General features: G+C 48.6%; 52 protein-coding genes. 21 read left to right on the forward strand and 31 right to left on the reverse strand.

Annotated features, from left to right (window positions below; genetic code table 11):
- The 5 genes from ACLR2L_RS04215 to ACLR2L_RS04235 form a co-directional block, all read right to left on the reverse strand.
- Positions 1 to 729: histone deacetylase family protein (locus ACLR2L_RS04215; RefSeq protein WP_413365967.1), on the reverse strand; the 729-nt coding region annotated here is incomplete at its 3' end.
- The gene (locus ACLR2L_RS04220) at positions 726 to 2,582 is read right to left on the reverse strand and encodes a GNAT family N-acetyltransferase (protein WP_413365969.1); all 1,857 of its coding nucleotides are present in this window, start codon (positions 2,580 to 2,582) and stop codon (positions 726 to 728) included. The genes ACLR2L_RS04215 and ACLR2L_RS04220, both read right to left, overlap by 4 nt.
- Positions 2,583 to 2,722: 140 nt before the next feature.
- Positions 2,723 to 3,163: a biotin/lipoyl-containing protein gene (locus tag ACLR2L_RS04225; protein ID WP_413365971.1), complete on the reverse strand. Its 441-nt coding sequence runs from the start codon at positions 3,161 to 3,163 to the stop codon at positions 2,723 to 2,725.
- 271 nt (positions 3,164 to 3,434) lie between these two features.
- The gene (locus tag ACLR2L_RS04230; protein ID WP_413365973.1) at positions 3,435 to 6,542 is read right to left on the reverse strand and encodes an efflux RND transporter permease subunit; all 3,108 of its coding nucleotides are present in this window, start codon (positions 6,540 to 6,542) and stop codon (positions 3,435 to 3,437) included.
- Between the two features lie 15 nt (positions 6,543 to 6,557).
- Positions 6,558 to 7,691 carry an efflux RND transporter periplasmic adaptor subunit gene (locus ACLR2L_RS04235; RefSeq protein WP_413365975.1) on the reverse strand — a complete coding sequence of 378 codons (1,134 nt, stop codon included), beginning with the start codon at positions 7,689 to 7,691 and terminating at the stop codon, positions 6,558 to 6,560.
- Between the two features lie 126 nt (positions 7,692 to 7,817).
- On the opposite strand from ACLR2L_RS04235, the gene ACLR2L_RS04240 reads away from it, so the two are divergent.
- A complete protein-coding gene (locus ACLR2L_RS04240; protein ID WP_413365976.1) occupies positions 7,818 to 8,426 on the forward strand; it encodes a TetR family transcriptional regulator in 609 nt (202 codons plus the stop codon).
- A gap of 110 nt (positions 8,427 to 8,536) precedes the next feature.
- Here the strand turns inward: ACLR2L_RS04240 and ACLR2L_RS04245 are convergent, their stop codons facing one another.
- From ACLR2L_RS04245 to ACLR2L_RS04255, 3 genes are read right to left on the reverse strand one after another with little or no spacing between them, the layout of a single operon-like run.
- On the reverse strand, positions 8,537 to 9,061 hold the full coding sequence (locus ACLR2L_RS04245; protein WP_413365978.1) for a CC0125/CC1285 family lipoprotein: 525 nt from the start codon (positions 9,059 to 9,061) through the stop codon (positions 8,537 to 8,539).
- Positions 9,062 to 9,079: 18 nt separating this feature from the next.
- Positions 9,080 to 9,823 (reverse strand): hypothetical protein, encoded by a 744-nt coding sequence (locus ACLR2L_RS04250; protein ID WP_413365980.1) that lies wholly within the window; start codon positions 9,821 to 9,823, stop codon positions 9,080 to 9,082.
- Complete coding sequence (locus tag ACLR2L_RS04255) at positions 9,820 to 10,323, reverse strand: RNA polymerase sigma factor (RefSeq protein WP_413365982.1); 504 nt, start codon at positions 10,321 to 10,323, stop codon at positions 9,820 to 9,822. The genes ACLR2L_RS04250 and ACLR2L_RS04255 overlap by 4 nt, the downstream gene beginning before the upstream one ends.
- Before the next feature lie 294 nt (positions 10,324 to 10,617).
- Here ACLR2L_RS04255 and ACLR2L_RS04260 point away from each other — a divergent pair, with 294 nt between their 5' ends.
- On the forward strand, positions 10,618 to 11,982 hold the full coding sequence (locus ACLR2L_RS04260; RefSeq protein WP_413365984.1) for a S8 family serine peptidase: 1,365 nt from the start codon (positions 10,618 to 10,620) through the stop codon (positions 11,980 to 11,982).
- Positions 11,983 to 11,993: 11 nt separating this feature from the next.
- Here ACLR2L_RS04260 and ACLR2L_RS04265 read toward each other — a convergent pair whose 3' ends face one another.
- A complete protein-coding gene (locus ACLR2L_RS04265; protein WP_413365987.1) occupies positions 11,994 to 12,890 on the reverse strand; it encodes a surface lipoprotein assembly modifier in 897 nt (298 codons plus the stop codon).
- A gap of 95 nt (positions 12,891 to 12,985) precedes the next feature.
- Positions 12,986 to 13,774: a hypothetical protein gene (locus tag ACLR2L_RS04270; protein WP_413365989.1), complete on the reverse strand. Its 789-nt coding sequence runs from the start codon at positions 13,772 to 13,774 to the stop codon at positions 12,986 to 12,988.
- Positions 13,775 to 13,921: 147 nt separating this feature from the next.
- On the opposite strand from ACLR2L_RS04270, the gene ACLR2L_RS04275 reads away from it, so the two are divergent.
- On the forward strand, positions 13,922 to 14,245 hold the full coding sequence (locus ACLR2L_RS04275; protein WP_413365991.1) for a TfoX/Sxy family protein: 324 nt from the start codon (positions 13,922 to 13,924) through the stop codon (positions 14,243 to 14,245).
- Position 14,246: 1 nt separating this feature from the next.
- On the opposite strand, the gene ACLR2L_RS04280 is transcribed toward ACLR2L_RS04275, so the two are convergent.
- The 3 genes from ACLR2L_RS04280 to ACLR2L_RS04290 form a co-directional block, all read right to left on the reverse strand.
- Positions 14,247 to 14,696 carry a hypothetical protein gene (locus ACLR2L_RS04280; protein ID WP_413365993.1) on the reverse strand — a complete coding sequence of 150 codons (450 nt, stop codon included), beginning with the start codon at positions 14,694 to 14,696 and terminating at the stop codon, positions 14,247 to 14,249.
- Between the two features lie 122 nt (positions 14,697 to 14,818).
- Entirely contained in the window at positions 14,819 to 15,382 is a 564-nt protein-coding gene (locus ACLR2L_RS04285) for a CBS domain-containing protein (RefSeq protein WP_413365995.1), read from the reverse strand.
- 57 nt (positions 15,383 to 15,439) lie between these two features.
- Complete coding sequence (locus ACLR2L_RS04290; protein ID WP_413365997.1) at positions 15,440 to 15,748, reverse strand: hypothetical protein; 309 nt, start codon at positions 15,746 to 15,748, stop codon at positions 15,440 to 15,442.
- 303 nt (positions 15,749 to 16,051) lie between these two features.
- Between ACLR2L_RS04290 and ACLR2L_RS04295 the strand changes: the two genes are divergently transcribed.
- The gene (locus tag ACLR2L_RS04295; protein ID WP_413365999.1) at positions 16,052 to 16,588 is read left to right on the forward strand and encodes a cytochrome b; all 537 of its coding nucleotides are present in this window, start codon (positions 16,052 to 16,054) and stop codon (positions 16,586 to 16,588) included.
- Between the two features lie 32 nt (positions 16,589 to 16,620).
- On the forward strand, positions 16,621 to 17,187 hold the full coding sequence (locus tag ACLR2L_RS04300) for a YceI family protein (RefSeq protein ID WP_413366001.1): 567 nt from the start codon (positions 16,621 to 16,623) through the stop codon (positions 17,185 to 17,187).
- A gap of 62 nt (positions 17,188 to 17,249) precedes the next feature.
- On the opposite strand, the gene ACLR2L_RS04305 is transcribed toward ACLR2L_RS04300, so the two are convergent.
- Positions 17,250 to 17,600, reverse strand: coding sequence for a lactoylglutathione lyase (locus ACLR2L_RS04305; RefSeq protein ID WP_413366003.1), 351 nt, complete (start codon positions 17,598 to 17,600; stop codon positions 17,250 to 17,252).
- 398 nt (positions 17,601 to 17,998) lie between these two features.
- Between ACLR2L_RS04305 and ACLR2L_RS04310 the strand changes: the two genes are divergently transcribed.
- Complete coding sequence (locus tag ACLR2L_RS04310) at positions 17,999 to 19,357, forward strand: 8-oxoguanine deaminase (RefSeq protein ID WP_413366005.1); 1,359 nt, start codon at positions 17,999 to 18,001, stop codon at positions 19,355 to 19,357.
- A gap of 34 nt (positions 19,358 to 19,391) precedes the next feature.
- On the opposite strand, the gene ACLR2L_RS04315 is transcribed toward ACLR2L_RS04310, so the two are convergent.
- Positions 19,392 to 20,684, reverse strand: coding sequence for an NAD(P)/FAD-dependent oxidoreductase (locus tag ACLR2L_RS04315; RefSeq protein WP_413366007.1), 1,293 nt, complete (start codon positions 20,682 to 20,684; stop codon positions 19,392 to 19,394).
- 411 nt (positions 20,685 to 21,095) lie between these two features.
- On the opposite strand from ACLR2L_RS04315, the gene ACLR2L_RS04320 reads away from it, so the two are divergent.
- The 7 genes from ACLR2L_RS04320 (at position 21,096) to ACLR2L_RS04350 (ending at position 30,465) form a co-directional block, all read left to right on the forward strand.
- Positions 21,096 to 22,256, forward strand: coding sequence for a porin (locus ACLR2L_RS04320; protein ID WP_413366009.1), 1,161 nt, complete (start codon positions 21,096 to 21,098; stop codon positions 22,254 to 22,256).
- Positions 22,257 to 22,381: 125 nt separating this feature from the next.
- Entirely contained in the window at positions 22,382 to 23,899 is a 1,518-nt protein-coding gene (locus tag ACLR2L_RS04325) for an aldehyde dehydrogenase family protein (RefSeq protein WP_413366011.1), read from the forward strand.
- 113 nt (positions 23,900 to 24,012) lie between these two features.
- The gene (locus ACLR2L_RS04330; RefSeq protein ID WP_413366013.1) at positions 24,013 to 25,005 is read left to right on the forward strand and encodes an ABC transporter substrate-binding protein; all 993 of its coding nucleotides are present in this window, start codon (positions 24,013 to 24,015) and stop codon (positions 25,003 to 25,005) included.
- Positions 24,998 to 25,753, forward strand: a complete 756-nt coding sequence (locus ACLR2L_RS04335; RefSeq protein ID WP_413366015.1) for an ABC transporter permease — start codon at positions 24,998 to 25,000, stop codon at positions 25,751 to 25,753. The genes ACLR2L_RS04330 and ACLR2L_RS04335 overlap by 8 nt, the downstream gene beginning before the upstream one ends.
- Positions 25,744 to 26,523 (forward strand): ABC transporter ATP-binding protein, encoded by a 780-nt coding sequence (locus ACLR2L_RS04340; RefSeq protein WP_413366017.1) that lies wholly within the window; start codon positions 25,744 to 25,746, stop codon positions 26,521 to 26,523. Before ACLR2L_RS04335 ends, ACLR2L_RS04340 begins: the two co-directional genes overlap by 10 nt.
- A gap of 67 nt (positions 26,524 to 26,590) precedes the next feature.
- Positions 26,591 to 27,784 carry a nitric oxide-sensing protein NosP gene (gene nosP / locus ACLR2L_RS04345; protein ID WP_413366019.1) on the forward strand — a complete coding sequence of 398 codons (1,194 nt, stop codon included), beginning with the start codon at positions 26,591 to 26,593 and terminating at the stop codon, positions 27,782 to 27,784.
- Positions 27,781 to 30,465 carry a NahK/ErcS family hybrid sensor histidine kinase/response regulator gene (locus ACLR2L_RS04350; protein WP_413366021.1) on the forward strand — a complete coding sequence of 895 codons (2,685 nt, stop codon included), beginning with the start codon at positions 27,781 to 27,783 and terminating at the stop codon, positions 30,463 to 30,465. Before nosP ends, ACLR2L_RS04350 begins: the two co-directional genes overlap by 4 nt.
- Here ACLR2L_RS04350 and ACLR2L_RS04355 read toward each other — a convergent pair.
- From ACLR2L_RS04355 to ACLR2L_RS04385, 7 genes are all read right to left on the reverse strand, one after another.
- The gene (locus tag ACLR2L_RS04355) at positions 30,451 to 30,864 is read right to left on the reverse strand and encodes a hypothetical protein (protein ID WP_413366023.1); all 414 of its coding nucleotides are present in this window, start codon (positions 30,862 to 30,864) and stop codon (positions 30,451 to 30,453) included. The genes ACLR2L_RS04350 and ACLR2L_RS04355 overlap by 15 nt on opposite strands.
- Positions 30,865 to 30,928: 64 nt before the next feature.
- Positions 30,929 to 31,609, reverse strand: coding sequence for a YoaK family protein (locus ACLR2L_RS04360; RefSeq protein ID WP_413366025.1), 681 nt, complete (start codon positions 31,607 to 31,609; stop codon positions 30,929 to 30,931).
- 169 nt (positions 31,610 to 31,778) lie between these two features.
- Positions 31,779 to 32,447 (reverse strand): response regulator, encoded by a 669-nt coding sequence (locus tag ACLR2L_RS04365; RefSeq protein ID WP_140961240.1) that lies wholly within the window; start codon positions 32,445 to 32,447, stop codon positions 31,779 to 31,781.
- 85 nt (positions 32,448 to 32,532) lie between these two features.
- On the reverse strand, positions 32,533 to 33,327 hold the full coding sequence (locus ACLR2L_RS04370; protein ID WP_413366027.1) for an ABC transporter permease: 795 nt from the start codon (positions 33,325 to 33,327) through the stop codon (positions 32,533 to 32,535).
- Positions 33,327 to 34,064 carry an ATP-binding cassette domain-containing protein gene (locus ACLR2L_RS04375; RefSeq protein WP_413366029.1) on the reverse strand — a complete coding sequence of 246 codons (738 nt, stop codon included), beginning with the start codon at positions 34,062 to 34,064 and terminating at the stop codon, positions 33,327 to 33,329. Before ACLR2L_RS04375 ends, ACLR2L_RS04370 begins: the two co-directional genes overlap by 1 nt.
- Entirely contained in the window at positions 34,061 to 35,041 is a 981-nt protein-coding gene (locus tag ACLR2L_RS04380) for a YVTN family beta-propeller repeat protein (RefSeq protein ID WP_413366031.1), read from the reverse strand. The genes ACLR2L_RS04375 and ACLR2L_RS04380 overlap by 4 nt, the downstream gene beginning before the upstream one ends.
- 1 nt (position 35,042) lies before the next feature.
- Positions 35,043 to 36,278 carry an ABC transporter substrate-binding protein gene (locus ACLR2L_RS04385; protein ID WP_413366033.1) on the reverse strand — a complete coding sequence of 412 codons (1,236 nt, stop codon included), beginning with the start codon at positions 36,276 to 36,278 and terminating at the stop codon, positions 35,043 to 35,045.
- Between the two features lie 224 nt (positions 36,279 to 36,502).
- Between ACLR2L_RS04385 and pedF the strand changes: the two genes are divergently transcribed.
- The 5 genes from pedF (at position 36,503) to ACLR2L_RS04410 (ending at position 43,340) form a co-directional block, all read left to right on the forward strand.
- Positions 36,503 to 36,949: a cytochrome c-550 PedF gene (gene pedF / locus ACLR2L_RS04390; RefSeq protein WP_140961249.1), complete on the forward strand. Its 447-nt coding sequence runs from the start codon at positions 36,503 to 36,505 to the stop codon at positions 36,947 to 36,949.
- A gap of 31 nt (positions 36,950 to 36,980) precedes the next feature.
- The gene (locus tag ACLR2L_RS04395; protein WP_413366035.1) at positions 36,981 to 37,847 is read left to right on the forward strand and encodes a substrate-binding periplasmic protein; all 867 of its coding nucleotides are present in this window, start codon (positions 36,981 to 36,983) and stop codon (positions 37,845 to 37,847) included.
- A gap of 513 nt (positions 37,848 to 38,360) precedes the next feature.
- On the forward strand, positions 38,361 to 40,124 hold the full coding sequence (locus ACLR2L_RS04400; RefSeq protein ID WP_413366037.1) for a PQQ-dependent methanol/ethanol family dehydrogenase: 1,764 nt from the start codon (positions 38,361 to 38,363) through the stop codon (positions 40,122 to 40,124).
- Between the two features lie 117 nt (positions 40,125 to 40,241).
- Entirely contained in the window at positions 40,242 to 42,353 is a 2,112-nt protein-coding gene (locus ACLR2L_RS04405; RefSeq protein ID WP_413366039.1) for a 4Fe-4S binding protein, read from the forward strand.
- Between the two features lie 231 nt (positions 42,354 to 42,584).
- Positions 42,585 to 43,340, forward strand: a complete 756-nt coding sequence (locus tag ACLR2L_RS04410) for a hypothetical protein (protein ID WP_413366041.1) — start codon at positions 42,585 to 42,587, stop codon at positions 43,338 to 43,340.
- A 7-nt stretch (positions 43,341 to 43,347) separates the two neighbouring features.
- Here ACLR2L_RS04410 and ACLR2L_RS04415 read toward each other — a convergent pair whose 3' ends face one another.
- Positions 43,348 to 44,769, reverse strand: coding sequence for an ATP-binding protein (locus ACLR2L_RS04415; RefSeq protein WP_413366043.1), 1,422 nt, complete (start codon positions 44,767 to 44,769; stop codon positions 43,348 to 43,350).
- The gene (locus ACLR2L_RS04420) at positions 44,766 to 45,443 is read right to left on the reverse strand and encodes a response regulator transcription factor (protein WP_140961260.1); all 678 of its coding nucleotides are present in this window, start codon (positions 45,441 to 45,443) and stop codon (positions 44,766 to 44,768) included. The genes ACLR2L_RS04415 and ACLR2L_RS04420 overlap by 4 nt, the downstream gene beginning before the upstream one ends.
- A gap of 363 nt (positions 45,444 to 45,806) precedes the next feature.
- Between ACLR2L_RS04420 and ACLR2L_RS04425 the strand changes: the two genes are divergently transcribed.
- From ACLR2L_RS04425 to ACLR2L_RS04435, 3 genes are all read left to right on the forward strand, one after another.
- Positions 45,807 to 47,414 carry a phosphoethanolamine transferase gene (locus ACLR2L_RS04425; RefSeq protein ID WP_413366045.1) on the forward strand — a complete coding sequence of 536 codons (1,608 nt, stop codon included), beginning with the start codon at positions 45,807 to 45,809 and terminating at the stop codon, positions 47,412 to 47,414.
- Positions 47,405 to 47,803, forward strand: a complete 399-nt coding sequence (locus ACLR2L_RS04430; protein ID WP_413366047.1) for a diacylglycerol kinase — start codon at positions 47,405 to 47,407, stop codon at positions 47,801 to 47,803. Before ACLR2L_RS04425 ends, ACLR2L_RS04430 begins: the two co-directional genes overlap by 10 nt.
- Before the next feature lie 181 nt (positions 47,804 to 47,984).
- Complete coding sequence (locus ACLR2L_RS04435; RefSeq protein WP_413366049.1) at positions 47,985 to 48,236, forward strand: hypothetical protein; 252 nt, start codon at positions 47,985 to 47,987, stop codon at positions 48,234 to 48,236.
- Between the two features lie 300 nt (positions 48,237 to 48,536).
- Here ACLR2L_RS04435 and ACLR2L_RS04440 read toward each other — a convergent pair whose 3' ends face one another.
- The 7 genes from ACLR2L_RS04440 to ACLR2L_RS04470 form a co-directional block, all read right to left on the reverse strand.
- On the reverse strand, positions 48,537 to 49,358 hold the full coding sequence (locus tag ACLR2L_RS04440; protein WP_413366051.1) for a CatB-related O-acetyltransferase: 822 nt from the start codon (positions 49,356 to 49,358) through the stop codon (positions 48,537 to 48,539).
- 249 nt (positions 49,359 to 49,607) lie between these two features.
- Positions 49,608 to 49,889 (reverse strand): peptidylprolyl isomerase PpiC, encoded by a 282-nt coding sequence (ppiC, locus tag ACLR2L_RS04445; protein ID WP_413366053.1) that lies wholly within the window; start codon positions 49,887 to 49,889, stop codon positions 49,608 to 49,610.
- Positions 49,889 to 51,163, reverse strand: a complete 1,275-nt coding sequence (locus tag ACLR2L_RS04450) for a sensor histidine kinase (RefSeq protein ID WP_413366055.1) — start codon at positions 51,161 to 51,163, stop codon at positions 49,889 to 49,891. The genes ppiC and ACLR2L_RS04450 overlap by 1 nt, the downstream gene beginning before the upstream one ends.
- 1 nt (position 51,164) lies before the next feature.
- Positions 51,165 to 51,842, reverse strand: a complete 678-nt coding sequence (locus ACLR2L_RS04455; protein WP_140961845.1) for a response regulator transcription factor — start codon at positions 51,840 to 51,842, stop codon at positions 51,165 to 51,167.
- A complete protein-coding gene (locus ACLR2L_RS04460) occupies positions 51,820 to 54,987 on the reverse strand; it encodes an efflux RND transporter permease subunit (protein WP_413366058.1) in 3,168 nt (1,055 codons plus the stop codon). Before ACLR2L_RS04460 ends, ACLR2L_RS04455 begins: the two co-directional genes overlap by 23 nt.
- Positions 54,984 to 56,228, reverse strand: a complete 1,245-nt coding sequence (locus tag ACLR2L_RS04465; RefSeq protein ID WP_413366060.1) for an efflux RND transporter periplasmic adaptor subunit — start codon at positions 56,226 to 56,228, stop codon at positions 54,984 to 54,986. The genes ACLR2L_RS04460 and ACLR2L_RS04465 overlap by 4 nt, the downstream gene beginning before the upstream one ends.
- Positions 56,225 to 57,580 carry a TolC family protein gene (locus tag ACLR2L_RS04470; protein ID WP_413366062.1) on the reverse strand — a complete coding sequence of 452 codons (1,356 nt, stop codon included), beginning with the start codon at positions 57,578 to 57,580 and terminating at the stop codon, positions 56,225 to 56,227. Before ACLR2L_RS04470 ends, ACLR2L_RS04465 begins: the two co-directional genes overlap by 4 nt.
- Between the last annotated feature and the right edge of the window lie 91 nt (positions 57,581 to 57,671).

The following is a 57,671-nucleotide window of genomic DNA, read 5'->3' on the forward strand; positions in this document are numbered from 1 at the left end:
ATCAAAGCCCGCGCTTATCAGGATGAGTTGAGGCTTATAGTTTATTAGCGCATCAAACCAATAACTTACGGCTTTGCGAAAGGCCTCACTGTTTGAACCGGCTTCCAATGGCGCACAGAGAATATTACTGGCAGACACCGGTGAACCGCTATGCGGGTAAAACGGATGCTGGAATGATGAACACATCATGATGCGCCGGTCCCCACCAATGATATGTTCAGTGCCATTGCCGTGATGAACGTCGAAATCCACAATAGCCACCCGCGATAAATCGTATTTTTTTATCGCATAGCGCGCTGCTACCGCAATATTGTTAAACAGGCAGAAGCCCATGGCATTGTCGTATTCAGCATGGTGACCGGGTGGTCTTACCGCGCAAAATGCCTGTCTGTTGCTGCCTTCCATTACCCAATCTACCGCATCGCAACCTGCACCAGCCGCATACAATGCCGCGCTCAGTGTGATTGGTGTCATACCGGTGTCCTGCTCCAGCCAAATCACGCCGGTTTTGGGTGCGCGCTGAAAAATACTGTCGATATAGTAAGGGTCATGCGCCAGCGCCAGGTTTTCGCGCTTTACCGGCTTGGCATCGGCGTGCTGACACACCATGTCCAATCCGGATGACAGTAACTGATCGTCGATGGCGTATAACCGGTCCGGATGCTCGGGATGTTCACCAGAGACATCGTGATGCACGCAGTCTTTACCCCGGAAGATTTTAATAGTCATACGTTTTCCTCCTGATTCGCGTCCTGTAATGGCAAAGCAAGTTCGACTTCACTCGGATCACCGCTGAACAATCGCTTAAATCCGTGGTGTTCAAAAATGGCTATCATGGGTTTGTTGTCGGCCCGGCAGAAAGCCAGCATTTTGTTAATCTTGCGTTTCTGCGCAATGTCGATAAGCGTTGTCAGCAGCTTGCTGGCCATGCCCTTACCCTGCTGGGTTTCCCGGGTCACAAACGCCGCTTCACAGGTATTGTCGTGCTCGTTGTAATAGAACCGGCCAACGGCGTGAATAGTGATACGTGAGCCTTCCTGCCGCACAATACACAACGCCGCATCAGAGCTTTGATCCACACTCACCAGATTACAGGATTTCTCCCGGGACATTTGTTTGGGGTCGTAGTTGTAACGCAAGCGCAGGGTTTCTTTGGTATGGGAGTAGAAAAACTCCTGCAGGCGTCGCTCATCGGCTGGGTTAAGCGGGCGCAAATAAAACGTTTCGCCGTTTACCACCATTTTGTGTAACTGAATGGCACCCAGTTCAGGAATATCGGTGGGATATTTTTGCTGGTAATGCGGCACCCAATAGTTCTGACGTACTTCGGCAAGCAGCTTGGCCCGGAATTTGGGGTGGGCTACCCGAATAAGCTCAAGGGCACGTTCGCGTATACTCTTACCACGCAACGAAGCAATGCCGTATTCGGTAACAATGTAGTGCACATTGCCGCGGGACGTCACTACACCAGAGCCTTCGGCAATATGCGGTACAATACGCGACACGGTTTCATTTTTGGCCGTAGAAGGCAACGCAATAATCGGCTTACCGCCCTTGCTCATCGACGCACCGGAAACAAAATCGACCTGTCCACCAATACCACTGTAAAAATCGAAGCCCAGTGAATCGGCCACCACCTGACCGGTTAAATCCACTTCCAGCGCACTGTTAATGGCAATCATGTTGTCATTTTTAGCAATATTGGTGGGCTTGTTTACATAGCTACTAGGATAAAACTCAATATGCGGATTATTGTTCACAAAGTCATAGAGTTTCTGACTTCCCATACAAAAGCTGGTAACGATTTTACCCGGGTGAAAGGTCTTCTTGCGGTTACTGATTGCACCTGCAGCAATCACTTCCATGATGCTATCTGAGAGCATTTCACTGTGGATACCTAAGTCTTTGTGCCGCTCCAGGTATTTCAGGGTCGCACTGGGGATTTTACCCACGCCAAATTGCAACGTGGCACCGTCTTCCACCAGCATGGCCACATACTGACCAATCCGTTCGGTAACACTGTCGATGGGCGGTGCTTCGATTGTTTGTAGTGGCTGGTCGGCTTCAATGACGGCTGAAAATTCGCTGATGTGTAGGTAAGAATGCCCGGCTGTTCGCGGCATTTGCGGATTAATCTGCGCAATCACTTTATTGGCATGACGCGCAGCTGACATACAAATATCTACCGACACACCCAACGAACAATAGCCAAATTCATCAGGCGGGCTCACCATTACCAACGCCGCATCCAATGACAGCGTGCCGTCACTGAATAAGCTCGACATTTCCGACAGGAAAACCGGTGTATAATCCGCCCGGCCCTCGTCCACGGCCCGACGCACTTCATCACCATGGATAAAAAAGGTATTTACCTTAAACAGCTGGCGATATTCCTCTTTAGCCCAGCGGTTGTCGCCAAGCGCCAGCATATGCACCAGTTCGATATCGGTGAATGCCTTGCTATTCGCAATTAAATCGTCAATAAGTGCATAGGGCACGCCTGCGTTCCCGCCTACAAAAACCCGGCAACCGGATTTAATCAGCTGCGACCAATCCGGTCGCGGGGGCAATACTACTGTCATCGCTGTGCTCCCTGTTCTCGGTATTTCCTAATACCGATTCACCTCAAATTCACTAACAGTAATGATGCCACAGAACGCATTTCAGAACAGATTGAAATGGCGGAATATTGATCTGGTTTAGGGTATTTACTACCAATGGATTAGGTGGCAGGGAAAGAGAGGATGTAACCGATTGCGATGCCGACAACAAGCCCTATCAAGCCACACGTAATATTGCGGCTATCCAACCAGGCGCTGCTTGCTTCGTGCTTTGGCGCAAGGCCCTCTGAATCAACAATAACTGCACTTTCTGCTGATTCAACGTAGTTGATGTCATCCGAAGCTGGTGGATGCTCTGTTGATTCCGTCTCGCGCAAGCTCATTACTATTTGCTCAGATGACACAGGGGCATTTTCTGAAATTTGAATGGTCTCAATAACACCGGCCGATGGCGCGACCACTTCAAGCACAACTTTATCTGTCTCGATGTCAAACAGGTTTTGATTAAACGCAACCACTTGCCCCTCAGTTACGTGTAGTTGAGCTACAAAGGCATTTGAAGTATTTTCTGGGAGGTGCGGTACCTTAATATCAATGTTCATAAACCGTCCTTGTATTAAACTCGTTTTCTGCGAAGCGCTCAGTGTCATGCTCGTATCGGAGCTACCCTAATGCACGCGTATTCATGAATAACTGTACATTACACCTTTTATCTACTTGTTTTCCATTGATAATTTAAAACAGGTTATAAAAGCCGACTCAGGAATACCTGTTGTGTTGGAAAAGGGTTTATGACGTAATACCAATTCACATAGAAGTTTACCCACTAACAAAAAACCCGCTTCAATGAGCGGGCTTTTCACTTTGAAGTGCTTAGTCCTGTTTGGACCTGGAAAATTTGGATATCAACACGTAGAACATAGGTACGAAGAAGATAGCCAGGAAAGTGGCTGCCATCATTCCGCCAATTACCGTAATACCAATGGCGTTTTGACTTGCCGCACCCGGACCGTTGGCAATAGCCAGTGGCGTTACCCCCAGTATAAATGCCATGGATGTCATCAGAATTGGACGGAAACGCTGCTTCGCAGCCATCGTTACCGCTTCCATTACCGATTTGCCTTCTTCTTCCTGCAGTACCTTGGCAAACTCCACGATCAGTATGGCGTTTTTCGCCGCCAAACCAATGGTGGTAAGGAAAGCTACCTGCAAATACACATCGTTAGACAGATTAAACAGGTAAGCGGCAACTACCGCACCCAAAATACCCAGTGGCACCACCAGGATCACCGAGAATGGTACCGCCCAGCTTTCGTACAACGCAGCCAGACACAGGAACACGACCAGAATAGAAATGGCGTACAGGAAGCCAGCCTGCGAGCCTGCAGCACGCTCCTCATAAGACAGCCCGGACCACGCAATTTCAAAGCCTTCAGGTAACACCTGCTCTACCAGATTAACCATTTCCTGCATGGCTTCACCTGAACTGATCCCCGGTGCGGCTGACCCTTGCAGGTTTACCGAAGCAACACCATCGAATCGTTCCAGTTGCGGAGAGCCGTAGGTCCATTTGGACGATGCAAAGGCACTAAACGGCACCATTTCGCCAGCGCTGTTGCGCAAATACCACTTGTTCAGATCGTCAGGCATCATACGATGCGGCGCATCGGCTTGCAGATACACTTTCTTGATACGCCCATCGTCAATGAAGTCATTCACGTAGGATGAGCCCCAAGCGATTTGAAGTGTGCTGTTAATGTCACTCAGTGATACACCCAAGGCAGTGGCTTTTTCACTGTCGATGTCGATTTTGTATTCAGGCACATCTTCCAGGCCATTAGGACGAACGCCTACCAGTTTCGGATTTTGTGATGCCGCACCCAGTAACTGATTTCTGGCTTGCATTAATGCTTCGTGTCCGCGACCCGCTACATCCAATAGCTGTAAATCAAAGCCTGAAGCGTTACCCAGTTCGCGAATGGGTGGCGGGAAGAATGCAAACGCGCTGGCATCGATAATTTGCGCCAGTGCCGGATAAGACCGTCCAGCTACCGCTTCTACGCTAGTGCCGGGCTCGGTGCGCTCAGACCAATCCTTCAGACGAATAAAACCTAACGCTGATGACTGTGCGGAGCCCGCAAAGCTAAAACCGGTCACGGTAAACATGTGTTCAACCAATTCACCTTCGTTATTCAGGAAATGGTCTTCAACCTTGGCAACCGACTCGAGCGTACGCTCCGCACTGGAACCCGCCGGCGTGTTAAGCATCATCATCAGGAAACCCTGATCTTCATTTGGCAGGAATGAACCCGGCAAACGCAGGAAGATCACTGCCATACCCGCTACTAACAGGGCGTAAAGTGCAACAAAGCGCGCCAGGCGATTCGCCATGAAACGGGTAGCCCCCTGATAGCGGTCGCGGCCTTTGTTAAACGTGCGGTTGAACCAGCCAAAGAAACCGGTTTTTGCCTCGCCTTCCGCATCAGCAGCGCGCAGGAACGTGGCGCACAGCGACGGCGATAGAATAATCGCAACCAACACCGACAACACCATGGCTGAAACAATGGTAATAGAGAACTGACGATAGATAGCACCAGCAGAACCAGCGAAAAACGCCATAGGAATAAATACCGTAGACAGTACCGCAGCAATCCCAACCAGCGCACTGGTGATCTGACTCATGGACTTTTTAGTGGCTTCTTTGGGGCTTAACCCTTCTTCGTGAATGATACGTTCAACGTTTTCCACTACTACAATGGCATCATCTACCAACAGGCCGATTGCCAGTACCAAACCAAACATGGTGAGTACGTTAATGCTAAAGCCGAACGCATAAAGCACGGCGAAGGTGCCTAACAATACTACCGGCACGGCTATGGTAGGAATTAAGGTTGCACGCCAGTTTTGCAGGAACAGCAGCATTACAAGAAACACCAGTACAATCGCTTCAAGCAGGGTTTGTACTACCGATTTAATCGACAACTCAATGAACGGGCCGCTGTCGATGGGATACACCACTTTTACGCCAGCAGGTAGATTGCTTTTCAGTTCTTCCACCCGGGCTTTTACGCGATCAATTGTATCCAGGGCGTTGGCACCCGAAGCCAGTGACAGCGCCATACCCGCAGCAGGGTGGCGTTTATAACGGGAAATAACGCCGTAGCTTTCTGAGCCCAGTTCAACGCGGGCGACGTCACGCAACCGCACCTGTGAACCATCGGCATTCACACGTAGCAAAATACGCTCAAAATCTGCTTCGGTTTGCAGGCGGGATTGCGCTTGAATAGTGGCGTTTATTTCCTGTCCTGAAATAGCAGGCAAGCCGCCTAATTCACCGGCCGAGACATCGGTGTTTTGTACGGCGATGGCACTTTGCACGTCTTGCGGTGTTAAGTTATAGCTGTACAAACGCTGCGGATCTAACCAAATACGCATGGCTTTTTGCGCACCAAAAGCACGCACACTACCTACCCCGTCTACCCGTGAAATTGGGTCGCGAAACTTAGACAGCAGAATGTCGCCCAGCTCGTACTGATCAATACTGTCGTCTTCAGAATAGAAGCCCACAGCCATCATAAAGCTGTTGTTTGACTTGGTAACCGTTACACCCATTTGCTGCACAGCCGACGGCAATTGCGAAACCGCACCCTGCACTTTGTTTTGGGTTTGCACCTGGGCAATGTCTGGATCAGCTTCCGGTTCAAAGGTTAGCGTAATGGTCATACGACCATTGGCACTGCTCGACTGGAAATAGCGCAGGTTATCTATAGCAGTAAGGCGCTGCTCAATAACCTGAGTAACCGCGTTCTCCACCGTTTGTGCTGACGCACCGGGGTACGACGCAGACACGGTTACTGATGGTGGTGCAACCGTAGGGTATTGCTGAATAGGCAAACTGGTAATTGCCATCACCCCAGCCAGCATAGTGATAATAGCAAGTACCCATGCGAAAACCGGGCGATCGATAAAAAATCTAGCCATGAATGGGTCCTGTTATTAAGCGTCTTTCGACAATGGAATAGCCATGACTTTGGCACCGGGACGAAGCTTGTGATAGCCCGCTACAATAATCTGCTCACCTGCGGCCAAGCCGTTGCTTACCTGCCAGTTGCCGTCGAACGCTTGTAGTACGCCTATGCTGCGAAGCTCAGGGTTATCACCGTTCACAACCCACACTGATAAACTGCCGTCTGGTTGACGAATCGTGGCGCGCTGCGGTACTACCAACGCACTGGTGTCAGCTAAATGAATGATGGCACGCACATATAAACCAGGTAACAGGATGTTATCCGGATTGGGGAAGCGGGCGCGAATAGTAACCGAACCTGTAGACTCATTTACGATCACTTCTGAAAACTCAACGGTACCTTCAAGGCCCGCCAAAGACTGGTGTGATCCTGGAATGGTTAACCCCACAGTTAAACTGCCTTTGTCACGCAGTGCCATTTGCAAACCGATGGCTTGCTCGCTGGATACCTGAACGTCAACATACACAGGATCAAGTTGGGTAATGGTGGCCAGTGGATCAGTTTGATTAGCCGTTACCAGCGCGCCTTCGGTGTAGAAAGAACGACTGATGCGGCCACTAATTGGTGCATACACCTTGGTGTAGTCCATATTTACTTCAGCCAGTGCGACCTGCGCTTCAGCTACACTCACCGCAGCCATAGCCTGATCCAGTTGCGCCACAACGTCATCGTACTCCTGGCCACTGATCGCATTAATTTTCATCAGGTCTTTATAGCGAGCAGCCTTTGCTTTCAGTGTTTTTACGTTTGCATTCGCCGAGGTTACATCCGCCTTGGCACTGGCAAGCGCAGCTTTGTACTGTAAGTCGTCTATCTGGTACAGCTGCTGGCCTTTTTCAACCACAGTGCCCTGCTCAAACAGGCGCTTAGTGATCACCCCGGTTACCTGGGGACGCACATGAGACTGGCGAAAGGCACTTACCCGACCAGGTAATTCAAGGCTGGTGGAAACAGTTTGCTGCTCAACAGTGACTACATTCACGGGCACACCTGATGGCGCCCTCTGACCACCGGCAGCTTGTTGACCGGCAGATTCCTGAGAACAACCGGTGATAGCGATAACTGACACGGAAAGTGCAGCGATAACAAGTTTTTTGATCATAAAATTCTTTACTTAGTAAATTCCTGAGGACTGCTGAGACAGGAAAGCTGGACAATTAGGCAACTTAGATATAGTTTAAAATACATTCGTGTATGTATGTTGTCAATCAGACCAAAAAAGTCAAAAATGCGACGAACTAAAGAAGAAGCCGAACAAACCCGTGCTGCTATCCTTGATGCCGCGGTAGATGTCTTTTCAACTCAAGGTGTTACCCGTGCCACACTGGAGCAAATAGCAAAAGCTGCGAATGTGACGCGCGGTGCCGTTTACTGGCATTTCAAAAACAAAACCGACATCTTTATGGCTCTTTACGATGAACTGCATAAGCCGTTCATACAAGAACTGGTAGACGGGTTAGAGAAATCCTACGATGACCCGCTCCACCAGTTGGAGAAGGTGTGTTGCGACCTTACCATCCGGCTCGAAGAAGACCCGCATTTACAGCGCGTGTTGTCGCTGTTTCTACTTAAGTGTGACTATAGTGGAAGCCTGCAGATTTGTCAGGAGAAGTCCCGCATTGCAAAAGAAGAAAAACAGCAGGTCCTTGAAAAATTCTTTGCGAAAGCCCAGGCACAAGGCACCTTGTCAGCCGACTTAGATCCGAAGATTTTAACAACTGCCCTGAACTGCTTTTTCCGCGGAATTGTAGTGGAGTATCTGGAGAATCCTGGCGAGTTTTCACTCATTGAGATGGCACCAAAACTGTTTGGTGTGTTCTTCGGAAAGTGGCGCTAAGTCAATCCAGGTTCGAGCCTGGGATGACGGTATGACCCGTAACAGTAACCCGGGGAGTAGGGATTAAAAAAGCCTGCATAGGCAGGCTTTTCACGGTCTGTGGTCTGTCACTATTCTTCTTTTGGCGCTAAGTTCTCTTTTACCTGACGCGCATCAAAACTGGAACTTGAATCAGGTCGCGTGCCGCGTCCTAACTGAATATCCAGTGCACTCTCTATAACGCTTTTCTCCTGACCACCCACGAAGATACCGGTGGATAGCGTTGACTCCGGATAATAGCGGGTACGGCACGTTACCAAACCACAATCTGTTACTCGGGTATAACGCTTGGAAAACCCAATTTCTGGCTCAACTGAAACCTTCTCGCGGTCCACCATGGTCTCGCGATTTGCAACCACAAACCAATCATAACCTTCGTTCAGCGTCACTTCTGCTGCGCGAAGCATGGCGTAATCCATTGCCTTGGTTTTGTCACTGCCCTTACCTTTAAAATACACGCGGTATTGAGTGTCAGTCAGTTTGGTTTCCGAATAACCGTATCCGCCGTTTTCTGCTGCGCGATAGGCAGGCTGACTGGCGCAAGCGGCCAATGTTAACCCCACAATCAGGGTGGCAAATTTCATTACTGTCTTCATCTTAACCTCCAACGGCAGTTACTGCTGCCAGTTCGTTTGAATCGCGTTCTGTTCCTGCTCCCGATTTAGCGGGGCACCTTGCATTATCTCGTCCAGCACGTTATCCAGTGCAGTCACTGAGGTTGCCGTTTGGTATTCACCGGGTTGCCCTGAAAGCTTATCCAGTGCTACTGCGGCGCGTTGCTGCCAACTACCCTCTTGCTTACATGCAATCATGGCGTCATGGCGCTCAGTACCAGTAATAGTGAATTGTCTGCACAGTGCTCCGTCTTTATTCAGGAACGACAACTGTGGCATTACCGTTTGCGCGCCAGCCTGATATGGCTGCCCACTGGTTTGGCTATCAAGCACTGCCGCGATTTGCTTCCACTCGCGGTTGCCAGAAGACTGGCCATCCATTAGCTGTTGCCAACCCAGTAAACCGACGAGTGCTACACTGGCAGCCATCGCCATACCGCGTAACCAACGCACATTGCTTCGTTGAGCAGCCGTTTTCTGGTTGGTATTCTGTGTCTTGTGCTCAACAAAGCTAACGACGTTGCTCTCTTGTTCGGCATCACATAACGATTCTATGTGAGCCGGTACAGGACTGTTGGTTGCCTGTTCTACGGCAGTTTTAACAACGTGATCCACCATGCTCAAAGCCGCTAACCGGTCGCACAAGGTGTCGTCCTGGGCAATGGCGTCGCGCACCAGCGACATTTGCAGTTCATCCAGTTCGTTGTCTAAAAACGCACTGAGTTGTTCGTCGGTAATCTTCATGCCGTTACCTCGTTGCTTTTATCCAGGTTCAGTATTTGTGCCAGCTTGGTTCTGGCCCTTGCTAATCGGCTCATCACCGTTCCCGATGGCACCGACAGCACCGCAGCGGTATCCTGATAAGACAAGCCTTGTACTGCCACTAGCGAGAGCACTTCCCGCTGCTCATCGGGCAAAGTCGCCATCGCGCTTTCTACCTGCTTTAGCGTGATATCGGCAGTGATTTGTGAAGTCGCATCAATGTCTGTCTGTTGCAGTTCCGGTTTGTGCACTGCGGCCTGACGCAATTTGTTCGCTCTGTACTCATCAATCCATAAATTGCGGCACACTCGATAAGACCAGGCCAGTAATTCAACGTCTTCCGGGATCGGCTTACTCAGTAATTTTTCCACGGTGTTTTGTAATAAGTCGTCGGCGTCAGCCATACTGCCCGTCAGCGAATATGCAAATCGTCTTAGAACAGGCAGCATACTTTTGAGTTGTGCTGATTGTGTTGTTGTCATTGTATTTTCCTACACTGCAAGGAGGTGAAATGCCCCCTCCGGATTGCCTCTTTTATAGGGTTAACGAGGCAGCGTTTATTTTATTCCCTTTAATTGGAATTTTTTTTTATTTATTTCGTTAACTCAACATAGTTACCGGTTATCTGGTCGACGGTGATCGCGTTTCTCATGACGCCATCCCAGCCACACGAATAACGCTACTCGCCGCTATCTACGCATACTGCCGACAATGCAAATGCCAGGATGAACACAAAGCCGGTACCACCCTTTTCACTTTTGTATTAAGGTGTAGTTATGAAGTTTACTTATCCCAATACGTTTATGCGCAAGGTCATTCTTACCGCTGTTGCACTAACGAGTTATACACCTGTTGCAGATGCACAAGTCCTGCCATCGGTAACGCGCACAGTTACTCAACCTATTGAGGACATATCCCGACGGGTGGCTAACGAGCGTATTACAGACCGTATTCAACCACGTGTTGTACCGTCCTTACCTGACTTGCTTCCCGCACTGCAAAGCACATTGACCACCGAATTATCACAGGCCTTATTACCCGTAAAGCAGGCACTTAATGTCGTGAATTCGTTACGGCAAACGGTGATCCGGGAAGAAATTACCCCTCAAGGTGATCTGGCTATTGCCAGAGAGTGGGTGTTGTATGTCTCTGACGCTGACTTATCCTGGCTGGCGCAGTCTTCATTCACAGTGGTTAAGCAACGGTACGTGTCGTTATTGGATACCTGGCTGGTAAGTATAAGCGTGCCTCAAGGATTAAATTCTATTCAAGCGATGAAAGCGTCTCTGCCAGAACATCTGCAAACTCAGTTAGGTAGAAACCACGTCTATCTTACTCAGGCGGGTCCGTCGTCGGACACAATGAATAGCGAACAGAAAAAATTGAGTTCTGTCGCGCAGTTGTGCAATCAACCCTCTCGTATTGGCATGCTGGATTCAGCTATAGAGATACATCATCCGCTGTTAACAAGGTTCAGCATTACGCAGCAAAGCTTGTTAGATGAATCCCTTCCCATAAGTCAGGCCCATGGCACAGCAGTGGCGGGCATTCTGCAGCACCACATTTCATCAGGCAGTCAGGTTTTTAATGCCGCGGTATTTTATTCCAGAACGCAGGTATCTCAGGGCGCCAGTTTGTTTGATTTAATCAGTGGTTTAGACTGGCTATCGAAACAGCAGGTATCGGTTATTAATATGAGTCTTACCGGGCCACAAAACCCGTTGCTGGCGAAAGCCATTACACGGCTATCCAAAAGCGGGATTACGCTGGTCGCGGCGGTAGGTAACGCAGGCCCTGCTGCACCGCCTTTATATCCTGCGGCGTTTCCAGAGGTAATTGGAGTATCGGCAGTGGATGCAAACGGCACGATATACCGCTGGGCAAATCAGGGCGAGCAGGTAGCAGTTTCTGCGCCAGGCGTCAGTGTTATCACGGCTCGAATAAATGGTGAAACAGGCCCAGAAACCGGTACCTCCATGGCGTCTCCTGCCATTGCCGGTTGGCTGGGCCAATGGCTGGCCTGTGAATCTTCAGCAACAAGCGGGCTTGTCGAATTACCCCACCAACTGCACGACTTATTACAGGATAAGGGCGAGCCAGGATGGGATCCTGTGTATGGTGAAGGAGCCTGGCTACCCTAGTTGGATTGCAGTTAAAAACGGGCAGTAAAGCCCACATTGGCCTGATTTTCCTGATAGTCAGCAATTATCAGATTCGACTGATAGTCAGCGTATTTCGCTCCCACATCCAGCGCAACATGCGCGGTAAGTTCATAACTGACGGTTAAGCCCAGAGTATGTTGACGGTCGGTACGCTGAGTCACAGACAAAAATTCTTCCGCTTCGCTATAATTCCTGTACACAAACTGATATTGGGCTTTCAGCGAAGTGGGCGCGCCCCATAATTGAGTCGGATAGGTCCAGCTCACCTGACCCGTATGTCCAATGAAATCAAGCCTGTCGGTATCGGCATCTTCGTATTGATAGGTGTATCCAACGTTAATCATTTCGCCTTCCTTGCCTGGCAAATAAAACCACTGGGTAGACAACTGCCCTCCCTTGGCATTCCGCTCAGGCAATGTATCAAAACGCTTTTGAAGGTAGTCAGCACTTACGTGCATAAAGTTATTTGCGGCAATGCTGTTTTGCCAGCTTACGCCCGATTGTTGGTATTGCATAAAGTCACTCCCCGCTAAAGCGGCTTCAGCCAGGTAGCTGTGCACGCCCCATTTACCCACGCGGGTTTGCCAGCCAGCCCCCACATTTAAAGTGGTAATAGCCAGATTAAAATCTGTCGCATCCTGATAATAAGTGCGCTGATGATTCACACCGACGTTGAATGATAGCGCGTCTGTAGCCTGCCACTCTGCGCTGAATCTACCTTTGAGGTAACCGGCGTAATCGGATTGATTACTGGCGCGATCCAGTTCGTTAACGGTAACGTTAGAATCGTACTGAGCACCTGCTTTCAATTCACCTTTATAGGTAACACTCGCCATTACAGGTACGCTGATTAGAGCAACAGTGGTAATTGGTATTAAATTCTTCATCGGAAAAGTCCTCGACAGCTTCAACATCGAATAACAAATGTAATTGCGCAAAAAAAGGGAGCAGACTGTCTGGCCTCCTCCCTTAATACGAATGACTAGTTACCCAGAATTGAGCTAATGTTTGCCGTTACTGCCTCGCTAACGGTATTTGATACGGCACCTTCTACAGCAGCAGACACGCTGTTGTTAACCGTGCTGTTTACCGTTGCATTAACAGAGTCGCTGACTTGCGATACCGCTGACGTAGATACCGTCTGCGCAACACTTGTTGATACTGCTGAGGCGACCACTTGTTCAATAGAGGCCGTGTCCGCCACCTGCATCACAGTTGCAGTATCAATTGTGTTTTGTAATGCACCTTCAATGGCGCCGCTCACTGCGGATTCTGATCCCTGCAGCGCATTCCCAATTGAACCACCGGTATTCACCAGCGTATCAACACCCGTTACCACCGTAGTGTCAACGCCGGTTGCAATACTACTCTGCAATGATTGCGACAGTGCTTCCACTGGCAGGTTTCCCGCTATTTCAGCGCCTTGCTCAACTGCCGAATCGATAGACGCTGCAGCCTGCTGTTCTGTTTCACCGAACGCATCTTCAGAGTCTTGGGCTGTATCAGCAATGTCAGTGGCGGTTTCATTTGTCTGACCCTCGGACGCTTCAGACATTGGTTCGCTGGCATCACTAGTTGTCTGCACATCTGATTGATTTGATAGCGATAATGACAACGATGAAGGTGTGCTTTGATCGGTGTTAATCGACGCTTGTGAATCAATCGCGGAAGTCTGGTTGACGGCAACGTTTGTTTCGAAAGACTGCGCCATTGCAACGCCGTGTGTCAGGCCCATTGCTAAAACCAGTGAAGTAAAAGTGAACGTTTTCATAATCATCTCCTGTTATGTCACATTGACATTGAGTTAACGGAGACGCGTTACGTTTTATTCCAATAAAAGTGAAAACATTTGCAGATTGTGATCAAAAAGCCACAGCAGTAGACTGGTATCACTTCGCCAGTAAAGGAATTCAGCCACATGCCAACAAATCAGTTTGCCGACAGCCTGCATGATGTATTCAGCGGCTTGGGGCCGATACATTTAAAGAGGATGTTTGGCGGCTATGGTGTGTTTTATCAGGGGAAGATGTTTGCATTGGTAGTCAGCGATCAGCTTTATATCAAGGCTGATACACACATGCAGCAAGCACTCACTGAGCGTGGGTATTCACCGTTTACCTATGTTAGACAAGGCAAAACAATAGCATTGAGTTATATGGAAGCGCCGGAAGAGATATTTGAAGATCCCGATGAAGCCACTGAATGGGCTCGTCGGGCTAATGCAGCCGCACTAGCCAGTTGAGTTAAATGGATGCTGAGAAAAACGCCTCTACATCGGCTCGTTCACAACGATAACCATGTTCTGTTACCCAATCCATCGCCTCTTCAAGGGATTCAAAAAATGCCATGGTAGCCGGCAAGTCTTTATATATCCGTGACATTTGCATTTTTGCCGTTGTTTTTACCTCGGATTTGCACATCACTACAGCAACATGCCGAAGTCCGGTCTGAATGGCTCTGGCAATGCGCACCTGCAAATCGCGCTCGGCTTCGGGCACCAGCAAACTCTCGCCCTGCAACATGATAATGTCAGCCCATTTGGTGGCTTTAGCAGAATAAACACTCTCGCCGTAGCGCAAGCCAAACTGCACAATGCACTCCAGATTCCAGGGACCCACCGCATTGGTAAGCACCAGATCCTGAATCATCTTAAGGCTAAATTCACCATGCTGTTTATTAAAATACTTCGCCACATCTGGCCCTCACTACACCTACTTGTTTAAGTGTAACAAAGATTCGGCCAGAGAAAGTATTATTAAGGGTTTTTGGGTATAAACAAGCGGGGGCGTACCCCCGCATTTTTGGTTACCACATGTTAAGCTGCAATGATGTGAGATAACGCTGCAAACGAAGGCTGGGATTGAATATCCAATGGAACACGCAAAATTCGGGCAATATCACTAACACTGATCACACCGCGAATTTCATGCTTCTTCTTGTCGATCACCAGGCAATGCATTCTGCCGTTATCCTGCAGGGTATCTACCACATCCTTTACTGTCGCCACTTTCAGCTCATGATAATCAAAAGCCTGCAACGCAGATTTTGGTTGCATCATATCAACAACCAGTAGTTCTGAGCGCGGCAACCCCAGTTGCACTACGCGTTGGAGAATTTTCTGTTCGGTAATATCCGCCAGCGTAACAATACCCACAAATTGCTCGTGTCTGTCTAAAACCAGTTTCATTTTTACGTGTGATTGACGCATCAGGCGCTCAAGTTCAATGGCGCGTACGTTGCCATCGATCACCAGCGGCTGCTGTTCATGAAAGTCGGTAAAAATGCTCAGTGCAGAAGACGATAATTTAATGTGTTCGTAAGCTTCAGGGTGAGCAAGAGTGTCAATAGCTTCAGTTTGGCAAAGTGTTAAATGATGCATGAGTTAATCCTCGAAAAATTCAAAAAAGTTGGCGTTATACGCCGCATTGTCGATTGATTAACTTAAAACTGGAGGGGCCCTTATTGCATAACCGGCAGGTAGTTGTGCTAGCTGTAATCCAATGTCTTTGGCAAAAATTGCCAACGCGTACAGATGCACCTGAGAACGCAAGCGTTGAACCACAACATCAGGGCTATCGCCTTGCTGCTCAGATTCAATGCCTTCTTCTACTTCAACGCTAACGGCTTCGAGCAGCACTTCATTAACGCTGCTCCATTGACCATAAATACCCGATGGCGCACCCACACTCATACCCGGCATACCCGCCAGGGCAGTCAGTGTTAGTATGAGTAAAAACGCTTTCATCGAAGAGTACTATTAATGGTAGTTGTATAGCTTAGAGCTAAGATGCGCCTAATCAGTTCCCAAATATACTGCCTTGACGACCAACTGCATAAAAAATTCGCCAGATTGCATTCAACTGAATCTAGCCTGGTGACTTGGCCTATTTTTCAATACAAAAATGCAACCAAAATGCACATTTCGTCCGTTTTTTTAGAATCTTTTACTCGAATTATTGTACTGTTTAAGCTGCAAAGAGTCGGATATTCTGCTTTCATAGCAATGATGTGATAACCCAATTTACGTTGTTTTGTTAAGGATTTTAAAGTGACTACTCCAAAAAACTGGCCATTCTGGCTGATCGCAGTTCACTGGTTAACTGCACTGGTTGTAGCCGGTATGTTTGGCGTAGGGATATGGATGGTAGATTTAACCTACTACAGCGAATGGTACCGCACCGCACCCCATTGGCATAAAAGTGTAGGTATATTACTCGCAGCCGTTACCCTTGCCCGACTGTTCATGCGCTTACGCACTCGGCGTCCCGCCAGGCACGGTAACAAACTGGAACAATGGCTTTCCAGTGTGGGGCATCTGGCGATTTACGCACTGTTGCTGGTGATTTTTGTAAGCGGTTATCTGATCTCAACAGCAGATGGCAGAAGTATTGACGTATTTAATTGGTTCAGCGTACCCGGTGCAGGCGAGTTATTCTCCGACCAGTCTGATATTGCTGGCGAAGTGCACGAATACGCAGCGTTCGGGTTAATCGGTCTGGTTGTGATACACGCCCTTGCGGCGTTCAAACATCATTTTATTAGTCGCGATGCGACTCTGTCGCAAATGACAGGCCGTCATCGGTAAACCACACGTTATTTAATTTACAGGAGAGTGAAATGAAAAAATTAGTTATTGGTGCGTTATTAGGATTCTCGTCACTGGCTGCCAATGCCGCAGACTATGTGGTTGATACCAACGGTGCCCATGCCTCTGTTAACTTTAAAATCCAGCACTTGGGTTATTCATGGTTAACCGGGCGCTTTAATGATTTCAGCGGCAAGTTCAGCTACGACGCAGCTAATCCAACAGCAGCAAAAATTGAAGTTACCATTAAAACAGACAGTATCGATTCAAACCACGCTGAGCGCGACAAGCACTTGCGCGGCAGCGATTTTCTGTCGGTAAGCAAATACCCGGAAGCTAAGTTTGTGAGCACTAAAATTGAAGATTTAGGCAATGGCAAACTGAAAGTTCACGGTGACTTTACCTTACATGGCAAAACCAACGCCATTGTAATTGATGCGCAAAAAATTGGTGAAGGTTCAGATCCATGGGGTGGCTACCGTGCTGGCTTCGCGGGCACAACTACCATTGCCATGAAAGACTATGGCATCGACTACAACCTTGGCCCGGCATCTACCCATGTAGAGCTGTCTTTACACGTTGAAGGCATTAAGCAGTAATTCTAACGCGCGTTTTCAATAACACGCTCAAGCCGGATGTTCGCATCCGGCTTTTTTATTACTTAGCGGATCCCGTTCAACTCGGTCATGTGCAGCAACTCGTCGCCTGGCCCCCACACATAGAATACCTTTCCCCAGGATTCTTGTTGAATCTCAGATATTTTGGTTTTGTGCTCACTGTTATTACAGCGCTGAAACGCGTCTTCTATGTTGTCTACGCAAATTTGTAGCATAAAGTTGTTGGCCAGTTCTGGCTGGTAAAAGCGTTGCAAAAAGAACGTACACTCGCCGTTTTCGCACAACGCCAGGTCGTCGGTAACATATTCCACCGAGAAACCGAGATCGCGGTAAAACGCTTTTGATATATCGTAGTCTTTGCTGGGGACAAAGGCTTTAATATCCAGAACAACCATACTTGCTCCTTACTATGGGATCACCACCTGACTGTGGTGACCTTCAGTGGCATTAATGAAAGGCCGGTTTAACCCTAGTACTTTGGTATCGGCTTGTCATTATTTGCCCAAATTGAGAATTAATAAAGTGAAATATACTTGCTAATTAATTGTTACAAAGCCGCTGCCAACACCCTGCTTTCGAGCGAAATAATCCAGTAAAAAGCCGCTGAAAGTCAGGGTAGTTCAACAGCCAAATTGTTAATAAACTTACAATAATTTAACGCAGATAAAATCCACTTCCAGGGTTCAATTTTCGCTCGATTCGCGTACACTGTAGCCGAGTAGTAATACTTCCCTGGATCAGCAGACAGGGCATAACTGAGCTGGCATACCTGAACTGTTAAAGGAGAACCGTTATGCCTGCTACTCAGCGCATTTTTATTAAGAACCCTCTTTGTATTTTCACACCAGATACCGCACAGGCCCCTACAGGTCTGGTGATTGCCAATGGCATCATTGAATCATTGCTGTTTAACAATGACACGCCAAACACCGCTTGCGACCAGGTATTTGACGCTACCGGACTGGTTATCCTTCCTGGTCTAATCAATACCCATCATCATTTTTATCAAACACTTACGCGGGCCTGGGCACCGGTGGTGAATCAGCCATTATTCCCCTGGCTCAAAACCCTTTATCCGGTATGGGCCCGACTCACACCCGACGCACTGCATTTAGCCAGCCAGGTAGCCATGGCGGAACTGTTACTATCGGGATGTACCACCGCAGCCGACCATCACTACCTGTTCCCTGAGGGCCTCAATGATGCCATTGATATTCAGGTAGATGTGGTAAAACAATTGGGTATGCGGGCCATGCTGACTCGCGGTTCAATGAGCCTCGGTGAGGCCGATGGCGGCCTGCCGCCACAGCATACGGTTCAATCCGGCGAAGCCATTTTGAAAGACAGCGAGCGCCTGATTAAGCAATACCACGAACGCGGCCCGAATGCGCAAGTTCAGATAGCATTAGCCCCGTGTTCACCCTTCTCCGTCACACGGGAAATCATGCAGCAAAGCGCAGACATGGCCAAAGCCGAAGACGTGCGTCTGCACACGCATCTTGCTGAAACCCTCGACGAAGAAGCATTTTGTCTGAAGATGTTTGGCATGCGCACGGTAGATTATCTGGAAAGCGTAGGCTGGCTGAGTAACCGCACCTGGCTGGCTCACGGCATTCATTTTAACCCGGATGAAATTCGCCGCTTAGGTGAAGCAGGTACCGGAATTTGTCATTGCCCGGTGTCAAATATGCGTTTAGCTTCAGGCATTTGCCCCACGCTGGATCTCATTGACGCCGGTGCACCCATTGGCCTGGGGGTAGATGGGTCAGCGTCTAACGATGCCTCAAACCTCATGTACGAAGCGCGTCAGGCGTTATATTTACAGCGTTTAAAATATGGTGCTCAAGCCATTACCCCTGAAAAAGTGCTGGGTTGGGCAACGGCAGGCTCAGCCACCTTACTTGGCCGAAGCGATATAGGCCGCATTGCAGAAGGTATGGCAGCCGATTTAGCCTGTTTCAGACTGGACGAATTGCGCTTTAGTGGGGCACATGATCCTATTGCTGCATTGTTGCTATGCGGTGCAGAGCGCGCTGAACACGTTATGGTAAACGGCGTTTGGCGGGTAACGGATGGTTGTATAAACGGATTGGATTTACCCGATCTGATAGCACGGCACAAAGCCGCGGCCAGCGCACTGATAGCAGGCTAGCAAGACAGCCCGGCTCGAGCCGGGCTTGTGGAGTTTAGTGAAGCTTTAAACGCGGGCTCACCAGATTACTTACCTTGCGGGTTAGCAGAATCAGTGCGCCTTTCAGCCATCCATGCACGGCAAATAAATGCATGTTATACAAAGAAATATAAACCATTTTAGCAAGCCGCCCTTCAATAAACATACTGCTGTTCGACAGCTTGCCCATCAGGCTTCCCACGGTGGAATATTTGCTCAAATGCACCAACGAGCCGTAATCGGTGTACGTGTATTTTTGCAGCGGCTTATGCATAAACAGATTCACCAGATTTTTGGCTACCAGGCTTGCCATTTGATGAGCCGACTGGGCGCGTGGCGGTACCCATTTGCCGTTTTCCTGCAGGAATCCACAGCAATCGCCAATCGCAAAAATCTTGTTGTCAACCGTACTTTGCAGTGCCGGTGTCACCAGAATCTGATTGGCCTTATTCAGTTCAAATAGTTTCAAATCGGCAATAAAATCAGGCACTTTCACACCTGCCGACCAAACCATTAAATCCGCCTCAATGAGCTTGTCTTCAGCAGTGATAAACCCGGCTTTTTCCACCCGGGCAACCCGCGTGCCTTCCAGCACATCAATCCCGAGTTTGGTGAGCGCTTTGCGCGCCGATGCTGCGATCCGCTCTGGTAAGGCAGGCAAAATGCGGGGGCCAGCTTCCAAAATAGACACTTTCAATCGTTCCGCAGACATCTCCGGCATACCATAGGCACGAGCCAGATTTGCCACATGGTGCAGTTGTGCAGCCAACTCTGTACCAGTAGCGCCAGCACCGACTATGGCAACGTGAATTCGGTCTTTATTGGTGCCTTCCTGATTGATCTTAAGCAACTGATTTAACAGGGCGCGATGGAAGCGCTCGGCTTGATTCAATGAATCCAGGCAATAGCAATGCTCGTCTACACCCAGGGTGCCAAAATCATTGGTTACACTGCCAAACGCCAGCACCAGATAGTCGTATTCAACGGTTCGCTCAGGCAGTATTTCCTCGCCATCGTCGTCGTATAACGGATCCAGATAGATACTTTGGTTTTTCTGATCAATAAAGCTCATGTTACCCAGCTGAAACTGGTAATGGTGCTGGGCTGCGTGCATGCGGTAGTCCACGCCGTCGGACGCTTTATTGATGATACCGGCCGCCACTTCGTGCAGCAGAGGCTTCCACACGTGGGTGCGACTGCGATCCACCAGGATAACTTCTGCCAGCTTTTTCTTGCCGAGGGTTTTACTTAAACGGGTAACGAGCTCAAGACCGCCCGCACCGCCGCCAACCACAACGATTTTTTTCATAACAGACCTATTAATAAATGTGAATTGGTCTGCACAGACGTTCTGCACAGCTCAATCGACACTCATAAATCAGCAAGATTCGGTGGCGATGAAACCATAATATGTTAACAAACTCGGTAAATACCAGAGGCCATCACATGACATTTTGGGTGCTCAGAATAGCACTTTTCAGTCAGGTAAAAACCCACCTCTTTATCCAGCACTTTAGTAGTACACCTTTAGACCAGCATTCATTGACGACTAAAGTGTGACGCAAAAGGCTCCTTTGTGGAGTACTCAATTTACCCCGCCTAAACAATACTCATTCCAAAGAGTGGCGGCAATGAATCGCTACCGTTTGATGAGAGTGGCAGTGGGATCGAAATAAGTGTTACTCCGCGCAAAATCTAAAAAATATAACGAGGGTTACACATGAAAAATATGAAATTTGCGTATAAACCACTATCCATTGCCTGTCTTACTCTTGCAGCGGCTTCAGCGAATGGTGCAGTGACCATTTATGACGATGCAGAGGTAGCAACCGTGTCAGTAGACGCGTCTTTTAACACATTTTACGTTAATTCTTCGATTGATGGCGGCCCGAATGGCGACCGCGAACAATCACGCGTAAAAATGGGCTTTTTGCCAAACTGGCTGGGTATGAGCTTCAGCAAACAGGTTGGCGACGTAAAAGTAGGCGGTCGTTCTTCGTTTTGGGTAACCATTAACGACAGCAACAGCGGTGTAACCAGCACAGGTATCGACGTGCGTCAGTTCTACGCAACTATCGATGCTGACTGGGGTCAGGTGTTACTTGGCAAAGACTTTACACTGTTCAATCGCAGCAACATCTTTCTTGACGAAATTCTGCTTGGTTACGGCAACGTGAATGACACCCTGGGACTGGTTGATGGTCAGGGCGTGTCGTTCGGTAACATCGGATCGGGTTACACCTACCCCTTCCCGGCATCCCAGATTCGTTATACCTCTCCAACTTTCGCCGGCGGTCTGAAAGTCGCAGTAGCGATGATCGATCCATCACCGGTAAACGGTGCCGCCGATCGCGAAGAGTCTGTTCCACGCATTGAAGGCGAAGTGACTTACAGCAGAGAGTTTGACGGTGGTTCTGTTACCGCATGGGCAGGTTTCCTGAATCAGTCTTCAGAATCGTCTATGGGCGATGTTGACTCCACTGGTACCTCTTACGGCGTAAAAGTGGGCTTCGGCGGCTTCTCATTGCATGCATCAGGCTACAGCGGCGAAGGCATTGGCATTTTACTTGGCCCAACAGAAGCAGCGTTAGGCCTGGCTCAGGTCACCATGTACGACACCGATTACAACGAGCTGGACAGCCAGGGTTACCTGTTACAAGCCTCCTACAAGCTGGACGCTAACCGCTTTGTACTGTCGTACGGCGAAAACGAAATTGAAAACACTGACTACATTGGTCACGAAGGCATGCAAGCCGCGTGGTTCCACTCGTACAACAGCAACGTGACGTTTGCGGTTGAGTACTCAACCAGTGAATTCAGCGGCATTTTGGGTGAAGAAAAAGCAGACACCCTGGCAGTAGGTGCCATTGTTAACTTTTAAAGCTGTTTGATTGCCAGAAAACAGCTTTGCATTACGGCCGTCGATGCCGTTGCAGGAGGTAAAACGCCTCCTGCGCAATCGACAAACTGGCAACGCTTTTATAATTGATTACCGGAGTAAGCAACATGATCTATGCAGCACCTGGAACAGAGAACTCTGTCGTTACATTTAAACCACGTTATGGCAATTACATTGGCGGTGACTGGGTAGCACCTGTTAAAGGCCAATATTTCAGCAACGTATCACCTGTTAACAACGAAGTATTTTGTGAAATTCCTCGTTCTACAGCAGAAGACATTGAGCTGGCGCTGGACGCCGCTCACAAAGCCAAAGCAGCCTGGGGCAAGACTTCCGTAGCAGCACGCTCGAACATCCTGCTGAAAATCGCCGATCGCATCGAAGCAAACCTCGAAAAGCTGGCAGTAGCCGAAACCTGGGATAACGGCAAAGCAGTGCGTGAAACCCTGAATGCCGACATTCCGCTGGCAGCCGATCACTTCCGCTACTTCGCGGGCTGTGTGCGTGCACAAGAAGGTTCAATCGGCGAAATTGATGAAAACACCATCGCGTATCACTTCCATGAGCCGCTGGGTGTAGTGGGTCAAATCATTCCATGGAACTTCCCACTGCTAATGGCAGCATGGAAACTGGCACCCGCTCTGGCAGCCGGTAACTGTGTTGTATTAAAGCCAGCTGAACAAACACCAGCGTCTATTCTGGTATTAATGGAAATCATTGGCGACCTGCTGCCACCGGGCGTACTGAACGTAGTAAACGGTTACGGTAAAGAAGCGGGTCAGGCACTGGCTACCAGCAAGCGCATTGCGAAAATTGCGTTCACAGGCTCAACACCTGTAGGTTCACACATTCTGAAGTGTGCTGCAGAGAATATCATTCCTTCAACTGTAGAACTGGGTGGTAAGTCTCCTAACATTTACTTCAGCGACGTAATGAAGCACGAAGACGAGTTCCTGAGCAAGTGTGTTGAAGGTACCGTATTAGCCTTCTTCAACCAGGGTGAAGTATGTACGTGTCCGTCACGCGCTCTGATCCAGGAAGATATGTACGACGACTTTATTTCTCTGGTTATTGCCCGTACTCAGCAAATCAAACGCGGCAACCCACTGGATACCGACACTCAGGTTGGTGCGCAGGCATCTGCTGAGCAGTACGACAAGATCCTGGGCTACCTGGAAATTGGTAAGAAAGAAGGTGCAGAAGTATTAATCGGCGGTGGTCCTGCTCACGTAGAAGGCTTCAGCAACGGCTTCTATGTACAACCAACACTGCTGAAAGGCACGAACGACATGCGCGTATTCCAGGAAGAAATCTTCGGCCCGGTTGTAGGTGTAACCACCTTTAAAACCGAAGCAGAAGCGCTGGCCATCGCCAACAACACCGAGTTCGGTTTAGGTGCGGGTGTATGGACACGTGATACTAACCTTGCCTACCGTATGGGTCGCGGCATTGAAGCGGGTCGTGTGTGGATGAACTGCTACCACGCTTACCCGGCTCACGCGGCATTCGGTGGATATAAGAAATCAGGGGTGGGCCGTGAGACCCACAAGATGATGCTAGACCACTATCAGCAAACCAAAAACCTGCTGACAAGCTACGACATCAACCCTCTGGGCTTTTTCTAAAAGCGTTGCCATTACTGGCGTAAGTAACGATCTCCGCGTTCGCGCGGAGGTCTTTTCCTGCGTTAGCGAATCACCTGCAGATTCATGCTTACTTTGAGGTTAGAAGTGAACGTATGAGAATCACTGTTCTTATCTCTTATTTGCTACTTTCTATACTGCTCCCTGCAGCACGGGCTGCTGATACACTGCCAGTATTGCGCGTAGGCGTACTCACTTACGGCACCCTTAACTGGGAACTCGACATTGCCAGACAAGACAACCCCGAAGAGGTGGGTTACCAGCTTGAGCTGGTGACATTAGGTTCACCGCAAGCCTTAACCATTGCCCTGCAAGGCGATGCGGTAGACATGATTGTAGGAGACTGGCTCTGGGCCGCCCAGCAACACATTAATCAACGAGAATTTTATTTTTATCCTTACTCAACTGCCGCGGGTACGCTGGTAACAGCTTCCACACTGAGCAACCAGTCCGTTAGGGCTCTGGCTGGCAAAACCCTTGGTGTAGCTGGCGGCAAAGCCAATAAAAACTGGGTCTTGTACCGCGCTTTTGCGTTGAAGCAATATCAGTTTGATATAGCCACCCAAACCCAGGTGAAGTTTGCAGCGCCCCCCATGCTCAATCAGCTTGTACAGCGCGGCGACATCGACGCAGTGCTTACGTTTTGGCACTACGCTGCCATGCTCGATAGCACTGCATTTACATCGCTGGTTACCATGCAAGAAGTACTTAGTAGCTTTGGTATACACAACGACATCCCGGTACTGGGTTGGCTGTTTAAGCGGGAGTGGGGAGATCAGCACAGTAGCCTGGTGAACGCCTTTTTAAGCCGTTCGTACGCGATACGACAAACGCTGAATGATCAGGATGATGCATGGAAGAACATCAGTTCTTTTACCGAAAAATACCCTGCAGCGGCGCATAATGCGTTAATAAAGGCCTATCGGGAAGGCATACCTACCCAATGGGGGCCAGCAACCTGGCAGGATATGCAAACACTCTTTTCAGTCATTAAACAATATGACGATGAACAGGCACTCACCGGGCAATTGCACAGCATTCCCACATCGATATTCTGGCAAAACAACGTGTTAGAAACACATGAATAATGCAACCCAATCCTATGCTGCCTTTATTCGCGCCTGTTCACTCGTAGGGCTGGTGTTAATTTGGCAACTGGTGGTTGTAGCAATTGAACCCGACCTGCTGCCATCCCCCCTTACGGTACTCCAAAGCTTATGGACACACATCGAATCGGGTGATCTGCCGCACCATTTAGCCGTTACCCTGAAGCGCATCGCCATCAGTTTTGCTATTGCCATGTTATTAGGCAGTGCACTGGGCATGCTGATGGGACGATATAAACACCTCGATTTATGGTTAGACAGCATAGTAACGCTGGCACTGAATATTCCGGCACTGGTAACCATCATTCTTTGTTTTATTTGGTTTGGGTTAAACGAAGTCGCCGCCCTTACCGCCGTGGTACTCAATAAAACACCGAACATTGCCATCACCTTGCGGGAAGGTGCACGCGCTATCGACACCCGGTTATTGGCTGTTGGAACAGCCTACCGTGTATCCAGGTTACACACGCTCACCCGCATTTATTTACCACAATTGTACCCGTATTTTTTAGCAGCAGCGCGCAGCGGTCTGGCACTGGTGTGGAAGATTGTTCTGGTTGTGGAGTTGCTCGGATGCAGCAGCGGAGTCGGATTTCAGCTATCGCTGTTTTTCCAGTTTTTCGACATTACCAGTGTACTGGCCTATACGTTGGCATTTGCCTGTATTATTTTCGCAATAGAAGCAGCCATCCTGCGTCCCTGGGAGCGGAGGGTATTGCAATGGCGTTAGTTTACAAGGCATGCATCGACAAAAAATACTATTTAAATTCTGAGCATTCTAATGAACACCAAACGCCGGTGATCAGCGACTTTTCACTCACGATTGGACCTGGTGAATTTGTAGCGCTGACCGGCCCGTCCGGAGCAGGAAAAAGTACGTTACTTAATATTATGGCAGGACTCGATACAGACCATACGGGTTCAATCTGCTATGGCAACAACACCCACACTGCGCGAGTAGCGCTGATGTTTCAGGAGCACCGCCTGATGCCTTGGTTAACACTGCAAGATAACATTGCGTTGGTAGTGGAAGGCAAGCAAGCGGACCGTATTGAACGCGCCAGATACTGGTTAAACGAAGTGGGGCTGTCGGCCTATCAGCGCTATTATCCGAATGCCCTTTCCGGCGGCATGCTCAAGCGGGTCGCATTAGCGCGGGCATTTGCCTTTGAGCCCGACGTACTCTTACTCGACGAGCCATTCTCGTCCCTGGATATCCATACGGCAGCAGAAATAAAAGAACGTTTATTATTGTTATGGGAAAAGCAGTCCATTTCGGTGTTATTGGTTACTCATGATATCAACGAAGCAGTATCGCTAGCGGACAGAGTTGTGACTGTGAGTGATTCTCCCATGCGGGTTTTGCACAGCATCAGCATTTCTCAAAACCGGCCTCGCCAGCTGAATCACCCTGATATGTCGGCCATCGCAACGCAAGTGAGCACGTGGATATACGATCAGTCAAAACAAATGCCACCAAACCGGCAATCGGTGGGGTAAAAGCAACGTGCTGAACTTGTTAATCAATTGTGAAGCAGATAAAATCAAGCCTTGTCAGGGAGTTTTTATGCTGTCTCAATCTATTCAACACGCTGTTTCCGAAAAGTACGCCCCCGCAGTGGCCAGGGCAGGCTCTGAAAGCCTCGATCCAATGATTGCGGCAAAAGAAATCTATGCAGCGTTGTCGGGATGTGAAGCAACCTGTGTTGTATTTTATTGCTGTACACGATATCCCCTTGAGCAGCTATCCAAAGAACTCAATCGTTATTTTGGCAACATCACCGTGATTGGCTGCACATCCGCCGGTGAAATTACGCCCCTGGGCTGCCGTAAACACTCCATCAGCGCCTTTGCACTCAGCAAGCAACATTTTGCGGTAGAAACCGCACTCATTGAAAACCTGGCCGCGTTTTCCAATGCGGATGCCGATAAACTGGTGAGCGGTATGCTTGAGCAACTCAAAGGTAAGGCCGTGTCTGAAGGTCCCATTGAGCAGCATTGTTTTGGGCTTACCTTGCTGGATGGCTTATCGATCCGCGAAGAACTGGTAATTAACGCCCTTAATCTGAGTATGCAGGATATCCCACTGGTAGGCGGCTCGGCAGGTGACGACCAACACTTTGTGGATACCCAGATATTTTATAACGGCCGTTTTTACAGCCATGCTGCCGTCTTCATGCTGGTTAACACTAATTGTCAGTTTGATGTGTTCAGTTATCACCACCTCGCACCGGAAGAAGATAAGCTGGTAGTAACACAAACAGCGCCGGGTCAGCGCATTGTTGAGGAATTCAACGCGGAACCGGCGGCATTGGAATATTGCAGAATCAATGGACTCAAACTGGAAGAACTCACTTCCGAAGTGTTTGCCATGAATCCGCTGGCGGTACAACTTGGCGATCAGCTGTACATCCGCAGCATCCAGCAAGTTAACGATGATCTGAGCCTCACCTTTTTCTGTGCCATCGATGCCGGTATTGTACTTACCAGAATGCAATCGAGTGGCCTGCATGCACATACCGCCATGGTGCTGAAGGAGCTGCAACAGCGCCTTGGTAACATCGATTTATTGATTGGTTTCGACTGTATTCACAGACGTGCTGAAATCGACAAGTTGGATTTGTGTGAGTCGATGTCGTCACTTTATCGCGATCACCACATGATTGGATTTAATACCTACGGCGAGCAAATTAACGGCTTACACCTGAATCACACCTTTACCGGTGTAGCCATTGGAGCACCGCTGCGGAGCGCGTCTTGAGCAAACTTGTCAATGCCGATGTAACTTCTACACCGCCGCCTATAGAAGCCGAAAACCCCTCTGATGAGCTGGAGCGCCTTCGATACGAGAACGAAAAGCTCAAAAAAATCAATAAAGTACTCATGCGTCGTGTCGAAATGGGTTGGGGTAATCACTCCGACGCATACCAGTCTTTTGAAGACGCAGCCATGCTGGCAGACAAGGTAAAAGAACGCACCTACCGCTTACAGCAAACCCTGCATCGGCTGGAAGAATCCAATAAAGAATTGGAACAAGCCAGATACGAAACAGAAAAAAGCCAAATCCAGGCAGAACAAGACCGGCAACGCCTGCGCGATGCCATTGAAAGCATTTCTGACGCCTTCGCCCTGTTCGACGCAGATCGCAAAATGGTAATGGTAAACAGTCGGTGCGCCGACTTCTGGCGCCAGCACAACATTCATTTTGAACTGGGGATCACCACTTTTCAGGAAATTACCGCCGCGTCGCTGGTAGTGGTAGACAAAGACGCAAAGGCACAAAAGAAAGTCAGTGTGCATCACGAGCCCATTACGCAAACCATTTTTAAACTGCGCGATGGCACCTGGATTCAAATGCAGGAGCGCCTTACCCACGACGGTGGTTTGGTCGTGGTGTATACCGACATCACGTCAATCAAACTGGCTGAAGAACTGCGTTACGAAACCGCCATGACCGAACAGGCTGAACTACTGAAAGCCACCTTGGAAAACATGTCACAGGGCGTAGTTCTGATCAACGCTAACGGCGAACTGGAAACCTGGAACCAGCAGTTTTTAACGTTTATTGGTCTGCCCGACTCAAAGGTTACGCGGGGTGAAGACTTTGCCGCGCTCATGTCGCAAACACCCGCGGCGCAAACCCTGTATCGGGCCCTCACGTTAGATCAGGCGCACGACACCCCCTTTGTGGAAGTAGAAACTGTCCTGGCAGATGACCTGGTATTACTCAACCGACGAAGCCTTATTTCGTCTGGCGGCATGTTGTTTACGTTTGCCGATATCACTGAGCGCAGCCGCAGCCAGCAAGCATTGAAAGAAAGTGAACAGCGCATTCGCCTTATAACCGATGCCATGCCAGCGCTCATCTCCTACGTTAACAAAGATCACTGCTATGAGTTCGTAAACCGCGAATTTGAAAAGTGGTTTAACCGGTCGCGCAAAGACATTATTAATCATCACCTGAGTGACGTACTCGGTGAAAAAGAATACAACACACTGTCGATACACATTGCCCGCGCTATGCTTGGTCAGGCTGTTAACTTTGAAATTGAACACAGCCGGGATCCCGACAACGTGCGGATCTCGAATAAAACCTATATCCCCCACTTCGATGAACAGCGCAATGTAATTGGCTTTTTCGCCCTGGAGCAGGATGTAACCGAACAGCGACGCACCGCACGCGCGCTGAAACACGCCTACGACTACATGGAGCAGCGGGTTAACCAGCGTACCAAGAAGATTTCCGAAATAAACCTGCAGTTGCGCAACGAAATTGAAGACCGTCAGTTGGCCGAAGTAAAATTACTGGAAGCTAAACGCGAAGCAGACAAAGCGAACGAATCCAAATCGCGCTTCCTTGCAGCCACCAGCCACGACTTACTCCAGCCAATGAATTCAGCCAGGTTGTTTGCCGATGCGTTAAACGATTTATCGCTGAGCGACGAAGCCCAGAAGCTCATGACATCGCTAAGCTATTCGCTGGAAAATCTGGAGTCGCTGATAAGCGCCCTGGTAGATATTTCCAAGCTGGAAGCGGGCTTGATTGAGCCCGTGCTGGACGATTTTGAAATCGACGATCTCATTAGCAACATGGCAGCGGAATTTGCGCCACAGGCAAAATCCAAAGGGTTGAAGTTTAAAGTAAAAACCACTCAAAAACTGGTGCATTCCGACAACTACCTATTGGCCCGTATCCTGCGTAATTTGTTGAGCAATGCGCTGCGTTACACCAATGAAGGCGGTATATTGCTGGGTGTTCGTCGGCGCAAACAGGGCGTGCAAATTCAGGTTATCGATACCGGTATTGGCATTCCTCAAGACAAACTTTCTGAGATTTTCCGCGAATTTAACCGCCTGGATGCCAAAAAACGCCGTCACGACAAAGGGCTTGGGCTCGGTCTGGCAATCGTTGAGCGGCTAGCCAGTGTGATGGGCCTGGCGATTTCGGTGCGTTCTGTGGAAGGCAGAGGCTCAAGTTTTAGTCTTACCCTTCCCTATGCCGATACTACCAATCAGCCAGCCAAACCGACACCCGCGCCATTGATTGACCGCTTTAACGACAAGCTTGAAGGGGCGCGTATCCTGTTAATCGATAATGATGAAGAGATCTGCAAAGGCATGGAAACCGTGCTGGGCAGCTGGCATTGTAATGTCACCTCGGTGCAGACACTGGAAGAACTCAACGATCCGGAGTTTTTGGCGGAGCTGGATCCGCAACTGATTATTGCCGACTACCATCTGGACGACGGCGATACCGGTTTTGACGCACTGGCGATTACCCGCGAACATTTACAACCGCATCCACCAGTGATCATGATCACCGCCAATTACACCAATGAACTACGCCAACAGGTACGCGAGCAGGGTTATTCGCTGCTGAATAAACCCGTTAAGCCTCACAAAATGAAACTGGCGCTGTCTAACCTGTTATCCAATCAGTAAAGCAGCCACAATAATTAGTGCTTCCAGTACCACATAAGGGTACATCACGGTAGGTCGCAATGATTGCTTCACATATTCAGCGATCAGCGCGCCACCTGAATTAGCCTGAGCTAAATATGCCGAATTAAACTGGCAATCGGTGGTAGTACCCAACGCGCGGATCTCCGCTTCAATAGCCAGCAAACGCTGCTCAAAACGCCCCTGAAAGGTTTTCCAAATACCATCCTGAAGCCATAACACGCCAATTAACGCCATTGCAATCAAGGTGGGCAACTGCGTAAGCAGGGCAATTGCAGTAAGCAACACGGCCGTCAGTTTTATCATCAGACTGTATTTTTCGTAACTGTCGAACTGATTCTGCAGTGTTTGCCACTCCAGTGACAACTTCTCTTGTGTCATAGGGTTATGTCCTTATCACAATGTGCAAAGTGAACGCATTATAGGCTAGCCACTGCCTAACCGACTACGCCGTATTTTTTATACCACTGGCTTGCTTGTTCACGTAATGGCGATAAACCAGAGCAAGTACAATACACACGCCGGCTGGCACAAACAACGCGTAAAACAGCCACATCCGGAAGTACCATGCCCCACACGTACCGCCCACTATAAACCCAACAATAATACATAAAAACAGTCGGGCCTTGCGTTTATCGAATGCCTCACCGCGAATAGCAGAGCCCAGCATAATGCCCAAATCGGTAAATATGCCGGTGAGGTGGGTAGTGCGGATCACCGCGCCACTGTATTTGGTAGCCAGGGCATTTTGTAATCCGCAGGCGGCTGACGCAAACAAATGGCCGTAAAAAGAATGCGATAAAAGGAGCCAGGCACCTATGATCAGCAGCCCAGCTTCGCAATATAACGCGGTATCGTAATGCCGGCCGAGTTTTAAGGTGGAATCGTGCAGCAGGTAGCCCGACACTGCAGCTCCCACAAGAAACGCAACCAGCACACTGATCAGATTCAGCGTTTGTTGCATACTGGCGTTGAGTAGCCCCACACCCACCTGCGTTGCAGTACCGGAGACATGTGACACAGACTGATGCTCAAAGCCCAACAATCCCACCGCATTCACATAACCTGCAATCAATGCAAGCACAAACGCGCCTGATTCAACCCACTTGGGCAATCGCGAAATCACTACACTTCTCCCGGCCAATACCATCAGCACAATAGCTAGGATTAGTTATACACCGAAAGCTTCAGACTACGAAAGGGGGATGGGGATCACGTTAAACTTAGGCGGGAGCAGACAGAGCGGATAGTGACACTACCCGCTTGGCTTACTCACTACTCCAAAGCAAATGCGATTAGTTGCGCATTAAATACTGATTAAAGTCGATACTGGCAGCACATAGGGCGGCCTGAATGCGGTTGTGTACGTTCAGCTTGGTTAAGATGGCAGACACATGGGCCTTCACTGTGGTTTCGGCAATATTAAGCTCGTAGGCAATCTGCTTGTTGGACTTGCCCTTTGCAATGCACTCAAACACCAGCAACTGGCGTCTTGTTAACGCCCCAATCAGTTTTGGATCGATTTGCTGAGAAGCGTGATCATCGCGCGTTTTACTGGTGCCACCTTTACGGATAATATCGGGTGGCAGGTACACTTGGCCAGACAACACTTGTTGCAGTGCGGCCACGATTTGCTCGCAACTGGACGACTTGGTAATAAAGCCTACCGCACCGTAGGTAAACGCTTGTAGTACCACGTTTTTGTCTTCTTCGGCAGACACAATCACAATGGGAATTTCCGGATACTGATTGCGAAAACGCACAATGCCGTTGAGGCCGTCCATACCCGGCATATTCAGGTCGAGTAAAACCAAATCAATATCAGGATTTTCTTCGGCAGTATTAAGCGCCTCTTCCAGATCGGTACAACTGATCGTTTTGGTATCAGGAATATTACGCTCCACGAAATCCGTGATGGCGTACTGGAACAAGGGATGGTCATCTGCAACTAATATTTCTACCATGTTTTTCGCCCTGCTTAATTATTATTTAGTTATGTTAGTGGATGTGGGCCTGTTTCGCGAATCTGCCACACCCGTGTGCGCGGCCTCAGCCACCTGCTTTGCGGCGTACCATGCCACGCTTGGGGTCGTAGCCCCAAATTGCCAGTCCTGTGAACGCCAGAGTACAACCCAAGGTTACTGCTAACGCCTGAGCGTTAAACTGGCTGTACATGGCAAAGCGTATTAACTCCACTGCATGAGTAAACGGATTGAACAGACATAACTGATAAAGCCATTCACTCGACTCCTGCATTTTCCACAATGGGTACAGTGCCGAAGAGAGGAAAAACATGGGAAACACCACAAAATTCATCACTCCGGCAAAATTCTCAAGTTGCTTAATAAACGAAGACAACAACAATCCCAGCGCGCCCAGCATCAAAGCCGTAAGCAGTAACGCGGGTAACACCAGCACATAACCCGCTGGCTCAGCCTGCACATCCAGCAGCCAGGCAATCACAAAAAAAGCATACACCTGAAGCGTAGAAATTAACGCACCTGCCAGCAGTTTGCATACCAGTAAATACGATCTTGGCATGGGGCTGGTGAGCAGCACTTTCATGCTGCCCATTTCGCGGTCGTACACCATCGATAGCGAGCTTTGCATGCCATTGAATAACATGATCACACCGGCAAGTCCCGGCATGATATACACTTCATAGGTTATGTAGGTTTCGTAGGGCGGTATAATCGCTACCCCTAACGCCGCGCGAAACCCCGCCGCAAATACCACCAGCCACAACAGTGGCCGAACTAATGCACTCAACAACCGCGAACGCTGCTGCCAGAAACGCAGTAATTCGCGGGTTAAAATCCCCATAAAACAGGTGAAGTACGCCATTATTGCTCTCCACCGATGTGCATTTGACGATAGAGTTGCTGCACCGTATCAACGCCCAGTGATGCCATAGCTTCCTGACACCGCTGCTGAAGCTTCACCTGTCCATTCAACAACACAATTAATTCATCGTTTGGCTTCACTTCGTCAATCAAATGCGTCGACGACAAAATGGTGATCCCCTCATGGGTACACAACTCACGCAAATGCGCATTCATGGCATCGCGGGTATTCTGGTCGAGCCCCACAGTGGCTTCATCGAGCAGCAGCAACCTGGGTTTGTGCAGCAATGCCCGTGCAATTTCAACGCGGCGACGATGACCGCCATTTAACGCGCGTACTTTGTCTTTCTGCCGGTTAGCCAGGTCAAAGCGAGCCAGTTCTTCCTGAATTCGCTGGCGGGTGAGCTTTCCCGGCATACCTTGTAAACTGGCGTGATAACGCAGATTTTGCTCAACCGTTAAGTCAAGATCCAGGGTGGGCTGCTGAAATACAATACCCAATTGCTTTAACGCATAACGAGTATGTTGCTGGGTGTCTTTTCCCATCAGGTGTAATGATCCACTTACCGGGCGCAGCAACTGGCAAATCAGCGAAAACAGCGTACTTTTGCCCGCACCGTTCGGACCAAGCAACGCATAATACTTTCCCGGTTGCAGTGATACCGACACATCACTCAACACCGGTTTGTTACCGTATTGAAAGCCAAGCTGATGAATTTCCAGCACCGCTTCACTCATGGTTTTACTACCACACCCCAGGGATAACGCCCGGCTTTTATGGTTTTCACTACTTTGAGTTTGTTTACGTCTATCACCGACACATCGCCGCTTACTCCATTGGTAGTGAGCAGCTTAGACTGATTGTCGGCAAAGGCCAACTGCCATACGCGACGACCAACCAGTAAGTAATCCAGTACCTCATAAGTGTTAGCGTTGACTACCGCCACATGGTTGGCTGGGCCAAGGGCGATAAAGGCATATTTGCCGTCGTCGGTAAGCTTTATGCCCACCGGTTGAATTTTGTCGCGGTGTACGCCGGGAATAGCAAAGCGAATGGTGTGATTAATCGACCGGGTTGCCGTGTCAATGACAGCAACCGTGCCACCAATTTCCGCCGACGCCCATACCAGGCTACCATCTTTGCTGAATTCAACATGACGCGGCCGCTGGTCTACCAGCGTATTATCTGCCAGCTCGTGGGTACTGGTATCAATCCAGTGCAGCATATTGGTGGTTTCAGAGGTGTTAATCACCCATTTACCATCCGGGCTCACCGCCATACCCTCTGGCTCAATGCCCACATCAATCTGCGCAATAACGGTTCGAGACTCGGTATCCACTACAGTTACTACCGCGCTATCTTCATTGGCGATGTATAGATGGCGGTTGTTGGGGTGCAGAGCGAATTGCTCTGGATCCTCGCCTGACGGCAGGTTGTGTAATATGCGGTTAGTGGCTACATCCATTACCTGCACAGCGTCTGATTCGCTGGCACAGATATACAGATACTTATAATCCTGGCTGAAAATAATGCCTCTGGGGCGCATGCCCACATCTACGGTATTGATTACTTCCAGCGTGTTAGTATCAATCAGGGTTAACGTATCGCTTTTCTCATTCGATATATAAGCCGTTTCTGCCAGTACCGATAATGGCAGCATCAACAGGCTGACCAGCGACAGTTTGGTTAAATGGGTTACATTGCACAGATTCATACTACTTCGCCATGTTGCAACGCACTTCGGGTTTGTCAAACCCCAGTGTGTCTAAATCGGTAACCGGATGCATATAACCATCCAGCGGTAACAGTGCAGTGAGTCCATTCGGATGCACCAGAGGAATGGGCTGCCTTAGCTGACCACTCCACGCCCTAAAACTCAGTTTTCGCCCTTTAAAGGCGGCTAATTCAAAACCATCACTGATCAGGTAGTTGTATAGTTCACCGGGTGCAGCCGACCTAGTTCTGGTGACCGCCTCGCTGATCGCGCGAACTGCCAGCCAGGCAGCATAGTCAGACTCGGTCATTTCACGGGCAAACTGGCTGTAAAAGCGATTCTGCAATTGTGTTGCGCCCCACTGTTCCAGCGTCCAGTGCCAGCCTGTTGGCACTAACCCTTCTGTACCAACAACAGGCCGGGGTAACCAGGTATTACCCGGAAAGTACTTGTCGAACGCGTGCTGTTCGTCGGCTACCACAACCACATCATAGTCGTCGTGCTGGGTAAACAACGGAATCTCCTGTTGCGCCACGCGGCGTAAATCGGTGTCGAATGACCAGTTCTTCTGTTCAACAATTTTTGCCCCAAAGCGTTTTGCTGCGCGCTGTAAAGCGCTCAAATACGCCTGATCATCTTCGGTATTGCCTGCCACCACAAACCACTCACGCCAACGGCGCGACATGAGATACTGCGTCATCGCATCGGCCAACATGGCGCGACTTGGCACAGTATGCAGCAGCCTGGCCCTGCACTGAGACTGTCTGAGTGCATCGTCGCGATTACTCACATTCATCACCAGCGCACCATGGCTTAACACAGCGTTGCTGATGGCACTAAAGTCACTTTCCGGCACATCAACCAATACTGCGACCGGGGCATCCTGCGCCGCAAACAAGGCATTCAGTTGGCTTATCAGCTCACCAGTATTGCTACCTTCTACTACCGTTAACTGATAGTGCTGTTTTAAAAACCGGCCGGTGGTGTTGCTATCGTCAATAGCCAGTGTTGCACCTGCCAGCGTTTTGTTGCTAGCCGCTTGCTTAAGCAACAGGGGTTCGGCTGACACTTCCTGGCGCTGCTGCACATACAAAATGTTGATATTTTGAACAGCCGCCTGGGCACTTTGTTGCCACAAAAATAGCCAGCACAGCCCTTTTGTGGTGGTGGCGATATGCCGCCAAAACCACGTTAAAGCTGTGTAAATATTGTAATAAGCAGGATTTTTTATGTTCAAAAACAAAACCATTTATTAACGTTATGGTGCAATAGTAGAGCATGATCATGCCCGGATGAAATGAGCAAAAAGGATGAAAGGTTTACTACCTAAGTACAATTGGAAGCTTAGTGCATATCTCCTAACTTTCACGGTGTGCTTTGTTGTAGTAGCGGAAGAATAAAAAGCGAGGGCGTTTTTACAGCGAAAAAAGCATTCTCACAGGCAGCTTTTGGAGAAACATAATGAAGAAGTATTTAACCTTTATGCGCAGCGCGATGATTGCCTCTATGGCATTAACATCTGCCCATGCGCTGGCTCACGGTGACGTGACGCCACAGGCAGTAGACACCAGTGCACTACCCCAGTTGGGCGATGAGTGGCTGGCTACTAACCCATACACCGGTAATGCAACAGCAATTAAAATCGGTGACTCGGCTTACAACCAGAACTGCGCGCGTTGCCACGGTTTGGAAGTGATTTCTGGTGGTATTACACCAGATTTGCGTAAACTGAACGATGAAAACGAATTTTTCAGCCAGGAAGAAGCGGACGATTGGTTTATGACACGTATCCGTAATGGCGCGGTAGTAGATGGCCGGGTTTACATGCCTCCGTTCGAAGGCATCCTGAGTCAGGAAGCAATGTGGGCAATTAAGTCTTACATTGAAACTCGTGGTACACCCGAGTAAGTTGTATTAACACACCGACGTTGAGGCAGTAATGGTAATACGAATTCTGTTCCTGATTTGCGTTGCGCTCAGCAGCTACGCAAACGCCCGAAGCTACGAAGATATAATAGAGTCAGGCCAGATCACCATTGCTGTCTACAACGACTTCCCACCCTATTCCTTTTTAAAAGATGGCGAACCTGCGGGCGTAGACATTGAAGTTGGCAAACACATTGCCAAAGCGCTGGACGTAAACGTTGAATGGCTGTGGCTCAATGCCGACGAAAACCTGGAAGACGATTTACGCAATGCCATTTGGAAGGGCCATATCATTACGCGCCAGAAAGCCGATGTTATGCTTCGCGTGCCTTACGACCGACGATTTGCCTATGCAATAGACGGCTACGGATTACCCAAAAACGAAATGGTGGTGATGTTCTCGCCTTATCAGCAGGAAAACTGGGCGCTGTTACGGGATCACGAAAAAACCAATGACATTCGAACACTGGCGATTTTCCAATACGAAAAGATCGCTGTAGAACTGGATTCACTGCCAAGTTTCTTTTTAGGCGCAACCATTGGTGGCCGCCTGCGCGACAAACTGGTACATGTGGACTCTGTGTTTGCGGGCATTGACAAGTTAAAGGCCGGTGACGTAGCGGCGGTGGCGGGTATGAAAGCTCAGCTCCAGTGGGGCATGGGGCCGCTCACAGAACAATACGACATCAGCGCCGATGGGCTGGCCGCCATGAGCATTAAATCCTGGGATATCGGCATGGCCGTAAAACAGGACTACCGTGAACTGGCTTATACTATTGAAAGTATCATTGAGCCAATGGTTAAAAACGGCGAAATGGAAAAGCTGTATTTGCAATACGGTTTAAGCTACGACATACCAGACTATTTCCGGACTGAGTAATAGCAACCTACGCCTTGCTTTGCCTCTTGCTCAGTCTCTTGTTTAGTCTCTCGCATAGCCTCTTGCTAAGCTTCATGCATAGCTTAGTGCTGAACTACTTATTTAGTCTTTTGTTCGTTTTGTAGCATATCCCCAATTCTTAGCAAACTTTTGTTAACAACTGCCCCCACTTGCTTAGTGAAATTTGAGATAAACCCAGCATAACCACATTGTTTTTTGCTTTACACAGCGCATTTACGCATGCCCAAAGCCCAGATAAATAGTGCTTCTCAGCAAAGTAGTACTACCATCGGACTAAAAATGATAATCCAAGGTTTAATGGTTGTTAACAAATTGATGACAGATACTGATTCTGACGCCTTTTGTGGTTGAGTTGGCTGTTAGTCCTACACCACAAGACAAGGTTAATAACAATACTCAACCTGTCGCATGCTGAACATATTCAATTCGCGCTCGTTGTGAACAAGGGGTAATACAAGCCCTGAGTACCCGTTGAAACACTGGAGAAATCTGATGAAAAGTAGAAGAGTTTCAGGTCACTTATTAAGCTCTGCGTTCTGTCTGACACTGTCTTTAGGGGCATTGTCTGGCGTCGCACAAGCGGGCGTGACTGACAAAGACATCCTGAACGATCAGGCCACCACCAATGACTTTTTGACCTATGGTTTAGGACCGCGCGGTCAGCGTTTTAGTCCACTGGACAATTTGAACACCCAAAACGTGAAGAAAATGCACCCGGTATGGGCGTTTTCATTCGGTGGCGAAAAGCAACGTGGTCAGGAATCACAACCCCTGGTTAAAGACGGCGTAATGTATGTTACCGCGTCGTATTCGCGTATTTATGCTATCGATGTAGCAAGCGGTGAGGAACTATGGCAATACGAAGCGCGTTTACCCGACGGCATTATGCCTTGCTGTGACGTAATTAACCGTGGCGCAGCAATATACGACGACCTGGTTATCTTCGGTACGCTGGATGCCATTCTGGTAGCACTTGATCAAAAGACCGGTAAAGTGGTTTGGCGTAAGAAAATGGGTGACTACAAAGCAGGTTACTCTTTCACCGCCGCACCTATGATCGTGAAAGGCATGGTGGTTACCGGTATCTCTGGTGGTGAATTCGGTATTGTGGGTAAAGTTGAAGCCCGCGATGCGAAAACAGGTGAACTGGTGTGGAGCCGCCCAACGGTGGAAGGCCACATGGGTACACTTAACGGCAAAGACAACGGTATTACCGGTGGCGAAGCTAACAAAACCTGGACTGGTGACCTGTGGAAAACAGGTGGAGCAGCAACCTGGTTAGGTGGTACTTACGACCCGGATCAGGATCTGATCTTCATGGGCACAGGTAACCCCGCTCCGTGGAACTCTCACTTGCGTCCTGGAGACAACCTTTACTCCTCTTCACGTCTGGCTATCGACCCTGACACCGGCAAAATCGTTTGGCACTTCCAGACTACGCCACACGATGGCTGGGATTTCGACGGTGTTAACGAACTTATCGCGTTTGATTACAAAGACGGTAGCAAAACGGTTAAAGCAGCGGCTACCGCTGACCGCAACGGCTTCTTCTATGTACTGAACCGTGAAAACGGCGAATTTATTCGCGGCTTCCCATTCGTAAGCGGCATTACCTGGGCGAAAGGCCTGGATAAAAACGGCCGTCCAATTTACGACGACGCAATGCGTCCGGGTAACCCATCAGATAGTGAAGATGGTAAAAAAGGTAAAACCGTTTGGGCTGTACCTTCGTTCTTAGGCGGCAAAAACTGGATGCCTATGGCGTTTAGCCAGGACACAGGTTTGTTCTATGTTCCTTCAAACGAATGGGGCATGGACATCTGGAACGAACCGGTTAACTACAAAAAAGGTGCGGCATACTTAGGTTCGGGTTTCACTATCAAACCTATTTACGACCACATTGGTTCACTGAAAGCAGTTGATCCGAAAACAGGTGAAGTGGTTTGGGAATTCAAAAACAATGCGCCACTTTGGGGTGGTGTGTTAGCCACTGCGGGTAACCTGGTATTTACCGGTACACCTGAAGGCTACCTGTACGGCTTCAACGCGAAAACCGGCGAGATCGTGTACAAGTTCAACACTGGCTCTGGCATCGTGGGTTCTCCGATCACTTGGGAACAAGACGGTGAGCAATACCTGAGCATCGTGTCTGGATGGGGTGGTGCCGTTCCGTTGTGGGGTGGTGAAGTTGCCAAGAAAGTCAAAGACATTAACCAAGGCGGTACTGTCTGGACGTTCAAATTGCCTCGTAGCTAAGAGGCCACGCGACGAACTGTTTAAAGTCCCACCATTTCGTCGCGTTTTTTTTTCTCCTCGGGGGTGGATGTGTGTAGTTGTACATTCACCCCTTTTTCAGTGTGTTGAGGGAGTCAGATGAAACGGTTTGTTCTGATTGTCTGTGTTATTTTTCTCAATAGTCTCTTTATTGTGTTGGACTGCCGGGCCAGTGACACCATAAGCCCTGAGCAGATTCAGCGCTTGTTTCCCAAGGCCACCGTGATTGGCAACAAAGCCGAAGACTTCCCCGTTTACCCGGTTTATCAGCTACAGGAATTATTGGGTTACGCCTTCGAAAGCAATGATTTGGTAGAATTCCCTGGCTTCTCTGGCGACCGCATTAACCTGCTTATTGGTATGGACGTGCAAGGCAATATTGTTGGCATTGAAGTACTCCATCATCACGAACCCATTTTTTTACACGGTTTAGGCCCCGAGCCAATGAACCGCTTTATAGATCAGTATATCGGACAGAATGTGTCTAAGCGGGTTATTGTTGATAGCGCCGCCAATGACACCAATCCCAACGACAACACTGTGCACGTTGATGGCGTAACCAAAGCCACCGTGTCGGTAATTGTGATAAGCGATACCGTGTTGCTTTCAGCATTACAGGTAGCCCGTAACAAACTCACCGGCTTTGCCAGTGCCCCGGCCGCTACAGCGAAAGCGGATACATTTGAGCCACTTGATACTAACGACCTGATTGCGCGTGGCTTACTGCAGCACTGGGAAATCAGTCAAAACACCTTTGAAAGCGAATTAGGGGCAAGCCTGGACGACTACCCTGATGGTACGTTTTATTTGCAGGACGGCGATACCTTTAACGTGTACTTTGCCTATTTAAACAGCCCATTAATTGGTAAAAACCTGCTGGGCGAGGCCGACTTTACCCGGCTACAAGCAATGTTAAAATCTAACGAACAAGCCTTCATGGTGATGTCGTCGGGCTTTTTCAGCTACCTTGAACCAGAGTTTAAGCCCGGCACTGTACCCACTCGCGTTAGCCTGCTGCAAAATGACTTGCCTTTTGGCATGCGTGACCTGAATTTTTACAGCTTTGAACCACAGCAACTTGCCGGTGGTTTAGAGGCCACCAGCAACCTGCAGATATTCGCGGTGAATACCCAGTCGGGGTTCAACCCCAGCTTACCCATGCAGCTAAGCCTGAACATCGACATTGCCAAAAACCATTTAATCAGTCAGCAATTACAGCTTACGCATACTTATGCCGTGCCCACGGACTTATTTGATATCGCAGCACCGGTTGATGAATACACACCTGAACCGGCCTGGATAAGGGTGTGGAAAATGCGCTGGCCAGTGATCACTGTACTGGTACTCAGCCTGATTGCAGTGACCGCTATTTTTGCGCTGCAACACAAGCTATCCGCCAATGAAAATCGCTTTCGATGGGTACGCTGGAGCTTTATGTTTTACACTCTGATATTCATTGGCTGGTATGCCCAGGGCCAACTGTCGGTTGTGAATATTTACCCTATTCTGCAAAGTGTAAAATCCGGCTTCGATTTGCAGGTTTACCTGATGGATCCGGTGCTGTTCATTTTGTGGAGCTATGTGTTCGTTAGCCTGTTCATTGTGGGCAGGGGGATATTTTGTGGCTGGCTTTGCCCATTCGGTGCTTTACAGGAAATGGTGGGCTGGGTGGCGAAAAAATTCCGTATCCGGCAGCGCAAAATACCGTTTTCTGTGCACCGTAAATTAGGGTGGATCAAATACGCCATTCTGGGCGGACTGGTGATTGTGTCTTATCTATCGCTGTCAGACGCCGAGGTACTGTCTGAGGTAGAGCCCTTTAAAACCGCTATTACGTTACATTTTGTGCGCTACTGGCCGTTTGTGTTGTACACCGTTGCGTTGCTCGCCGCCGGGCTGTTTATCAATAAGTTTTATTGCCGGTACGTATGCCCGCTGGGTGCAGGGTTAGCGATACTCGGTTACTTTCATAAGTTCGAATGGCTCACCCGCCGCAAAGAATGCGGTAAACCCTGCACCATGTGTTACCACAAGTGCGACATCAAGGCCATCACGCCACAAGGAAAGGTGGATTACAACGAGTGTGTGCAGTGCCTGGAGTGCATTGTGTATTACAACAATGACCACCTTTGCCCGCCGCTTAAAAAGGCCGGCAAATCGCCTCGTACCGCGCAAAACATAGCAGAGTCACTTGCGGTGGAGGTCAGATAGCACAATCGCATAGAGGTCTATCCAGCGATAGACCACAGTGTATGGTAATTTGATTTACATAAACTCAAATACTACCCGTAAACTGTGTTGGTAAGGCTCGCATCTTATATGTTTATGAAAGGGATCCGTCATCTTTTATTAGCGTTAGCTTGTTCAAACTTATTCCTGCCTGCTGCCGTTTTCGCAGAAGTGACCTTGTATACCGACAATAAAGTCACCCGGAACGTATTAGTGAATTCTGATTTACCATCAGGTTCACTCATTAGCGATAGTTACCGCTATGTGCTGTCACACCTGGACAGGTTTCCCGATTTATATTTCCAAAATCAACTCCGCGCCGAAAAATTACTTACGCCCGACACTGCAGCGTGTCAGATAATGAAAGTTCGTACTGACGAAAGAGAAAAGCACTATTTGTTTAGCGAAGCTACTGATGTGTATCTCTCTCACAAGCTCTACGTGCAACAGGAATACACTGCAACGATTAGAGACAATTATCTGAACAAAGAGGGCGAAGTAGCGTCAGTATCTGCCATTTTTCAAGATGCCAAAGACAGGGTTTTACTTCTGATTACGAGGCACTCTTACGGGCAGTACCTGGATGCCGAAATTACCCATATCGACAATTCCCAGCGGTATTATTTAGGCGCATCCGACCCCTATGACTTATATTTCAAAATGTTTAATCAGGAACGTGGGCAGTTTGCCTTACTAATCCCAAGCGCGCTGAAAAATTCAGACACACCACTGCAACACTACACCAGCTTTGCATTGGCAAACAATCCGCCCTACATAACCGGCCACATCATGTGCAGTAAACACCCGGAATCCGCGCAGTTTATAAAAGATGTTAACGCGGTTTTGTATGAGTACTACCGGTCAGGGACATTCGAAAAATACGCTATGCGTTATTTTCCTGAAGAAGAACTCGGCACGCTCCGGCATTTTATTCATGCTCAGGTTCAGCGTTTACAGCCTGGTAATTAAATCGGGCTCACTCGCCAATAGGCAACTGCACACAAAAGTGAATAAAACTATCATCCAGTCTCACGGAAATGTCGCCGCCAATAGCCTTAATCAGTACAGACACAATGGTTAAGCCTAACCCGAAATTCTCAGTGGACGTTCTGGCAGCGTCTTTCTGCCATAAAGGTTCGAAGAACTGATTGAGATCCTTTTCAGAATAGTCGTCTGCAGGAATATTACTGATATGTACCTGCAATGCGCTGTGAGAGTGCTTTTCGATTCGGCACTTTACCGTTGTTTGAGGCTTACTGTGTTGCAGGGAATTGGCAAGCAAATTGGTAAACACCGACTCCAGTGCAAACTGATTGCTAGTGATTTCAAATGCAATACCCTCTTCAGCAATCAACTCAATTCTATTGGTGTTTTGATGGCGAACAATATGCTCTAGCAGTGCTTGAATATTGACCACAGTGGAACAATCGAGTTGTTTACCGGAATAACCATGAATGGTCAGGATTCCGCTAATAATCGATTTCATCCTTTGTGCAATCGACAACACTTCGGGTTTAAACGACGCCTCCAGCAATTCGTCACCCGGGAATCGCAAGGCAATTTCAGCCAATGTTGTTAACTCTGTAACCGGTGTTTTGAGTTCATGCGCAATATCAGAGGTCAGCCGTTTTTGCTGTTCGTAGAGCCTCAAATTTTCGATTATGAAACGATTTATACTGTTCACAATTGGCTGCAGTTCTTCTACTGATCTATCCAGTGACAAACTCAGATTTTCACTGCCGAAATTTAGCCTACTAATTTTTGAATTAAGCTCACTCAGTGGGTTAAGTGCGTAGGTAACCGTGTTTTTTACCGTGAACCGAATAATCAATGGCACCAGAATTAATGCCAGAATAAAAGAACCATCTATTAACCAAAGTGCGTAGTACAACTCTTCCGTTGACGCAGCGTAAGCGAGAGTCATTGTATTGCGTGGAGTGTCACCCTGCTGTTGGTAGAAATCAGCACGTTTGTCTGAGTCGATCTGCGGAATAAAGCGAATATAGGCAATCCGCCCCGTTCTGCCGTCGGGCAAGGTGTAATCTTCCAGATGAAATGTATCGAGTGGCAGATCCACAAATAACAGTGAATTCTCGCTCACCAAACTCAACGTATCGGACTTTTCGAAAATCTCACTGTTGCGCCATAACTGGAAATATTCCGGATCACCCGTACCTTCAAACTCCGGCATAAACTCACCGGCAAAATCAAATTCAACACCTTCTGCATCTTCCTTGACCAGGGTTTCCAGCATACCGACTTTTTCTAACATCGATTTATTAAATTGATTTTCAATCCAGCCATCCACTGCAACATCGGCAATAATTAATACCGAGATCACCAATACTGAAATGGCCAGTGACAGACGTCGGGTCAGCGTTTTATAAATTGATCTCATGTATTCTCAGTAACGATATAGCCGAATCCGCGTTTACTTTTCACAGGTAATTCGCCTCCCAACTCCCTGACTTTGCGACGCACACAAGAAAGGTGAACTTCGATAGCATTTTTTGAAATACTGTCGTAGCTTCCTGCTATTGATTCGCTGAGGCGTTCGGGTGTTATCACCCGTGTTTTGTTCAGGAAAATACATTCGATTATCTTAAATTCGTTGGGTGTAAGCTCCAGTTGCTCACCTTTGTAGCGCATTACCTTGCTATTCAAATCAAGGGCAAAATCATTCACAACAACTTCGTCATTACTGTAAAGCAGCTTGCCTCTGCGCATCAGATTGATCAAACGCACGGTTAACTCATCGAAGGAAAACGGCTTGGATAAATAATCATCCGCACCTGCCAGAATACCGCTGACTTTGTCGTCTGGGTCAGATTTAGCAGATAGGATCAAAATGCGAATTTCTACGTTCTGCTTTCTAACGACCTTCAGTATTTCCATGCCATTCAGGTGAGGCAGCATCAGATCTAAAATTAAAATGTCATAGTCGCCAATCAGGGCCATATTCAGCCCCTCTGTGCCCGTTGCGGCTGTGTCTACGGCATAGCCTAGTTTTTGTAATCCAACGGTCAGGCTCTTCCTTAGCGCATCAGAATCCTCAATCAGTAAAATTCGCATATTCTGTTTATTTAAATTGCTCCGATAAAGAGTGTAGCTCTGTATTCTTAAGTTTGTCTGAAGACCGCGGCTAACTAAGTATCACAAGGTATTTATCAGCGATTCTTCAGACAAACCTAAGAATAACCGGCTCATCTGGCGATTTGCTTGCGGTCTCACAAAGGTAAATAGCGTTCAACTCTGATTTAGTGGTATCAACAAGATACTCCCTAACAATTTTCCATGGCTCTCACCAAGCGTTTTAACCTAATAGATTGTTGTTATTACAGTTATAAATTAATAACCGCATTCAAAGTTAAGCTTAAGTGTTTCCACAGCGTTGTTACCTAGCATTAATGCAATATGTTTTAGTGCGAGGTAGTTGTGTTCGCAACGTTATCTAAAAAGCGGCGGTTTACCAATTCACAGTTGTTAGTGATCACCAGCGTCTTCTTTACTGTTGTTGTAAACTTCCCCTTTTTAAAAGCGGTGTATCTTGCTTCATCGCCATCAACAATCGGCGACTGGCTATTTCTTCTTTCCGTGCCAGTGTTGCTTTGCTCGTTATTACTCATTTTCTTCACGTTGTCCGGCGCACTTTTCTTTACCAAAACCGTGTTAGCTATTCACATAATAGTGTCTTCTCTGCTTTTGTACGGCACCTTGGTGTACGGCACGCTATTTGACACAAGCATGATTCAGAACGTGGTTGAAACCGACTCAGGTGAAGCCCTTTCTTATCTCAACATGAGCCTGGTTATCTTTTTTATTGGGCTGGGGCTGCTACCTGTATTTGCCATTTTTACTCAGCAAATCAAGGGAGCATTCACTACAAATATAAAAATGCTGCTGAAGGTTAATTTGCTTGCAATGCTGGCTATCGCGGTTATTGCTACCACGCTTTACAAAGATTATGCCGCTATAGGCCGCAACAATAAGGGACTGATTAAATTTGTAACGCCATTGGCATTTTACGACTCTGGCTACAAATTTTTACGTGATACTTATCTGTACCCACCGCTGCCCTATCGAATTTTAGACAGTCACCCAGCCATAGCAGAAAAAGCAAATAATACGCCGGTAACACTGATAGTGGTGGTAGGTGAAACAGCCAGAGCAGATAAATTCAGTTTAAATGGCTATGCCCGAAACACCAATCCCAGGCTGGAAGCGCTGGATGTTGTTAGTTTTCAAAACGTGGATTCGTGCGGCACGGCCACGGCCATTTCAGTACCCTGCATGTTTTCCAGACTTGGCAGAGAAAAATACAACAGCCGTTTGGCATCCAGCCAGGACAACGCGCTGGATATTATTCACAGGGCGGGTTACCACGTTGAATGGATAGATAACAATAGCAGTTGCAAAGGGGTTTGCACGCGAATCCCCAATACACCGTATGATCCCAACCGAAACAGTCAGTTTTGCGATGGCCGGTACTGTAAGGATGAGATACTGCTGACACAACTATCCCAGGCACTCGCCGCTCACTCCAACAAAAAGCCCCGGGTCATTGTGCTTCATACTATTGGTTCACATGGCCCAACGTACTATCAACGCTATCCTGATCCATATCGACAATTCATACCAGATTGTCCGCGCAGCGATATTCAAAACTGCGATCTGCAGCAGCTTACTAATACCTACGACAACACCATTTTGTACGCAGACTTTATTCTTTCCAGTGTGATAGAGCAGCTTAAAAACATACCCAATTCTGCACTGCTTTATATTTCCGACCATGGCGAATCATTAGGCGAAAAAGGACTCTATTTACACGGTTTCCCCTATAGCATTGCTCCCTCTGAGCAAACGCATGTACCGCTGATTTACTGGAGTCAGGGACTGGAAGACGCGAGTTATCGAGAATGTGTGTCTGAACAAGCTGGTAAATCGCTGTCGCACGATAATATATACGACACGTTACTGGGATTAACGGCTGTAAACAGCACCACTTACCAACCAGAAATGGATGTTTTCTCAATATGCCGATAAACAAAGAAACGCACTTCGACACCTCGAATAAACCGTCCGGATTAACGCGAATTGTATTAGCCATGGGCAACTCCATTCGGGCTATTCGCTGGCTTATCCAACATGAATCAGCATTTCGTCAGGAGATGTTGCTTTTATTTTTGTCACTGGTCGTCTTGTTTTATTGGGACATTGCGTTGTTAGAAAAGGCCGTACTGCTGGTTTCTATACTGTTTATTATGTTTGCCGAAATAGTAAATACCGCTATTGAAGCCACCATAGACCGAGTAGGACTTGAACTTCATCCGCTGTCGGGGCTTGCCAAGGATTTAGGCTCAGCGGCTGTACTCATTGCAATTCTTATTGGACTATTAAGCTGGGGAACAGTGATTATTACCCACTCAGCCTGATTGCAGGATAGCTGACTTATTGAATAGAGTTAATCACCCAGCCGCCATACAGCCCCGTAGGTACCACGGAAGCCAATAAACTGTTAAATTGTGCTGGCAAACTAAGTGTGCAATGGCCTGAATTTCACTTAGCGATATTTAACGCAAGTTGCATTGTTAGCAGAGGATTACCAAGCAAAATATGGATGTTGTTTTTAAAATCACGCTATTAGGCGTACTGCTTTTCTTTGCCGGATTCCAACTGTTTCAAACTTACATCAAACAAGTTAAAAAAATCGACATTGAAAATGTGGGCTGGTGGAATTTTAATATGATACTCAGAGGCTCCGCATTTGTGCTCTTTTTCAGCATGATGCTCTCTGTTACAGGGTTAACCATCGCAGTTGCGTTTGGCTCATCACTTTTCGAACACTATTGGAATCAGTGGTTTTAATGTGTTTAACCACGGGCTAAGTACATTCCTGCCTATTACCGGCGCAAAAAATACTCCTTAAATTGCAGTAATCAAGCCCCCCTGAGTGCGCTATCCCCAGATCCAAAATAGGGATAATTATACCCATAGCAATCCCCATCATTTAAGTAATGATAAATAGCATAAACCAAGGAAAGGAAGTGAAAACCGAACACAACTCAAATGCCAACTAGCGCTGAAATTGCGCTTAGTTCGAGTAATATTGATTCGTTCTTAAAATGTCTTTTCTTGGTCAAAAGCGGACATTTAATTAGATTCCTTTCAGTTGGACAAAAGGTCTTCGGGAAGTTTTAGTTTTTTGGGAGTATATAGCTCTAAATCAGTTTTAATCTCATCCCATTGACTTAAAAAATAAAACATCGACTGCGTTTTTAAATGAGCAAAATCTTTAAGATTATAATTCCACCATTCAGTTTGCTTTAACTTTTCTCTTTGATATTCATCAAATCGATATTTTATAACTTTTGCCGGATTACCACCAACAATTGCGTAATCAGGTACTGATTTAGTGACTACAGAATTTGCCGCGACTATAGCACCATTTCCTATGGTAATTCCCATCGATAGAGTAACATTCTGACCAATCCAAACGTCATTTTTCAAAACAGGATACGGCTTTTTTCCATTTATATTAAAGTAAGGTTTTTTGACGCTTTCCATATCATTATCTCGATAGTAGGAGTCTACAAATACTGATTGAGGTTTCCAGCCAAAATGCGAAGTGCTAACATGATCTATGGGGTGCTGACTATCTAAAACCTTTAGGTTCTCGCCTATACTACAATATCTACCGACTTTCATTCTCTCTGGCAAAGCCGAATGCGAGTAAGATTGAAAACCAAACGTACAAAGTCCACTAGTGACTGTAGTACCTTTACCTCCAATATAAGGAGATCCATAGAGCGCGGCGTATGGCTCTATCTCTATTGAGCTGTAGAACACAAGTTTCGTACCAATGCTCAACCAGCCTGTAGTATGTTTTCGCTCTAAGTATGTTTCGAAATTTGGAACCCACGCAGTAAAAAGACGATGTTCTTTTAACTTTGAAATGTGAGTTTCATTGACGTCAACAGTTACGGCCATGATCTTTATCCTTTGTCTTCTAGCAACTCCATGATTTAAATAATACCTTGTATAAGTTAAACAATCACTGCTTAGCTAGATAATTCGTCCCTGTGTTATTGAAAAGCCCTCAAACCACAAATAATTTTCATTCTCAACAATTACTTCAGTGACCAAAGGTTTTTTAGTAACTTCCGCTTTTCGCTCAAAACCGTCTTGAGCAATATGATACTTTTATACTTAGTAACGAATTACTCTTCGTTACCAGTCTCAACCGTTCCGATAAAGGGTTTTGATAAGGTGGTAGCCAAACCGGGTTTTAACCGGGCCGTGTACCGTTAGCACTTCTTTTTTAAACACTACGTCGTCGAACTGTTTTACCATTTGCCCGCGTCGGAACTCGCCCAGGTCTCCACCGCGTTTGCCCGACGGACAAAGCGAGTGCTTTTTTGCCAGCGCAGCAAAGTTCTTACCCTGTTTGAGTTGCTTTAAAATCTCCAGCGCTTCTTGCTCAGATTTCACTAATATGTGTACGGCTGCGGCAGTGGCCATTAGTTACCCTCAAATGTAATGTTTACGCAGTGGGTGCCATTATCGCGCGTTGTGTAGTGGTATTGCCAGCCCATGGCGGTAGTTAGCTGACTCACCATTTGTAAACCCAGGCCAAAGCCTAACGACGCTTGCGAGTCTGGCAACTCAGGCTCGTCGGTATTTTGATTAACTATGTCTACACCGGCTCCGTGCTGGGTGATGGTAACCGATCCGATGTGCGTATGCTGAAACGCATTTCGAATAAGATTGCCAAGTACAATCCGCACAGCTATCGGGCTTACCTGAAAGGTGTGTTCCTGGGTTTCAACCTTCACACTCACGTTTTTGCCTTGAAGCAGATACTGCAAGTCTTCACTAATGGTGTTCACCAGGGTGTGTAACGCCACCGGAGATGTGGCTAACGCGGAGTTATCCTGGCGATCCAGCCACAACAGCGTTTCGGTTAAGTCGGCCATGGTATGAGAGGCGTGCTCTATGCGCTTTAATGGCTTAGTGATTTTATCGTCTGGCGCATCGCGGCGTACCCGGTTAATAAGCTCCATACTACTGCGGATCACCGCAATTGGCGTGCGCAGCTCATGGCTGGCATGGCGCACAAAATTTTGCTCGCGCTTTAAACTGTCGTGAACCGACTGCATGGCTTGATATATCAGCGCCGCCAGCGAATTCAGCTCGGCGTATTTAAAAGCCGGTGGCGCGGTAGGAACCGGCGCATTTTGCAGGCTTGCGGCCCACTCCCGTAGTTTCTCAACTGGGCGGGATATCGATTTTTGCATCAACACTACCAGCAAGGTAAACAGTAGCAGCGCTACCATACCTATTACCATGATCCAGGCTTCGCGGGTCATATGAAATGGCGGTTCGTCGCCGCCATCCCGGGGCTTAAACATTTGTGACACGTAAACGGGCTTTGCATCGTCAAACTTTACTGCCAGCACAAATTCCGCTTCCGTTGGACGCTGAAAAATCGAGTTACGCTCTACGTGTTTGTACAACCTGAATGGCCTTATTTGAGTATCAGCAAACTGCTGTTGAATGCCTTCGGGTAAATCCTGCCATTCTGCGGCGATGGTATAGCTGAGCACCTTAACCGGCGCGCCGGGTTCAACTGGCGTTCTGCGTGCAATATCGATCATAGTGGCGCGCATCATGCCATCCATCCCGGCCAGAAACTGATTGGCCGACATCCAGGAAAACGTAGAAATAACCGCGGTAGCAAGCACAATCAGCGTAACAAACACATATTTACGCAAACTCACATTCATGGCAGCCATACTACAACTCCTGCACCGGCGACAGGCTGAATCCAACCTGAGTTTTAAAGTTAATTTCCAGTGGTACACTGGCAGTGCTTAACGCTTTGCGCAACTTATGCATATGCACCTTCAGGCTGTTACTGTCGGGGCTTTCTTCTCCCCACACCCGCTCTACCAGTTCATCCCGATCAATTGGGTTTGGGCTGGCGCGCATCAACTGTTCAAGCAACTTAAAACCGGTGGGCGAACAATGTAACTCAGTGCCGTTGAAGCTTACTGTTTTGCCCGACAAATCCAACACCATACCCGCCACTGCCAGTTGTTTGTTCTGCGCGCTGCGGCGTTTTGCCAGTGCTTTCACCCGCATCACCAGCTCTTCCATGGCAAAGGGCTTCACCAGATAGTCGTCTGCGCCCTGCTCGAAACCCGTGATTTTATCCTGTAGCTGATCGCGTGCGGTTAGCATAATGATGGGCGTATCGTTACCCTGCTCCCGGGCACGGGCGCATACCTGTAAGCCATCCAGTCTCGGTAGGTTGATGTCCAGTACCACTACCTGATAGCGATTATCGGCTAGCAACTGCAGGGCGGCCACGCCATTACTGGCGTGATCGCTCACTATGTCTTCCAGCTCAAGGTAATCCATTACATTACCAGCCAGATCCAGGTCGTCTTCAACTAACAGCAGTTTGATCATGGTGTGTTGACCCTTGCGCACTGCCTGAAGCCGCAGACAGTAGCTTTTTTATTCCCCGGCGGGCATCTTCGTTAATGAGGATCAGCGCCGGAATAAGCAACAGCGTAATAAACGTGGCAAACAGAATACCATATCCCAACGACGCCGCAGCAGGGATCAGGAATTGCGCCTGTTTAGAGGTTTCGCCCAGAATGGGATACAACCCGGCAAAGGTGGTAAACGAGGTAAGTAATATGGCGCGTAAGCGTCCCTGACACGCTTGCTGAATGGCGTCGAGAACGTCGCCACCGGTGCGGCGAATTTCGTTATAACGCGACACCAGTAACAGCGAGTCATTTACCACCACACCACTTAACGCCAGAATACCGTTTAGCGACAGAATACTCATCATCAGGCCATTGCTCCAGTGGCCCAGAATCGCCCCTACAATACCAAATGGAATGGCAGACATGATGATCAGCGGTTGAATGTACGACTTCAACGGAATAGCCAGTAACGCGTAAATGGCAATGAGCGCCATGATGGTGAGCGTTTTCATTGATGAGGTGGTTTCTTCCTGTTGTTCTGCTTCACCCGCAAAATGTACCGATAAGTCGGCGTGCTGGCGGGTTAACTGCGGTACCAGCGATTGATTCAGTGTTTGCACCAGTTCAGTTGCTGTCACCACGTCAGCATCTACCGATGCAGACACCGTTAGCGCCCGCAAGCCGTCGATTCGGGTAATTTGTTGTTGCTGGCTATCCTGAATAATATTCGCCACCACACTCAGTGGCACAACGGTGCCGTCGCTCAATCGCACACGTGCATTGAGGATGTCGGTGGCATTGCTACGGCTGTCTTCCGGGTAACGCACACGCACTTTCACTTCGTTTTTATCGCGCAAATAGCGCTGCACTATGTCGCCACCAAAGGCTTGCAACAATTGCTTCGACAAACTGGCGGTATCCATGCCCAGTGCCCGGCCCTGCGGTGTTAATTCAAAACGCATCATGGCTTCGCCCGGTGTTAATGACGACTCAACACTGGTTACCCCATTAATGTTACCCAATGCGTCGCGAAAGGCTTCCTCAGCAATCAGTAAGGTTTCTTCGCTCACGCTTTTCAGCTCTACGTTAAAGGCATCTACCATTTCACGGCGCGACTGAATTTTAAGCTGCTTGACGCCTTCCGGCGTACCCGCCAGTTCACGCCAGGTACGGGCCAAATCGTCCAGCGAGTAGGGCTTATCTTTCGCCAGCTCTACTACAATTGAGCCGCTTTGATCGCCAGTAGCCATCACCTGCAAGCTTTTAATACCTGAGCCTTGGGCGTTATTCGCCTGCGTTAACTTGGCGTCGGCCTGATTCAGCGTGCTTTCCAGCCATTGCATATTGCGCTCGGTTTGCCCGAAACTGGCGTCGCTTTGCAGCGTCATGGTCGCCTCAACGGTATCGCCCGGCATACTGGGGAAAAAGCCAACCCGTACCGTGCCATTCATAGGCATACCAATCACGGCAATAAATAAAGCCACAAATAACAGGATAACAGCGTAACGAAACTGTAAGGCATACTTGAGAGCTGGCATATACAGACGTTGGCTAAACCATTGTAATCCGGTATCAGCGCCGTCCTGGATCTTAGCCCAGCCGCGCGCTAAAGCGTGTGTTGGCTTTTTGTGGGTAGTTAAATGCGCCAGGTGAGCGGGTAAAATCAGCTTGGATTCCACTACCGACAGCAGCAAACAAATGGTCACTACCAAACCGAACTGGGCGTACAGATTACCCAGCATACCGGATATATTCGACAGCGCGGCAAACGCGACTACGGTAGTTAGGACTCCAAACAACGTAGGCACGGCCACTTTATGCGTGCCGCGGATGGTATTCGCCAGCGTATCGCCGTCGCGCTTGCGTGTGTCGTAAACCGACTCACCCACCACAACGGCATCATCTACCACAATGCCCAGCGCCATTATAAAACCAAACGTGGTCATTTCATTGATGGTGAGCGCAGCGAAGTTGCCGGTCATGAAGAACAGGGTTCCGAACAGGATAAATGGCAGGCCAGCCGCTACCCAAAACGCCACTCTCAGATTTAAAAACAGTGCCAGTACAATAAACACCATGGCAATACCACTGAGTGCGTTTTTGGTAAGTAGCGACAAACGCTCGGTGATCAGTGTGCTGCGATCGTACCAGGTTTCCAGCTCCACGCCTTCGGGCAAAATACCGCGCTCATGCCATTCGTCCACCAGCGCATTTGCCTGCTTTACAATCGACTCCACATCGCCGTATTCATCCATGATCACCTTAATACCATAGCCGTTTACACCGTTATAGCGCGATAAAGCATAGGCATCATCGGCAAACATATCGGTGATGTTAGTCACATCGCCTACGGTTAAGTAAGTGCCGCTGGCGTTTGCCAGCAGCGGGATACTGGCAAAATCCGCTTTGTAATAGGCCTGTTCTGAGGCTTTCAGGCGAATTACTTTGTCTTTGTTGCGCAAACTGGTGGTTAAAGCCGTTGCCGACTCTGCATTGATGGCATTGGATACGTCATCGATAGTGAGGCCGTAGGCCTGTAGCTTGGCTTCGTCGATTTCAATCGACATCATGTGATCAACATAAGAGCTGGGCGACACCTGACTGATACCGTCTTTGGCCAGCAACTCACGCTCTAATTGTTCACCCAATTGCTGCAAGGTTGCTGTGTCGGTATCGCCAAACAGTTGCACCCAAATTACGTGCTCCTGGCGGCGGCCTTTTGAAATAACGGCTTTCTCGGCGTCCGACGGAAAGTTAAAAATCGCATCGACCTTGTTTTTTACATCGGTCATCAGTGTGTCTAAATCGTAGTCGGTTTGCTTCTCAATTTGCACTGAGCTGCCACTGGCAGATGACGTAGAGGTAATGCGTTTTATACCAGGTACAGACTCCAGCGCGTTTTCGATTTTAATGGCAATGCCTTCTTCGGCTTGTTTAGCGTCACCGCTGTCGTAGGTCATAGAAACCGTAACAAAGCGCGGTTCCATGCTGGGAAACGCCTCTTTGCGCAGTTCGTTTACCGACAGCACGCCTGCCAAAATAACCGCCATCATTAATAAATTGGCAGCCACACTGTTGTTGGCAAACCAGGCAATGATGCCTCTGTGTTGCGTACTCATGACGACACTCCTACCACTTGTGGGCTCACCCGGGTACCAACCAAGTAACTGTTCAGTGGGCGGGCAACAATACGCGCTTTGGCAACGTTAGCCAGCGGCTCGATATACGCCTTGCCATCCGCCTGAAACTTCACCGTTGGGGTAAATTTGCTTAATGTATCCTGGGCATCCAGGTACCACACTTCTTGCTTTTGCGAGATGGCACTGGCGGGAATTTCCCATAACCCGTTATAGGTTTTGCCTGCAATGTGGGCGGTAACATAGGTGCCAAAGTACAACGGCGTTTCGCCTGTTAAAGGCTGCTGCACTTCAACTATCAGTGAACGCTGTCGTGAACTGGTATCCAAATGCTGCTCGATGCGCTTTACCTGACCTTGCCATTGATTCAGGCCATCCATATCTTCTATCACCACAGGCCACGACTCTGTGCCCAGTGATGCCACCGAAGGTAGGTTCTGCCACTGACTGGCCGACAACGGAATAGCAATCTCAGCTTCCGACGCTGAATACAACTGCGCGATACTGGTACCGGACTGCACAAAGCTGCCGGGTTGAATATCCCGGGTGATCACAACGGCATCAAAAGGCGCCACAATTTGTGTAAGCGCCAGCTCGCGCTCGGCGGTTTTTAATTGCGCTTTGGCTTCATCCACACTCGCTTGAGCGGCTTGTAAATAGGGCTCTCTTAATACCAACGGAGACTCTGGCTCCCCCTCTAACCCGGAGCGCTTCCAGTTGTCTCTGGCCTGAATGCCTTGTAAGCGCTCTTCTTCCAACGCGACAGTAGCGGTTTCAACAGCCGCTTTTGCAGAGGCTACTGCCTGCTGATATGCAGTGTCGTTCAAATACGCGATGATTTCGCCTTTGCGAAATAGCGCGCCGGTTTCAAAGTGCGGCGACAAACGCACTACCTCGCCACTCACTTGCGCAGTGAGCGATAGCAGATGTTTAGCGGCGACTTCGCCATAGCCATTCACTTTAGCCTGATAGGTTTGGGCTTCGACTTCCAGTACGCCTATAGCCGGCAAACTGGCTTCCTGCATTTGTGGGCCTGAGCCAATTTGCACTGGTGTATTTTCACCCGCCGCGGGCTTCGCCTGTACCGGGCCAGCATTGGCAGCACCCTGAGGCGCACCCGGAGGGCCAGCATGACCAGACTGCCCAAACACACTAATAGTGACTAGCACCAATACCACCAGTGCACCGGCGGTGCCAATAACGCGTTTTGCTGTTGAAGTCATGCTGATACTCCCAGGCCCAGTGCCAGGCCTAAACTAATTCGGTTAGATAATTGATTAAATTGCAGCTGTAACCGCTGGGCTTGCAGGTCGTAGGTTTGCTGGTATACCGATAGCAAATCCAAAATATCCACCAGCCCTTGTCGGTATTGCTGGGTATAGGTGTCACTACTGCGTTTGGCATTGGCCAGCGCGTCTGTTTTGGCTTGATACTGACGAGCCAGGCTTTTCTCTTGCCCAATGCCGTCCTGTACTTCCTTTACCGCCGTTAGCAACGTGCTTTGGTAGCCCCACCAACTGTTTTCTACCGCCAATTCCTGAATGTCGATATTGGCGCGCAATTCCCCGCCCTGAAATAACGGCGCAGTTAACTGCCCCAGCAAAGACCAAACCGGGTTAGTAAACAAAGCCTGTGAAGGTGAAGTTCCGGTATCAGAAAGCGCGGCAGTTAGACTAATAGATGGCAGCAATGACTTATAAGCTACCCGGGTGTTGTATTCCTGCGATTGGATATTGGCGTAGGCAGCCATTAGATCCGGACGGCGCGCTAAATCCTGCTCTGGCAGGCTGGTAAGTGGCAGAAGCACCTCAGGAAAATCCGTTGCCACCGGCAGGTCGCTTACCGTTAAGTCAGTTCGGCCCAGCAGTACCGCCAGCGCGCGTAACGACTGCGCAAGGTTTTCCTGATAGGCGGCAATGTTTGCTTCGCTGTTGGCCGACGAGGTACGAGCGTTGTCGAGATCTTCCAATGCACCAAGCCCAGTGCGATACCGCTTGAGGATCACATCCTGGTTATTTTTAAGCAACGCCAGGCGAGCCTGCTCATTGTTGATAAGCTGCTGATAATAGGCTACTTCCAGATAGCCGCGCATCACTTCTGCCACTAATGTATTGGTAACAGAGGTTAGCTCAGCGTCGCTGGCGGCAATTGCCCATTGTGTAGCCGAAACCTGATCGCCCAGTTTTTGCCAGATATCGGCTTCCCAGCTAACGGTAAGGCTGGCGCTGTAGCTGTTGTCGCTATCTTGCTGACGGGTGCCATTTAATCCTGCACTTACGCCAGGCAAGCGTGAAGCATTAGCAACCCGCTTTTGTGCTTTGGCCGTTTTTAAACTGATGAGTTGTTGCTGTAGACCCGGATTTCCGGCAAGCGCTTCGTTAATTAATGCTGACAAGCCAGGCACACTCACCAGTTCAGTGAGAGTGGTAACCGACTCTGCCTGTTCAGGCATTGCTTGCCAGGTTACGCCATTGCCCGTATTGCGCTGTGCGCTTTCGCTGTGGTCGCCGGTGTACTGACTGGCACAACCAGACAAGGCCAGCGCCAGGGATACCGCCAGAAGTGTGATTCGCATACCGATACCTGTCAATCATGAATGGCATCAGCATACCCCTCTCCCGGTTAATGCCGGGTTAACGGTTTACCCGTCAGACGGGGTTCACTTA

The organism is Alteromonas sp. AMM-1 (genome assembly GCF_047290655.1).
GTDB classification, from domain to species: domain Bacteria; phylum Pseudomonadota; class Gammaproteobacteria; order Enterobacterales; family Alteromonadaceae; genus Alteromonas; species Alteromonas mangrovi.

Excerpts from the sequence above, each read along its gene's own strand:
- ACLR2L_RS04220 (WP_413365969.1), bottom strand. The coding sequence starts at position 2,582 with ATGACAGTAGTATTGCCCCCGCGACCGGATTGGTCGCAGCTGATTAAA.
- ACLR2L_RS04225 (WP_413365971.1), bottom strand. The coding sequence starts at position 3,163 with ATGAACATTGATATTAAGGTACCGCACCTCCCAGAAAATACTTCAAAT.
- ACLR2L_RS04230 (WP_413365973.1), bottom strand. The coding sequence starts at position 6,542 with ATGGCTAGATTTTTTATCGATCGCCCGGTTTTCGCATGGGTACTTGCT.
- ACLR2L_RS04235 (WP_413365975.1), bottom strand. The coding sequence starts at position 7,691 with ATGATCAAAAAACTTGTTATCGCTGCACTTTCCGTGTCAGTTATCGCT.
- ACLR2L_RS04240 (WP_413365976.1), top strand. The coding sequence starts at position 7,818 with ATGCGACGAACTAAAGAAGAAGCCGAACAAACCCGTGCTGCTATCCTT.
- ACLR2L_RS04245 (WP_413365978.1), bottom strand. The coding sequence starts at position 9,061 with ATGAAGACAGTAATGAAATTTGCCACCCTGATTGTGGGGTTAACATTG.
- ACLR2L_RS04250 (WP_413365980.1), bottom strand. The coding sequence starts at position 9,823 with ATGAAGATTACCGACGAACAACTCAGTGCGTTTTTAGACAACGAACTG.
- ACLR2L_RS04255 (WP_413365982.1), bottom strand. The coding sequence starts at position 10,323 with ATGACAACAACACAATCAGCACAACTCAAAAGTATGCTGCCTGTTCTA.
- ACLR2L_RS04260 (WP_413365984.1), top strand. The coding sequence starts at position 10,618 with ATGAAGTTTACTTATCCCAATACGTTTATGCGCAAGGTCATTCTTACC.
- ACLR2L_RS04265 (WP_413365987.1), bottom strand. The coding sequence starts at position 12,890 with ATGAAGAATTTAATACCAATTACCACTGTTGCTCTAATCAGCGTACCT.
- ACLR2L_RS04270 (WP_413365989.1), bottom strand. The coding sequence starts at position 13,774 with ATGAAAACGTTCACTTTTACTTCACTGGTTTTAGCAATGGGCCTGACA.
- ACLR2L_RS04275 (WP_413365991.1), top strand. The coding sequence starts at position 13,922 with ATGCCAACAAATCAGTTTGCCGACAGCCTGCATGATGTATTCAGCGGC.
- ACLR2L_RS04285 (WP_413365995.1), bottom strand. The coding sequence starts at position 15,382 with ATGCATCATTTAACACTTTGCCAAACTGAAGCTATTGACACTCTTGCT.
- ACLR2L_RS04290 (WP_413365997.1), bottom strand. The coding sequence starts at position 15,748 with ATGAAAGCGTTTTTACTCATACTAACACTGACTGCCCTGGCGGGTATG.
- ACLR2L_RS04300 (WP_413366001.1), top strand. The coding sequence starts at position 16,621 with ATGAAAAAATTAGTTATTGGTGCGTTATTAGGATTCTCGTCACTGGCT.
- ACLR2L_RS04305 (WP_413366003.1), bottom strand. The coding sequence starts at position 17,600 with ATGGTTGTTCTGGATATTAAAGCCTTTGTCCCCAGCAAAGACTACGAT.
- ACLR2L_RS04310 (WP_413366005.1), top strand. The coding sequence starts at position 17,999 with ATGCCTGCTACTCAGCGCATTTTTATTAAGAACCCTCTTTGTATTTTC.
- ACLR2L_RS04315 (WP_413366007.1), bottom strand. The coding sequence starts at position 20,684 with ATGAAAAAAATCGTTGTGGTTGGCGGCGGTGCGGGCGGTCTTGAGCTC.
- ACLR2L_RS04320 (WP_413366009.1), top strand. The coding sequence starts at position 21,096 with ATGAAAAATATGAAATTTGCGTATAAACCACTATCCATTGCCTGTCTT.
- ACLR2L_RS04325 (WP_413366011.1), top strand. The coding sequence starts at position 22,382 with ATGATCTATGCAGCACCTGGAACAGAGAACTCTGTCGTTACATTTAAA.
- ACLR2L_RS04330 (WP_413366013.1), top strand. The coding sequence starts at position 24,013 with ATGAGAATCACTGTTCTTATCTCTTATTTGCTACTTTCTATACTGCTC.
- ACLR2L_RS04335 (WP_413366015.1), top strand. The coding sequence starts at position 24,998 with ATGAATAATGCAACCCAATCCTATGCTGCCTTTATTCGCGCCTGTTCA.
- ACLR2L_RS04340 (WP_413366017.1), top strand. The coding sequence starts at position 25,744 with ATGGCGTTAGTTTACAAGGCATGCATCGACAAAAAATACTATTTAAAT.
- nosP (WP_413366019.1), top strand. The coding sequence starts at position 26,591 with ATGCTGTCTCAATCTATTCAACACGCTGTTTCCGAAAAGTACGCCCCC.
- ACLR2L_RS04355 (WP_413366023.1), bottom strand. The coding sequence starts at position 30,864 with ATGACACAAGAGAAGTTGTCACTGGAGTGGCAAACACTGCAGAATCAG.
- ACLR2L_RS04365 (WP_140961240.1), bottom strand. The coding sequence starts at position 32,447 with ATGGTAGAAATATTAGTTGCAGATGACCATCCCTTGTTCCAGTACGCC.
- ACLR2L_RS04370 (WP_413366027.1), bottom strand. The coding sequence starts at position 33,327 with ATGGCGTACTTCACCTGTTTTATGGGGATTTTAACCCGCGAATTACTG.
- ACLR2L_RS04375 (WP_413366029.1), bottom strand. The coding sequence starts at position 34,064 with ATGAGTGAAGCGGTGCTGGAAATTCATCAGCTTGGCTTTCAATACGGT.
- ACLR2L_RS04380 (WP_413366031.1), bottom strand. The coding sequence starts at position 35,041 with ATGAATCTGTGCAATGTAACCCATTTAACCAAACTGTCGCTGGTCAGC.
- pedF (WP_140961249.1), top strand. The coding sequence starts at position 36,503 with ATGAAGAAGTATTTAACCTTTATGCGCAGCGCGATGATTGCCTCTATG.
- ACLR2L_RS04395 (WP_413366035.1), top strand. The coding sequence starts at position 36,981 with ATGGTAATACGAATTCTGTTCCTGATTTGCGTTGCGCTCAGCAGCTAC.
- ACLR2L_RS04400 (WP_413366037.1), top strand. The coding sequence starts at position 38,361 with ATGAAAAGTAGAAGAGTTTCAGGTCACTTATTAAGCTCTGCGTTCTGT.
- ACLR2L_RS04405 (WP_413366039.1), top strand. The coding sequence starts at position 40,242 with ATGAAACGGTTTGTTCTGATTGTCTGTGTTATTTTTCTCAATAGTCTC.
- ACLR2L_RS04415 (WP_413366043.1), bottom strand. The coding sequence starts at position 44,769 with ATGAGATCAATTTATAAAACGCTGACCCGACGTCTGTCACTGGCCATT.
- ACLR2L_RS04420 (WP_140961260.1), bottom strand. The coding sequence starts at position 45,443 with ATGCGAATTTTACTGATTGAGGATTCTGATGCGCTAAGGAAGAGCCTG.
- ACLR2L_RS04430 (WP_413366047.1), top strand. The coding sequence starts at position 47,405 with ATGCCGATAAACAAAGAAACGCACTTCGACACCTCGAATAAACCGTCC.
- ACLR2L_RS04435 (WP_413366049.1), top strand. The coding sequence starts at position 47,985 with ATGGATGTTGTTTTTAAAATCACGCTATTAGGCGTACTGCTTTTCTTT.
- ACLR2L_RS04440 (WP_413366051.1), bottom strand. The coding sequence starts at position 49,358 with ATGGCCGTAACTGTTGACGTCAATGAAACTCACATTTCAAAGTTAAAA.
- ppiC (WP_413366053.1), bottom strand. The coding sequence starts at position 49,889 with ATGGCCACTGCCGCAGCCGTACACATATTAGTGAAATCTGAGCAAGAA.
- ACLR2L_RS04450 (WP_413366055.1), bottom strand. The coding sequence starts at position 51,163 with ATGGCTGCCATGAATGTGAGTTTGCGTAAATATGTGTTTGTTACGCTG.
- ACLR2L_RS04455 (WP_140961845.1), bottom strand. The coding sequence starts at position 51,842 with ATGATCAAACTGCTGTTAGTTGAAGACGACCTGGATCTGGCTGGTAAT.
- ACLR2L_RS04460 (WP_413366058.1), bottom strand. The coding sequence starts at position 54,987 with ATGAGTACGCAACACAGAGGCATCATTGCCTGGTTTGCCAACAACAGT.
- ACLR2L_RS04465 (WP_413366060.1), bottom strand. The coding sequence starts at position 56,228 with ATGACTTCAACAGCAAAACGCGTTATTGGCACCGCCGGTGCACTGGTG.
- ACLR2L_RS04470 (WP_413366062.1), bottom strand. The coding sequence starts at position 57,580 with ATGCGAATCACACTTCTGGCGGTATCCCTGGCGCTGGCCTTGTCTGGT.